The sequence below is a fragment of the Vibrio rarus genome (genome assembly GCF_024347075.1).
GTDB lineage: Bacteria > Pseudomonadota > Gammaproteobacteria > Enterobacterales > Vibrionaceae > Vibrio > Vibrio rarus.
The window spans coordinates 691,816-749,486 of record NZ_AP024900.1; the positions used below are offsets into that span (position 1 = coordinate 691,816).

The following is a 57,671-nucleotide window of genomic DNA, read 5'->3' on the forward strand; positions in this document are numbered from 1 at the left end:
GCCCTCTACCGATAATCGGTAAGGGGATGGTCGAAAGTGCGTTAAAGTCTCGCCGAAATAAACCGATACTGTTTATTGATATTGCGGTGCCACGAGATATTGAGTCAGAAGTTTCAGAGTTAAACGATGCCTATTTGTATACGGTGGATGATTTGCAATCCATCATTGACCAAAATATTGAGCAACGTCGGGCTGAAGCGGTTCAGGCCGAAAAAATTATTGCTATTGAGAGTAAAGAGTTTCAAAACTGGTTGCGCTCTCGAAAAGCTGTAGAAAGTATCCGAGATTACCGCCACGCATCTGATACTGTGCGCAAAGAATTGCTAAGTAAAAGCTTGCAAGCATTGAGCTCAGGTGGTGATCCAGAAAAAGTATTACTAGAGTTAAGCAACAAATTAACCAATAAGCTTATTCATGCTCCTACTAAGGCGCTTCAAGAAGCCGCCGAAAAAGGTGAGTTAGAAGATTTAGCTGTATTGAGAAAAAGTCTTGGTCTTGAAGACCTATAACGAATTTAAGAAGAATATGAAAGCATCGATATTAGTGAAATTGGAGACGCTGGTTGAGCGTTACGAAGAAGTGCAGCACCTACTTGGTGATCCCGATATTATTGGCGATCAAAACAAGTTTCGTGCCTTATCAAAAGAGTATTCTCAACTAGAGGAAGTCACCAAATGCTTCCAAGCCTATCAGCAAGCTCAAGAAGATCTTGAAGCGGCGCAAGAGATGGCTAACGAAGATGATCCTGAGATGAAAGAGATGGCTCAGGAAGAAATAAAAGATGCTAAAGCTAACATTGAATCATTAACCGATGAGCTGCAAATCCTGTTGCTACCGAAAGATCCTAATGATGAGCGTAACTGTTTCCTTGAAATTCGTGCCGGTGCAGGTGGTGATGAAGCGGGTATTTTTGCTGGTAACTTATTCCGTATGTATTCAAAATTTGCGGAGAAGAATGGCTGGCGTGTTGAAATGATGAGTGCCAATGATTCAGAGCAGGGCGGTTATAAAGAAGTGATCGCGAAAGTCTCAGGCGATGGCGTTTACGGCACTATGAAGTTTGAATCTGGCGGTCACCGTGTACAGCGTGTACCTGAAACAGAGTCTCAAGGTCGTGTACATACCTCGGCATGTACTGTCGCGATTATGCCCGAAATTCCAGAAGCGGATCTTCCTGAAATTAAATCTGTAGATCTTAAAATTGATACCTTCCGTTCATCGGGTGCCGGTGGTCAGCACGTAAACACCACAGATTCTGCTATTCGTATTACTCACTTGCCAACGGGCACAGTAGTGGAATGTCAGGATGAGCGCTCTCAACATAAAAACAAAGCGAAAGCGATGTCAGTATTGGCCGCGCGTATTACTCAAGCTGAAGTGGCAAAACGTGCTGCCGAAGTTTCTGATACGCGTCGTAACCTATTAGGTTCAGGGGATCGTAGTGATCGCATTCGTACTTATAACTACCCGCAGGGGCGTGTATCGGATCACCGTATTAACCTGACTTTATACCGTCTAAACGAAATATTAGAAGGGGATATGAGCGCTCTTATTGAACCTGTAATGGCTGAGCACCAAGCGGATCAGCTTGCCGCTCTTGCAGAAAACAACTAAGCGTGTCGTTACCTTGCATCCAAGAGTCGCTTATTGCAGCGACTCAACGTTTGAGTGAATCAGGCTCCGATAGTGCAAAAATTGATGCCTCAGTATTGCTGTGCCATGCACTGCAAAAGCCTGCCAGTTATTTATTTACTTGGCCAGAGAGAGTATTAACGGAAGCTGAGTATCAAAACTTTAATGTTCTTCTACAGCGCCGTATTGTTGGTGAACCGGTGGCTTATATTGTTGGTGAGCGAGAGTTTTGGTCTTTACCGCTAAAGGTATCACCCAGCACATTGATTCCTCGCCCAGATACAGAGCGCTTAGTTGAGTTAGCTTTGCAAAAAATAGCACCCGCTCCAGGTAAGGGACTCGATCTTGGAACGGGAACGGGGGCTATTGCGCTCGCGTTGGCATCAGAATGCCCTCATTTTGAATTTATCGGTGTCGATATTCAGACAGAGGCGCAAGTGTTGGCAACAGAGAACGCACAACAACTGGGGATAAAAAACGCCCGCTTCTTGCAGGGCAGTTGGTTTGAACCGGTAGTCAACGAAGGGCCTTTTCAAATCATAGTCTCCAACCCACCTTATATTGATAACCAAGATCCTCACTTAGCCATAGGCGATGTTAGATTTGAACCTGATTCTGCCTTAGTGGCCGCTGACAATGGTTATGCTGACCTTAAGTATATCGCCCGACATGCAAGGGAGTATCTTGCAATAGATGGTTGGCTATTGATGGAACATGGATTTGAGCAAGGTAAAGAAACACGCCAAATTTTACAGGATATGGGCTATCAGTGTGTATCCACACAACAAGACTATGCCGGTCAAGATAGAGTGACTTTAGGGCAATTTAAGGGAAGAAATTCATGTATGTAGCGTTAAAGCACATTCACCTAATGGTGATCGCTCTCAGTGCGGGTCTGTTTGTGACTCAGTACATTTTAATGGTGACTAAGTCGCCATGGCAGAGCAATAAATTTATAAAAGTCGCTCCCCATGCGGTAAATGGCTTACTTATTTTATCCGGTCTTATGTTGTTGTTTGTGACCGGTTGGGTGCCATTTGCTCCGGGATCTGAGTGGCTAACCGAGAAATTCACCTGCCTGCTGGCTTATATCGCATTAGGCGTTTTTGCTCTGCATATGGGCAAAAACCAACTACTGCGCGGTTTTGCCTTTGTCGGTGCGTTGGGGTGGTTGTTAATGGCTTTCAAGATCGGCATGACTAAAATGCCTATCTTTGCGGGGTAAATATGTCAGATCTGTGGTTTAAAGGTCTTGATGATTTAGAATTAGTGGAAGGGGCGCTACGCCTTAGTACGAAAGTGGATCCTACGGTTAACGCAACTTGGGTTGAGTTACAGTTAGAAAAAATGCTAGATGAAGCTGAGTTGGTCTTATCAAAAGAAGTGGACGAAAAAGCGCGTTTTGATGCTTTGCTACGCCTTTTTTATCAGGAATGGGGCTTTCAGGGTGACGATGAAACGTACTTTTCCTCAGAAAATGCATTCATAGAGAAAGTACTGCAACGCAAAAAAGGGATTCCAGTCAGTCTGGGGGCTTTGTTGTTGTTCTTTGCCCGTAAACTGGGTTTTCCTATGCATGGGATTAGCTTTCCAACGCAATTTTTATTGGTCGTGAAGTGGCCAGAAGCGTTGCCTGAGTATATTAACCCATTTAATGGCGAGTATGTGGCCAAGCATACGCTATCATCTTGGTTAAAGGGACTAGAAGGCAATGCGGCTGTATTGAAAACTGAGCACCTGAGCGTGGCTGACACCTCAACGGTGATTGGACGTTGGTTAGCGGTATTAAAAGGCGCGTTAATGCGTGAGGAACACTACACCAAAGCGTTGGCGTGTAGCAATATCGCACTGAGTCTGGTTCCTGAAGATCCGTATGAAATTCGTGACCGAGGTTTTATCTATCAGCAACTGGATTGTTTTCAGATTGCGAGACAAGATTATCAGTATTTTATAGATAACTGCCCTGAAGATCCGGCAGCCGAAATGCTGAAGCTTCAATTAAAAGCAATTAATGAAGAGCCGGTGGTTTTACATTAGCGCTCAATAACAAGAGAGATACACATGGAACAAAAAGTCGTTCAAGTTGGTGATATTTCAGTCTCTAACGATAAGCCATTTACGCTGTTTGGTGGGATTAACGTCCTTGAATCTCGTGATTTGGCGATGCGTGCTGCCGAAAAATATGTGGAAGTAACGGATCGCCTCGGCATTCCTTACGTTTTTAAAGCTTCATTTGATAAAGCAAACCGCAGCTCTGTGCATTCTTATCGTGGTCCAGGCCTTGAAGAAGGCATGAGGATCTTTGAAGAAATTAAAGCTACTTTTGGCGTTAAGATCATTACCGACGTACATACTGAAGCTCAAGCACAGCCTGTATCTGAGGTGGTGGATGTGATTCAACTGCCGGCTTTTTTAGCTCGTCAAACCGATCTTGTTGAGGCGATGGCTAAAACAGGGGCGGTGATAAATGTGAAGAAACCGCAATTTATGAGCCCTAACCAAGTGGGTAATATTGTCGATAAATTCGCTGAGTGTGGAAACGACAAAATTATTTTATGTGAACGTGGCGCATGCATGGGTTACGACAACCTAGTTGTGGATATGCTGGGCTTTGGCGTAATGAAGAAAGTATCGAGCGGTAGCCCGATTATTTTTGATGTGACCCACTCATTGCAAATGCGTGATCCAAGTGGTGCCGCATCGGGTGGTCGTCGTGAGCAAACGGTGGAGTTGGCTAAAGCTGGGTTAGCGACAGGTATTGCAGGTCTATTTATCGAAGCTCACCCTGATCCCGATAAAGCGCTTTGTGACGGACCGTCGGCGTTACCTTTAAATAAACTTGAGCCTTTCTTAGCGCAAATGAAATCATTGGATGATTTGATTAAAAGTTTCGCACAAATAGATATAAAATAAGTTTTATATAAATAACTCTGTGATATCATTAATAAAAACGGGCATTGCATTCGCAAGCCCGTTTTTTTATTGCTATTTTTCGCCTGTATACATCATCGAGAAAATAAAATTTATGGACCAAATAAAAATAAAATCACTGGTATTAGCGGCCGCAGTGGGGACGCTGACAGTGGGTTGTTCTGCTGAAAGTGTTGTTGAAACTGACGATACAAAAAAACTAACCATCTTACATACAAATGATCACCATGGTCATTTCTGGCCTAACAAATATGGCGAGTTGGGTATGGCGGCCCGTAAGACCCTTATTGACCAAATTCGTGACGAAGTTGAGTCTGATGGCGGGGTGGTTTTATTGCTTTCTGGTGGTGATATTAATACCGGTGTCCCAGAGTCCGATCTACTCGATGCTGAACCTGATTTTAAAGGCATGACCCTTTTAGGTTATGACGCAATGGCAATTGGTAATCATGAGTTTGATAACCCTTTGTCAGTATTAGAAAAACAGCAACAATGGGCTAAGTTCCCTATGTTGTCTGCCAATATTTACGATAAGCAGAGCCAAGATCGTAAATTTCAGCCTTATCAAATGTTTGAAAAAGAGGGTTTGAAGATTGCTGTTATTGGTTTAACCACTCAAGATACCGCTAAGATCGGTAACCCTGAGTATATTAAGGGACTGGAGTTTCGCGATCCGAAACCAGAAGCCAAACAATTATTACAAGATATCGCAAAGTCAGAAAACCCAGATATCACCATAGCGGTAACGCATATGGGGCATTATCAAGATGCTCAGTCAGGTGGCAATGCGCCAGGTGATGTCGCGTTAGCTCGTTATCTACCGGAAGGCGCGTTGGATATGGTGATCGGTGGTCACTCGCAAGAGCCGGTATGTATGGAAGGCCCTAATTTAGTTAAGCAACAATTTCAGCCCGGAGATGAGTGTCAGCCAGACCAACAAAATGGTACTTGGATCATGCAAGCCTTTGAGTGGGGTAAATATGTAGGCCGTGCAGATTACGAATATAGTAATGGTGAGCTTAACCTTGTGCATTATGAGTTGGTGCCAATTAACTTGACCAAAAGAGTTGAGATTGATGGTAAGAGAGAGCGTGTTCTCGTCGGTGAGAAGATCGAGCCTGATTCTGATATTGAAGACTTCTTAGCGCCTTATCAAGAACAAGGCCAAGCACAGCTTAATGTAAAAATTGCTGAATCTAATGGCAAGTTGGAAGGGGATCGCAATAAAGTAAGATTTGCCCAAACCAACCTAGGTCGCTTGATTGCTACCTCGCACATGCAAAGAACTAAGGCTGATTTTGCAGTAATGAACTCAGGTGGCGTTCGTGATTCACTTGCTGAAGGCGATATTACTTACAAAGACGTTCTTACGGTGCAGCCGTTTGCAAACATCGTGACTTACGTTGATATGAATGGCGCTGAAGTATTGGATTACCTTAATGTTGTGGCACTCAAACCAACAGATTCGGGTTCTTATGCTCAGTTCGCTGGTATCACAATGACAGTGACGAGTGAAGGGGTGAAGGACGTGCTACTTAGAGGTAAGCCATTGGATGCTAAAGAGATGTATCGCTTTAGTGTGCCAAGCTTTAATGCCGCAGGCGGTGATGGCTACCCTGTAGTTACAGGACATCCAGGTTATGTTGATACCGGATTTGTTGATGCAGAGGTGCTGAAGGAGTATCTTGAGAGTCATAGTCCGTTAGACGTGACTCAGTTTGCTCCACAAGGAGAAGTGAGTTACCAATAAAGTAAGAGAAAATTATGACACCTGCTGTACGTTTATTGAAAAAGAACAAAGTGCCTTTTGAACTTCATCAATATAAGCATGACCCTAACCATGACAGTTTTGGATTGGAAGCGGTTGAGGCGACGGGAAAACCGGCGGAGCAGGTGTTTAAAACCTTACTTTTTTCAGTGGACGGCAGTGCCCAAGGTTTAGGGGTTGCTGTTGTCCCGGTAAATAAAAAACTGAATTTGAAGCTTGCCGCTAAAGCGAACAAGTTAAAGAAAGCGGCCATGGCCGATCCTAGTTTAGCGCAAAAAGTGACGGGATATTTGCTTGGAGGGATCAGCCCTTTAGCGCAAAAAAAACGTCTTCCTACCTTTATTGATCAAAGCGCAGAGCAGCAAACAACCATTTGTATTAGTGGTGGTAAGCGTGGATTGGAAATAGAAATCAACCCACAGCTTTTAATTAAGCAAGTTCAAGGCCATTTTGCCCCATTAAGCGAATAAGCTCCTTTCTCGTACTCTAGCTCTAAAAGACAGAAATAGCCGACATCAATAACAGTGATGCCATACTCACATTAAATGTTTTAATACGTATTGGCGTTGTTAACCAATGTTGAAGTTGGGAGCCGGCTAATGTCCACAGAGTCACCGAGGGTATATTGGCTATGGTGAACACGGCGGCCACAATAATCAGCTCCCACCATGCCCCTGTGGCGCTAAATAATGTAATGGCGGATAGAGCCATGGACCATCCTTTTGGGTTCACCCATTGAAAACTGGCCGCCCCCAGAAAACTCATAGGCGTAAAAGCGCCATGCTGGCGAAACGGCCCACTCATGGCGATCTTTACTGCTAAATAGAGTAAGTAACCAAGACTGATGTATTTCAATATGGTGTGGCTGTGCGGGTAGGCATTAAAGAGCCCCATTAGTCCCACGCCGACTAAAACCAGCATTAAAGCAAAGCCTAAAGTAATGCCTAGCATATGCGGTATCGTTCTTTTAAAGCCTATATTGGCTCCTGAACTCAGTAACATAATATTGTTCGGGCCCGGTGTTGCCGTTGATACCAATGCAAATAGCAATAAAGCGCTAAGCTGTTGCAGTTCCATGTTATGCCTCATTCTTTCTATATGAATACACAATTTTAAGTGGAACTAAGCGCAATTAATTGCTTATATTACTTAAATAAAATCATTAGGCACAACAAAAGAGCATTATGGATAACTTAGACGAAAGGATCTTGTTGGAGTTAAAGCGGGTGGGGAAGGTGGCCAATGTTGAATTGGCAGCGCAAGTGGGGTTATCTCCATCAGCGACCCTAAGACGAGTGCAAGATTTAGAGCGTAGAGGGGTGATTAAGGGCTATAAAGTGGTGCTGGATAATGGGTTGCTTGGTGTCGGTTTTATTGCGTATGTATCTATTGGTCTCTCCTCTCATAGTAAAACGGCTCAGCAAGACTTTGAAGATCATGTGGCCTTTGTCAATGAAGTTGTCGAGTGCCATAACATTACAGGGGCTAATGAGTATTTATTAAGAATAGAAACGACGGATTTAGCCGCGTATAAGCGCATCCATGCGGATGTGTTGGGGGAGTGTGAGTTTGTTAAGTCTATAACGACTATGGTGGTGATGGACTCTCCGAAAGACCAACGTCAGTGAGCGATGACAAGATGAAGAACCGTTCAGCTTCTGGATAACCCACCTTGGTTATCCAGAAACGCTCTAGGTATAGCTTATTTCTTTAATGTTAGCGTGCCTTTAATTTTAGGCTTATGTGTGTCACTGGCATTTGTCGATTTAGGCTTAGTGTATTTTTTGTTGCTGGTGGGTTTGCCACTGGCCGACTTGTTATTTGGTCTGTGTCGAGTTGGGGTAAACTTGCCATCAAAGACTTGTTTTTGCTCATCTCTGTTACGGCGTGCACGAGAAGCTTGATTTTCTTCGCGGCTGTCATACAATTTGGCGTCGGTGGCTTTGCGAATGCGTCTCCCTTGAGCATCCTTAATAGAGGCTTCCTCTGTGCCGACGGAGTCACCGCTTAACTTTAGTAACGTACTGACTTCATCATCCGTTAAGTAGCGCCACTTACCGTTAGGGATGCCGTCTATTGTAATGTTCATGATACGAACGCGGCGCAGTTTGAATACACGATAATCTAACGCTTCACACATACGGCGAATTTGACGATTTAAGCCCTGCGTTAACACGATGCGAAAACTGTACTCTGACTCTTTAGTGATTTTACAAGGTAGAGTGACGGTATCTAAAATAGATACCCCGTTGGCCATTTTACTTAAAAATGCGTCAGTAATGGGTTTATCTACTCGAACAACATATTCTTTTTCATGCTGATTCCCAGCACGTAGAATTTTGTTCACAATGTCTCCATCGTTGGTTAAAAAGATCAGACCATCGGAGGGCTTATCTAATCGGCCAATAGGGAAGATACGTTCTTTGTGACCGATAAAGTCAACAATGTTACCTGCAATATCACGCTCTGTGGTACAGGTGATACCGGTCGGTTTGTTCAATGCTATGTAGATGGACTTTTGTTTAGCTCGAAGCGACTTACCATCCACAAGGACCTCATCTCCAGAGAGCACTTTGGTGCCCATTTCTGGGATGATGCCATTGATAGTTACTCGGCCTTGATCAATTAATTTGTCCGCTTCTCTGCGAGAGCAGAAGCCGGTTTCACTGATGAATTTATTTAATCGCTTTGCGTTGTCGGACATAGTTCTCTCTATATGAGTTAACCAAGACGTTTTTGGTGTCGTTCTCGGTTCTCTAGTTTTTTTTCAGCGTTTTTCTTTAGCATTACGTATACAGCACCGCTGCCACCATGGAAGGTTTGGGCGGAATGAACGCAAAGCACCTCATTAATTTGTTGTAGCCAAAAAGCGATATAGCTTTTCATTAACGCCGGTGGATTAGAGTTGTGCCCTTTGCCATGTACGATAATGATGGTTCTCGCTTCCAGTCGTAAGCATTGCTTAAGAAAGTGTACAACCTCTTCCCTTGCTTGAGTCAAAGTTCGACGATGCAGATCGAGCTTGGCTTGAATGGGGTACTTGCCCAGTCTGAGCTTCCGATACACTCCATCTTGTACACCGCTGCGTTTAAACTCAATAATGTCGTCTGGTTTTAACATAGGCGCATTATCTAAGGTTAAATATTCAGGTAACTCTTCTTCAATACTTACTGCGGCCTGTTGTCTCAATAAGTGATTCTCATCGACGGTATGAGACTTCTTATGAACGGCTGTGTCTTGAGGGAGAGGTTTCACGTCTCCCATCATTTCCTGAAAGGAAAAATTGTTATCAAATTCTTCAGACATAGAAATCAAGAAATAGTTTGCGATAGAGAGATTATAAATGGAATACAGCGTACGTCACTTAAAAAAGAAAAACCGAGACAATTGAGGTTGTCTCGGTGCAGCAATATACTGCGAACTGATCTAGTGAGGAGATGTACCACTCATTATCGAGTGACGTTTACAATGATAAATTGTGAATAAATAGTGAGTATGATCTGGATCAATTGTTACTCTCCTGTGGTGCTGTGTTTATTAATTGTGTTTCACAAGTCTCATTTTTGGCAATTAGAATAAAAAACATCCACCCAGACAAGAATGTGGTTTTTTTCTTAAATTAGCTATTGCACAGCGCGAAAATATCCGTAATATACGCGGTCTCGGAAGGGAATAACCTTCTTAGAGATTTCGGTGAATAGCGCAGCTTGGTAGCGCATCTGGTTTGGGACCAGAGGGTCGGGGGTTCGAATCCCTCTTCACCGACCACCTTTAGAAGCCTCGCACTTGTTGCGAGGCTTCGTCGTTTCTGCCCATTAAAAATCCCCTTTTCCTCTATTAACTCTTCTGCAAGTTCATACCAGTCACAATAAACCAAGTATCCGCCAAGTGAGTTATCAAGTGTTTTTGGTGCACAATTTATGACCATTGACAGCGGTGTCTGACATGGTGATTTATTTATACTAACCGTACTAAATAACGGGTCATTCTAGTTGGTTAAAATACTCGATAATTGCGTTAGAACTTTTGATTGTAGAATAACGACTTATCTAAAAATTCAGCCTTGTTTTCGAGCATTTTTCCTGCGCTATTTCTGAACACTTACTTAGTGTGATTAGTATTATTTTTGACCAGATAGTTGCCTTTAAGCAAAAACTTGTCTAAAAATTAAGCACTGCGAGTAACGGAGAGCTTGTGATGTTAGGTAAATTGAGCACCTGGTGTGGCACGGCTTTGTTGTGTGTAGGTCAACATGCGTTTGCAGAGGAGATCAGCGATGTCACTCTTACTGTCAGTGATGTTATAGACAAGCCTGGTGTACTCTCTCCTAAAGGAACATGGTCATTAGAAGGATCTCTTAGCTTTACTCAAAATTCATCTAACCGGGTATCTGTTGTCGGTTACACGGTTTTACCCACCTTAATCATTGGACGAATCGAAGTCAGCGATGCCGATTATGTCACTACAACTCTCGGGCTTACTGCGCGACTTGGTTTAACCAATGCAACTGAATTTGAATTACGTCTACCTTATGTGTATCGAAATGACCAAGTGGTCGTCAGACCGATACAAGACGGCTCTCCAGACGTGATTAATCGTTCAACCAGTGGAGGCGCTATAGGGGATCTTGAAGTTGGCTTACGTCATCAATTTAACTTTGATAGCACACCCTATTGGATTGGGGGATTGAGAGTTAAAACTCGAACCGGACGCTCTCCTTATGATATCGAAATAGATGAAACAACGAATACCTTAAAAGAAGTGTCCACAGGTTCTGGATTTTGGAGTGTCGAACCCAGCTTAACCATGTTGTACCCTTCAGATCCTGCTGTGCTCTATGCTAACTTTGGTTATATTTTTAATATTCAAGACACGGTTGAAGTGGCTGGTGATAAACAAAAAATTGAGTTAGGAGACACTATCTCAATTGGTGGAGGAATGGGATTTGCGGTGAATCCTGATCTATCGTTTTCACTAGGGGTCACTCATAGAACGATATTAAAAAGTAAAGTAAATGGTCAAGAATCCGATGATGCCAAATTATTGCATTTAGATTCTTTGACTATGGGGGTGAACTTTAGAATGAACCCGCGTTCATCTTTGAACATCAGTGCTCAGGCCGGTTTAACCGAAGACACACCTGATTTTCAGCTCTCCTTACGAGTGCCTTACTATTTTTAACCGTTGGTAGTGTTATACCATATATGGACCCTCTCTTATTGCAAGAGACAACTATGATAATTTCTGATACTCAATTGCTCCCATATATTCGGCTTTGGGTATCAGGTTCACCCGCCATGATGGATATCCGAACCTAGTTATCATATCAATCGGTACGGCTTCAAAGAGCCTTTGGTATAAACTGATTTGAACTAGGTGGTTATGAGCCTTCAATCATCATATTGTTTCTTTAGCAATTTGCTGAAAAGGTTCCTCTGTTTTTTGTGATCTGCTCCAGAAGTTTTGGACACTGAGTTAAGTGAGTATAATCACTAACGAGGTGAACAATGACAACTAAAAAAACACGAATCAAACATGCTCCTGAATTCAAAGCCGAAGCGCTTAAATTAGCAGATAAAGTCGGTGTCGCTGCTGCCGCACGACAACTATCGTTACATGAATCTCAAATCTATGGATGGCGTAAAGCCGTCAAAAAAGACGCGAAAATCAGCGATAGAGAAAGAGAACTCGCCACTGAAAATGCCAAACTCAAACGATTACTGGCTGAGCAAGCTGAAGAGCTAGATATTGTAAAAAAGGCCGCCACCTACTTCGCGAAAAATCTAAAGTAGATTGTTATGAGTTTATGCTCGAACACCTTATGCAGTATAGAGTTGTCCGTATGGCTAAGGTGTTTGGGGTTTCTCGAAGTGGGTTTTATTATTGGATTGATAATCGCCATAAAGTCACTCAACGCAACGAGCACCGAAAGCAGCTTGATAGCAAAGTTAGAGAAGTCTTTGATGATAAAAAAGAACGCGATGGTGCAAGGCGTATTCAAAAAGAACTTGAGGCAAATGGTAATAAGCACGATGTAAAAACCATTGCCGCGAGCATGAAACGTCAGAGCTTAATCGCGAAGGCCGCCCGTAAGTTCAAATGTACAACAGACAGTAAGCATAGGCTTCCTATTGCCTCGAACTTGCTTGAGCAAGACTTTAATGCGACAGCACCAAACCAAAAATGGGCTGGAGATATTACCTATCTAGCGACAAGCGAAGGTTGGATGTATTTAGCGGTTGTTATCGACTTGTACTCACGGCAAGTAGTTGGTTGGTCAATGGGCACCAGAATGACCGCGAATCTGGTCTGTGATGCGCTATCAATGGCATTGTTCCGTAGAGGCATGCCCGAAGGGGTGATTATCCATAGTGATAGAGGTAGTCAATATTATTCAAAAGACTACAGAGACTTAATCTCAGCCCATAATTTAAAACAAAGTATGAGGGTAATCCTCCCATTAATAATTGCATTCAATCGTAGAATCTATGCTGCAACTTGTAGTGGTGGGTACCCTCCATTAGCTAAATGTGGACGCTGGTGATTGTAGAACCATAGCCACTGAGTTGCTTGATCTTGAACCTCTTCTAAGCTGTCGAACAGGTACTTACTCACCAAGCTGAACCTTACGGTTCGATTAAATCTTTCGATATACGCATTTTGTTGTGGGTTCCCTGGCTGAATATAGTCTATTCGGATGCCATGCTTGTCTGCCCACTTTGTAAATAAGTGGCTAATAAATTCGGGACCATTATCACAACGTATCGCTATCGGTTTCTGACGTTGTTCAATTAGGTTATCTAAGATCCTTGTGACGCGCTCTGCTGGCATCGAAAAATCAGGCTCTGCGGCTAAACCCTCACGTTTGTAGTCATCTATCACATTGAATAAGCGATATTTCCGCCCATCCGATAGTTGGTCATGCATAAAATCGACCGACCACACTTGGTTCGCTTTGATGGGTTCCTTGAGTGGCTCAGGTGCATGACGATTTAGGCGACGCTTAGGCTTGATACGTAAATTCAATGACAACTCACAGTAGATCCGATAAACCCGCTTGTGGTTCCATTTATACCCTTCCAAATGGCGAAGATGATGGAAGCACATGCCAAATCCCCAGTCGGATCTTTCCTCGCTGTTGCACAGCTCTAGGAGCAAGTTAGCAATGTGCTCATTCTCTGATTGCAACTTAGGCTCATAGCGATAGCACGTCTCACTAATTTTAAACCAGCGACAGGCATTTCTAATACTGACATGTTGATTCGCCACTGAATTCTGAGCCATCAAACGACGCTCACAGGGCTTCACCACTTTTTTGCCATAGCTTCTGAGATAACTTCAGCTTTGAGGCGTTCCTCTGCATACATTTTTTTGAGCCGTCGATTCTCTTCTTCAAGCTCTTTCATTCGAGTCATAAGAGATGCATCCATACCACCGTATTTAGATCGCCACTTGTAGAATGTGGCGGTGCTCATGCCATGTTCTCGACAAAGCTCTTGAATAGGGGCTCCAGCCTCTGCTTGCTTTAAGATCGCTAAGATCTGACTGTCCGTGTAACGTGATTTTTTCATAGTGAATCTCCTGTATAAATCATACGAGAAAATTCTACTTTTTCATGCTGTTATTTTTCGGGGGGATTACCGGTATGTAAGCCCAGTTAACTTTGAAAAACAATATGTCGCTTAATGCGGTGTCCAGTCTGACTGGAGCAGATCATTCATTGTGCCTCCTTAGAAAAAGACACTATCGCAAAGCTTGGGGGCTATTGGTATGTGTGGTTCGTTAAGCGTTTACAGAAAAAAAAGGTAGCGTTCAAAGTTCTGTGTCATTTCAGTAGAATATCCAAAACAGGAGTGACACATGACCCAACCATTTGATTTTGACCAAGCGCTTAAAGCACTTCAAGCAGGAAAAAGCCTTACGGGTAAAGACAGTGTACTTGGCCCACTTATCAAGCAACTTACTGAAGCTGCTCTGACTGCTGAGTTAGAGCTGCATCTTGAGAACGATCCCATCTCTAACCGCAAGAATGGTAAAACATCAAAAACAATCAAACATCCTTCAGGTAGCTTTGAACTCGATGCTCCAAGAGATAGAAACGGCACTTTTGAACCACAGCTCATTAAAAAGGGGCAAACAACATTAACTGATGAGATAGACCGTAAAATTCTCTCCATGTTTAGCATGGGCATGAGCTACCGAGATATCAATAAACACGTTGAGGATATGTACGGCATTAACGTCTCAAGTGGCACAATAAATAGTGTTACAGATAAGCTTATTCCTGAGCTTAAAGCTTGGCAGCAACGCCCCTTAGACAGCCATTATCCAATAGTTTGGCTTGATGCTATTCACTATAAAGTCAAAGAGGATGGCCGTTATATCAGCAAGGCCCCGATTTCAGATAATAACTGCGACATTCATGGAAAGGCATAGAAGAGGAAGCCAACTGCCGAAAGTGGTACGCTCTTCTCGCCAAAGAAACAAGCAGAACTACTATGAATTATCAGCAGTTGACCGAGGGAAGAAGATATCAAATTTCTGCCCTTTTGGAACGGGGAATTTCAATATCTGAAATTGCTAAGACAGTTAAATGCCATCGCTCAACCGTTTATCGAGAGCTGAAGCGATGTAGCAAGAAAGAACAATATCGGCCAGACAAAGCACATCATCAATCAATAGAAAAACGACGGCAAGCCCGTAAGTATCAAGTACCTCAATCGCGTATAGATTTTATAGAGGTTCTGTTGTCTATCGATTGGAGTCCAGAGCAAATATCTAATGTCTTAACCCGCGCAGGGGCTAAAGTGAGCCATGAGTGGATTTACCGATTCGTCGCTCGTAATAAGCGACAAGGTGGAAAGCTATTTAAGCACTTGCGCCAAGGCCATAAGCGGTATCGACGGGGCAAGACAGAGAAAGCACCTGCAATCAAAAACGCAGTTTCAATAGATGAAAGGCCTGACATTGTTGATAGTCGTGAACGCTTTGGTGACTGGGAAATTGATACGGTCTTAGGCAAGCATGGAACGGGGGCAATTGTCACTCTCTTAGAGCGTCAAACGCGTTTTTATCTGACACAGAAAGTGCCCTCTAAGTCAGCAAAAGACGTGACTAACGCAACCATAGCAATGCTGAAGCCTTATAAAGAGTTCGTTCATACTATTACCGCAGATAATGGTCGTGAGTTTGCAGGTCATGAAGAAATAGCACGGGCATTAGAAACCGACGTGTACTTCGCACACCCTTACAGCTCTTGTGAACGAGGAGCGAATGAAAATGCTAACGGCCTGTTGAGACAGTACGTAAAGAAAGGAACAGATCTAAGAACGGTTAGTGATGATGATATTGAAAGGGCGCAACAACGAATTAATTATCGTCCAAAAAAGTGTTTAGGGTTCAAGCAACCTGCTGTCATTTTTAGAGAAATGATGGAGGCTACTTGAATATTAAGAATGTCGCACTTCGGAGTTGAATTCGGGGCTGTTTACACGATTTTAGCGTTGAACATGCAAGGTAAGAAAGAAATATTAGGGCTTCATTTATCAGAAAATGAAGGGGCTAACTATTGGTTATCTGTGCTGACCGACCTGCATAATCGTGGTGTTAAGGATATCTTAATTGCTTGTGTCGATGGGTTAACAGGTTTCCCTGAGGCGATAGCGACTATCTTCCCAGAAACAGAAACCCAGCTGTGCGTAATCCACCAAATCCGTAATTCCATGAAGTATGTCGCCTCAAAAAAATCAGAAAGCCTTTATGGCGGATTTGAAGCCTGTTTATCGAGCGGTAAGTAAAGAAGCAGCTGAGCTTGCACTTGATGAACTAGAAGCCAAGTGGGGGGACATATACCCACTGGTCATCAACTCATGGCGCAGAAAGTGGAATAATCTCTCGCATTACTTTAAATATCCAGAGCATATACGCAAGGTGATTTACACGACTAATGCGGTTGAGGCCGTCCACCGTCAATTTAGAAAGCTGACTAAAACAAAGGGCGCGTTCCCTAACGAAAATAGCTTGTTGAAGCTACTTTATGCTGGCATATTGAATGCGTCTGAGAAATGGACAATGCCAATCCATAATTGGAGCCTTTGTTTATCCCAGTTAGCCATTTATTTTGAAGGGCGTTTAGACAGCGTGCTAGAAATTTAAAAATTAGCCTGACACAGAATATTGAACGCCCTCATAAAAAACGCTTACCATTTCCCGCCTAGTGAATTATTCACCATTAGTTAAAACCAATCAGTTTTTAGTGATTCTTCGTACTTGTGAACAACCTGTTTACCTTCTTCTTCAGTAACTACTAGTTCTTTACGTAGAATCTTCACGTTAGAGTTAATAGATGACAATTTAATGCAAATATAGATAGCGCTGATAATTATAAATAAATTAAAGATAAATCCGAATATAAACATAATATTTTTCCTCTCTATAAATGGGGCATATGCCCCGTTAAATTAACCGTTTAGTTTAGCTAGAATCTTTGCTTTCAAATCGCTCAAGCTCTTAGCGTCTTTTTCACGTTGTGCTCTATACCCAATTAACTTGAAGATGCAGGTTTAAGAACTTGGAAGTTATCATTTATCCTAGACGTCAAAGAGCCTGTGATCTCTGGAAGAGTCACCATAAATCTTGCCCTTTCCGTATCCAACCATACGATATTTTGGTCGCTTGAGTAGGATGAACCGCATCGATAAATAAAATCGACTCGTCCTTGCTATAGCTTGCTTTGAGCACTTCATAAACCTCAAGAAACGCTTCCTGTTTTGCTTCATCAAACTTATGTGGAACGCCTTTCGGTTGCTTGTAGCTGAAACCATTGTGATGAAGCCACGTGTTCATACCCGAAACTGTGTAATCAAGACCAAACGCCTCTTTAACGTAGGCGATAATTTGATGAGTGTGAGAATAGGTTTTCTCAGTTAAATGCTCGATAAGGTGTTTCGTCTGGGTAGCAGAAAGTTTGCTTTGGCTGCCCCCATTTTCAGGCTTTAGCTTTTCTGAAATCACATAATCGCTGAGATGGCAATCTACAGTGGATTCATGGATACGAAGAGCTTGAGAAATCATAGTTTTACTCCAACCTTCAGAAGTAAATAATACCGCTTTTATACGGTCACGCACTCGACCATTACGAGTAGAATCGTGCATTTATTCGAGTTGTATTTTCTGTTGAGGAGTCAGCGTAATTTTCATAGTACGTAGTGTTATCCTGATTCTAATGAAAATCAAGCATTTTCAATGATCACGGGTATAGCTCGAATATTAAGATCCAGTCTCCAATCAAGAAGAGATTTGAAATGGCGAAATGACGTACAAATAAAGAATGGCAAGTACTTAACGACTAATCTGAATCAAGTTCATTGTGGAGATTAGCATTATGTAAACTTAATGACGTCAACCTCTCTACTTTTCAGTCTAAGCGCCAGAAACTTGACAGAACTGGCGTGTCTCAAGGCTTTGTAGGGCAATCTTATAAAACCGTAGCTTGTTTTACTTGACCACTACAATCAATGCAAGAAGGGTTGTCCACCGATTGAATGCGTATGTAGTGCTTGGAATAGTTTTTGTGAAGATAAACGTAGAGTCAAATCTCTCTGTTTTAGAGATTGGACTCAACTGATAAATTACTTAATGGAGTTGATATTAAATAATAATTCTATCTTTCGAGACTGTAACAGATTCTGTGTCAATGACATTTCTTGTCAGAGCATGTATCGGCAATCAGGATAGGCTGAACTTGGGTTTGAACTTCTGGCTCATTGAGTTTCTTAGACCAGTAATAAAAGGTTTGATAGTTAATATTGTTGTCAAAACAAAACTGTTTGACGCTCACGCCTCTATATTTTCTGTTGCTCTAAAACATTGGTCCAGTGTTCACGCTTAACTTGCGGTTTCATAGTACCTCCTTAGAAAAAGACACTATCACAAAGCTAAGGGGTTATTGGTATGTGTGGTTCGTTAAGCGTTTACGGTATTCTAGCCCATGGCCTGAGTCATTTATGTTTATACCATTAATCGTAGTAAACCTCTGATCAGCCTATCAGATTAAAACACTTGATAACCGCGTTGAAATTTTTGATTGTATAATGGCTATTTATTAAAAATACTCGCCTTGTTATCAAGTGCTTTACCTGTGTTACTTCTGACAATGATCTTGCGGTGATGGGGATGTTCACTACGACTCACAGATTGACATCAGTAATGGTGATTAAGTAGAGCGCCTTTTAAGCGAAGATCGTCTCGGATCTGCTTATTTACGCTCTCTACTCGCGCATCAATATCGACCACAGTATTAATACCAATAACACTGTCATCTAAGGTGTTTTGAATGACACTAATGATATTTGACGGTGCTGTGACGGGCGGTGTTGGTGTTTGCTCTGTAGATAGGCTTTCAGGGGAAGTAATGACCCCTTCTTCAATGATATTACCGTCACCGACTTGAACCACAGTGACAAGGTTAGACTCGTGATTATTAGAAGGGGTTTTGACGGCAAGGTTGCCATTTTGGAAAACCAAATTGGCAATGGTGGTTTGATAAATGTTTTTACCATTAATGGCTGCGCTGATGCTGATCCCAATATCAACAATGTAATCATTTGCCAGTTGAAAGCCACCCCTCAATGTAGACAAGGTGTTGTTATCTGCCACTTTAAATTCAGATAATTCAACCTCATCGGCATACACATTGCTCGTTGGTATGCTCAATAAGGCGACGACTAACAGAGTGGTGAGTTTATGGGTCATTGCTAGTACTCCTAGTAGTCGGCTGGGGTTGGTAATGTAATACTAAAGATGCCAAGGGAGTCTCTCGATACTCCCGTCTCTAGAGGTGAAGCTTGGTAAAGAGAATACTGTTCATCTCGAATAAACCCAGCTTTGCCAATTTCAGCTTCATTGCGCACAAGAAGTGTCAGTCCTTGATAGTACTGCTTAAACTCTGCAATGGGCATAATCATGGTGCCTCGCGATGGATCGCCTAATATAACGTTGTCATTATTAAGCCCTTTGATGACGACAAAGTGCATGTACCCGTCAAAATTAACCAGAGTAATTCCTGGCACTCCAACAGTACGCATTTTTTCCAGGCTAATATGGAAGCCATCCGCTTTTAAGCCAATAGTTTCAAGGTACAACTTCATATCTAGTAGGGAAAAACCACGCTGGCTGATGATCTCTTTGTCGCCATTTTCATACATAACATCAAATATTTGTCGCTCTTTAGATGGACGCTGATAATGGTAATGCAACAAAGAGGCCAGTGCTGCAGAGCCGCAACTGAAGTCATACTGTTGACGGTACACATCCCCAAAAACCACTTCCTTGTAACTTTTTACAGGTACAGAGTAATTGGCTCTATGGGGTAAAAATTCGATAGCAAAAGTTGATGCTGACCATGTCAGCATCAACCATGCTATGAGACTCCTAATTAAAGTCATATTGCTATTCGATACTCAGGTTGACCACGGTTGAGTTCTGGATCAGAACGTTATTCCCTGTATTTTGAATAACGCTCGAAATCCCAGAGCTATCCGACAACGCGCCTGATGATAAAATATTATTACCATTGACTGTGTTGATTGCTGTGTTCCCTGCGCTTATGCCATCGATATCCGAAGCTAAACTGGTGAAATCTAACTCGATTGATTGCTTACCTCGAGATTGTTCCATCACAGTGTCAGCTGCGGTCATATCAGAGAGCAAAAGTTCTTCAGCGTGCACAGAAAAGGTCAACATCAAACTGATAGTACACAGTGTCAAACGCATCATTATCTCCTAGCTACTTTGCTTACTCGGTCAACACACTGGCGTTAGTTGTCACGTTTTGTTGAACCAGAGAGTTAGCTCCTGCATTTTGTGTCACAGTAGTAATACCGGCTGCACCACCAAAACCACCAAGGTTATTGGTGTTATTCATGCCGGCACCACCACCTTGCATGCGACCATGACCACTACCAGGGTTGACACTATTACTTGCTACCGCACCTACTTGAGCTGAGCTGGCAATAACGACATCGGCATCAATAGTGATGTTATTTTGTGTACTATTGTCGTTGTAGCTGTCTGTGTAGCTTGAGCTTGAGTCAGTTCGGGTATTAAAGCTGTCTTTTGCATCATTTTTGACAATACTGCTGTTATCTGAATTATCGTCAACACTGTTGTCCGAGTTATCGTCCACACTATTGTCTGAGTTATCATCTACTCGGTTGTCAGAGTCATCTCGTACAATACTGCTGTTGTCCGAGTTATCGTCCACGCTATTGTCTGAGTTATCATCTACTCGGTTGTCAGAGTCATCTCGTACAATACTGCTGTTGTCCGAGTTATCGTCCACACTATTATCTGAGCTATCTCTCGCGCTATTATCAGAGCTATCATTGAAGCTGTCTTTGGCGTGATTACTGGCATCATTTTTCACAAGACTGCTATTGTCCGAGTTATCATCAACGCTATTATCAGAGTCATCATGTGTACTGTTATTTGAGCTATCATTGAAGCTGTCTTTAGCGTGATTACTCGCGTCATTTTTTACCATGCTGCTGTTATCGGAATTATCATCAACGCTATTGTCAGAGTCATCATGCGTACTGTTGTTCGAGCTATCGTTGTAGCTGCCTTTTGTATTCGCACTGTCTTCCCATTGTTTATTGCCATTACCGGTATCAACATAATTGTCATCGACTTCAACACTATCTGATGCATTAGGTGAACCGTGGCCATGTTTACCACCGTTAGCGTAGGCATTACCGCCAAGCAAAATTGCAGCTAATGCGATTGCGATTCCTGTTTTGTTAAGTGTCATAATATGTACCCCATTTCCTTGCTTCTTCAGTTGAGGATTGTTGCAAAATACACCGTTACTCCCACTGCATTTTGAGAGCCTCAGAATTATAGGTAAGAAGGTTGATACTGTTAGCGGGCAAAACCCAACAAGAGAGGGGGAGTTGGTGATTTGCAAATTAAATGCATTGCTAATCAATGAGTTAATGAATGGATCGCAAAGGTTGTTTTGAGTATGAGTTGGATTGTTAAATAAGTATGAGCAAGTATTAGGCGTTAGATTAGACAAGGTAGTGTCATAAATATCGTAACTAAGCCATAAGCGGATCTAGGAAGAAAATTAATTTTACAAAACAAGGTATTAGCCTCTAGAAAGGAGTACCAGTGAAGAAAATCAAGGCTCTACACCGCGATTTATTCATTCTTTTTAGCGGTGTAATTCATCATATTGTCAGCTTTTGAGCCTTTCTCTATCTGCACTGTTAGACTATATTTGCTGTACAATTAATAACCAGTTAGAGGTGGTGGCGTAAAGCACTCAATTTGTGCATCGCTACATAAATGTCACAAATGAGCACTAGGAATCTATTGATCCTTGCAGAAAAAAATCTCCAAACCAGTTTGTTAGAGAGGCAACTCGCAACAGGCCTGCACTTTGATGTGCAAGTACTCCTTCCAGAAGAAGCCATATCGCAAAGTCATTGCCTGATTGTTGATCTTGTTTTAATTGATTATAACTACTTGTGTGACATGGAAAAGCAGCACTTACTTCCCGATTTTGACATGCTCAATTGGCCTATTATGGTTCACAATGTGCCAATTGATGCTGTAAAAGAAAACTTGCTACGTTGGACGTTACTCAAAGGAGTGCTGTTAAAAAGTGCACTGGTAAAGCATATCAACGAAAGCATTGAGTGTATTTTTAATGGTGGGTTATGGTTGCCACGTCCTTATATGGAGAAGTTAGTGTGCAATGTTAGATGCACAGACTCCTCCTCTGAACGTCAAAATTTAGGGTTAACCTCTAGAGAGAAGCAAATTCTAGAGTTACTGTCATATGGAATATCTAATCAACAAATTGCAAGTCGTCTGTTTTTGTCGGAAAGCACAGTAAAAAGCCATATTTATAAGCTATATAAAAAGCTTAACGTGCACTCTCGCCATGATGCGGTGAGATATGCTCGGATGAATGACTACTCTTTAACCAAGTGAAAGTCCATATCGGCAGTAGCAAGCAGATAAAAAAATGAGCATCATCGCTTAGATCACAATTTTCATTGAAAACCCGATTCATAACGAAAACACCTCTGCTGTTTTGCTGTCTGTTTGGCATCTCGGTCTAGTATTAGAGATAAGAACTATTGATTGAGCTTGAAAGGATACAAGGTTAATGAACAAACATATTTTCACTACTTCTTTGATACTCGCGCTGTCATCGGTGGCCAATGCTGCTGAGTCTGACAACATTACCTTTTCCCACTTTTATGGTGGGGTGAAGTTGGGTTCAGCTAACTATGGCGATCTGGGTTCCGCAGTAACCAGTGTGACAGGTGTGGATGATTCCCCTTTTTCTTGGGGGGCATTTTTTGGTATTCAAGCGCTACCATGGTTGGCGTTTGAGTTAGGTTATCATGACTTAGGTAAAGCAGATTTAACTGATGTATCAGGTAGTTATGATGCTAAAACTCTTGATTTAACCGCGAAGGGCTCTTATGAATTTGTAGATCGCCTCTCTGTATTTGGCAAAATAGGCTTTCAAGCTTATGAATGGAATGCAAATGGCGAAGGAGTGGCTGAAGATGATAAGGGCTGGACGCCTCACTTAGGGGTTGGTGTTGAGTATCAATTGCATAAAAACTGGTCAGGGGCTTTAGAATACACTTGGTACAATGATATTGGTGGTCCAGACATTAATTATTACGGTATTTCAGCGACTTATCATTGGTTCTAACCTGCAGATAATTGAGAGTGGGGGAAGGTAACGAATAACGTATACTAAAGAGGCAGTGTCGTTCCTTTTCCTGCGCAATAAACACTGCCTCGTTTTATCCTAAGCTATATTCCGTTAATCGTACTAAATAACGGGTCATTCTAGCTTGTTAAAATACTCGATAACTACGTTAGAATTTTTGATTGTAGAATAACCACTTATCGAAAAATCCTCCCTTGTTTTCGAGCATTTTTCCTGCGCTATTTCTGAACACTTACTTAGTGTGATTGGCCTTATTGCTCTAATAGCCATTTCAAAATATGTATCTTCTCTTCTTTAGAGGATTTTTCGTACCAGTAAGACATCATCTCTGTTGGCTTTGCATCGCCCACTAGTTGTGTGGTTATCTCTGTACGATTTTGAAATGCCCATGCGCTAAATGCTTGCTGCTGCTGTGGCGTTGCCTCTGCATACCAGTATTGCACCATTTCTTCTGCTTTAGATGTGGTGACTGGAGTTGCTGGTGGAGTCGTTGTTGTCACTGTTGGCGCTTTATTTGCGTTCGCTATTGCCGTTTTATGTATGGTATCTATATAGCCTGCAGGGACGGTAAAATCGGTGGTCATTGTTGCGTTGCTGGATGTTAAGGTAAACGCTAACCCTTCCTTAGATGCTAAATCGATATTTTCTGGAGTCATCGGGAAGGTAAAATATTGAGTTGCTGTGCAGTGTTCATTACAACTGGAAGTGGAAGGCTGTGTTTTCTTTAATGGTAGCTGTTGTCCGTTATAGTTGACGGTTTTGTATTCATCATAGCTTTGAAAATAGCTGACATTCATTGCTATATAAGAGGACAACTTAGAACTGTCATTTAGTGGGTAGTTATCTACAAAAGTGAGTGAGGATTTTAGAATACTTGGTCCTTTAATCGCTTTAAACTCAGGCTTGTATTCGTTACCTGTCACTTGAATGTGATTCAATTGGGTATCTACGCTGGCAATGGAATGACTAAAGTCACTAGATGAATCTAGTGCTGTACACGCACTTAGAACCAAAGGGGTTAATGCGCCAATCCAAGCCTTATTTTTATACAGCATCATAAACTCTCTTGTTTAAATTTAAGTTATTCCACAAAGGATATTGTCTATCAAACTTTGACTCACCAGTCGGGGGTATCTATCGACAGTTAGGGCCTTAGTTGTGAGCATGTTCATTTAAAATAGTGATTAGAACAAAAAACGCTGACTTTAGTCAGCGTTTTGATTCTATGTCAGTTGCTGATCCTTAATACAGGGTTAGCGCTGATAAATGAGACTTAGAAACCGTATTCAAGACCAAAGCGCGTTACGATATCCGTGTCTTTTTCATCTGTGAAGTTAGAGCGGGCAGCAACACGTACATAGGGTACGAATCCGTTAATTACGCCCATCACCTGTACAGAGGCAATACTGTTAGAGTCGTCTTGTGTTACGCCACCCTTCTCGGAGTCAAAGTTTTCAGCGTAACCTGCTTTGATACCTAGTGGACCATTCCACCACTGACCGATGACAGATATAGAGTCCTGAGTATGTTTATCTATACTATTGTCTATTTGGTCATATTTGTAAGCAGCGGCAATGCCAAAACCTGCAGGAAGACCCGCTTCAAAGCCCACAATGTAAGCTAGGGTGTCATCATCAGGAGCCGTTGCCTGTGCACGAGTCCCGCCTTCAACTGCGGCCATTAATGTGACTGTGCTGAAGTTGTATTTTGTATTCGCACTGTAGAAGTAGGTATCACGAGTTGCGTTACCGCCGCCATTAGCATCGTCATCACGACCAACTGACGCGGCAAATGTGAAACCGCCATAGTTAGCAGAGTCAAAACGTACTTGGTTTGATTGACGATCATAATTAGCGTTAATGCCGCCCCAGTCAAACGTTGCACCAAGACCTGGGTTAGAGAACGGCCAGTCAACAATTTCGTATAAAGGAGTTAAAACACGACCAACACGCAAGTTACCCCAGTCACCTGAAGCGCCAAGGTAAGTATCACGGAAACCAAGCACACCACCTGAAACGCCGCCATGAGACCAATCTGTACTATCAACATAGCCAGATTCGATCTGCATAGAGATCAAGAAATTATCAAACATGTCTTTAGAAGCACGGAAACCTATGCGTGATTCATTTTCAACCACAAAACCTGTGCTGGCATCACGGTTGTCAGAGACGTTGTAGTTAACTACAGATATTGCTGCCACACCGTACACTTGAACACTAAAGTCGGAAATAATACCGACTTGTCCTGTCTCTGTTGCTGCCGATACGGAAGCGGTAGCGAAAACACTTGTTAGTGCAATAGCGATGGCGGTTTTATTGCATACCTTCTTCATTTTTAACTCCTTGTATGGATACTTTAGGTCGCTTCTCAGTCACTCTATTTATGTAGGGGGGGAGACTGTAGACGCGTTGAACGATGTTTATTTGTAAACTTTCAGACCTTTCTTGTTACGTTTTGTTTATCACTTTGTGTTGATGGAGTTATCTTTGTCTCTGTTGCAGAAAACTGCAATTTAAACTTAATTTTTATCTCGAATTATGAGAGCGGGAGCACTCTTTTAATCTAAATGTGCTGTAGATCACTATTTAATATTGAACTTTTCTATTTTTGAAATTTTTAGATTAAATACGCTTTAACTTATTGATTTGTATTATTTTTATATTGGTGTATAAAAATATATAAATGAAGATTGAAAGGGGGTAAGTGTGCTTTGATAGGGTGTCAATGAGTTTAGTACTAAATAAATCATAATAGGGATGAGGTTATTAGGTGCTTATTTTCTTGTGTGAAATAAACCGGTTGAGCCTTTTATTTATCACTATTATGGTGTTTGTTTTTATTTAAGGTGCTGATATTAAATATTTTTTTCTTATTTTAATGGAGGTGTTCACTGTTGTTCTATGTTGTTTAGTGTGGTTTAAACTAACAATGTGACAAAAACATACGCCTATTGTTTATCTATTGAGTCAAACTGAATAACTAATAGGATTATTTGCCAATAAACGCCACTGAAAACAAGCTTTGATGGGCTTAAATTATGCGTCACTATAACAAAATCACTACATGTTACTGAGTGATGAGTAAATGAAATGTGATTAATCAAGATGTGGTTATGTATCTAAGGACTCTAATCTTTACGCTACGATGTTGGCAAGTGACAGCATCGTTATTGCCCCTCCATGTTTGCTTTGCAAAGCCAATAAAGTTCTTAACGTGTTTTATGCGAGCGATAAGTCAATACGATTGAATCGTCAGCACTTGCTTAGTGCTGCTTATATTAACTCAGCACCACACAAAAGCCCTGCTGTAGTGTGTTGTGGTCTTTATTTTTAAAGCGAAATATTGGTTTTTCTTATCTAATTTTGAGGGGGTATAGGTCTTAACTCTTGCCTTTATTATGCTTGGTTTAGTGAGTTATCGTGAGGGGTGTCACGTTTTAGTGGGTGATTTGCTGAGGTAATCTTAATGGTTGTAAATCGCCTATGATGTTGATCACGCAGTACGTGAGATAGGCTGTTGGTTTTGTGATCCTCATTGTTTGGCGGGTTTGTGTTTAAAATAATGAAACTTAATGGAATTATATTAAGTTATTGTTTATTAATGAATAAAATGGATTTAGTTTTTTTTATAAATTCACTCGCGTGACCGATATCTCAGTGTGAGTTGTATTATTTTTCTTTGCAAATTAACCATTGCAGAATTATTGCCAAGTTCAGGAAATACGGCAGTGGCGCTTAACTTATCAGGGTGAAAGTGGCCATTTAGAGTAAGAGTTTTTCTGGTTGGTATTTTCCAGATTGCGAGTTTCGGATGCAGAGTATTTTGGTCTGATGCTTGAGATTCTTATTAAATTCTAGTTTGCAAAATGTAGGATATATTCATGAAAAAAATTATCGGGTTAAGCGCACTGGCTTTGGTGGCATCATCGCAAGCATTTGCCTCTTCTTATGTCACAGGTAACATTCAGTTTCACGATGATGGCCGCATCCATGGCTCAAAATCGACATCCACACTAGAAGCGGGACACACGTTTGATAATCGCTTTGGCGGTCTAACTATTTATACAGAGTTTGATGGTATTCAATTAGGCGACATTGTGGACGATAACGGTGGTGCAGGAAATACAACGCCAGCAATTACTGTTGGTGGTGAGCAAGCCTTTAATCTAACCGATCACTTGTGGGTTGCAGCAGGTTACCAGCATCTTATTTCAGCGGGTGAGTCAATCCAGTTTCGTCCTTTAATCAAAATTGGTTATAACTTCGATAACGGCCTCTCAATTAGTAACCGTACTCGTGCGCACATTGATGACACTGACGCGGATGCAGACACCGATTATCGTATGGATAACCGTATCGCGTATACTTTTTCTGATATGGATTTAGCGTTAAGTTATAACAACATTTATATGATAGATGCTGAGACAATGGACCACGAAATCCGTGCCACATGGACTCGCCAAGGTGTACAACCTTACTTTGAGTTCCGTAGCCAAGCTAATGGCCTAGACAACAGCGCAGGCAATAGTTTATCTAATAATGCCTTTGTGTTTGGTGCTTCTTACGGATTCTAGGTGACCGTTATTTTTTTATACGCCGAGCAGGGAAGTCTGCTCGGCTTTTTGTTTTAGAATTCTGCGGTAATTTGGTAAGAGGTAAACTTACGCATATTAATGACGCCAGTATCAAAGTATAAATACTGCCCCTTAATACCTAATAAAATGCCGCCTAACTGAGGGGTTTTATCAAAATTCAGTGAGCTGATTTTGCTGGGATACTCCGTCACAGGATAATCAATTTCAACCACATCCTGCTCTAGTTTCTCAATGGCATCTTGACCATACTTCAGTTGAAGTTCGGCAAGCTTATGCTCTATTTGTGGAATGAGATTTTTCGCGTGCTCTTTAAGATCAATGGGTTCCGCTTTGCCTTTTAACATATTTCGCCAATTGGTCTTATCGGAAATAAATTCTTTTAATGCGGTTTCTACAAGCCCAGACTGTAGGCGTGAGCTCACTTTAAAAATAGGCAATGCCTGATTTGCACCTTGGTCAATCCAACGGGTTGGAATTTGTGTGTGACGAGTAATACCTACCTTAATGGCAGTAGTATTAGCAAGATACACATAATGAGGGACGAAGCAGTTCTCCTCTCCCCACTTAGGCTCACGGCAGGTACCTTGTGCAAAATGGCAGGTTTCGGGCTTCATGATACACATGTCACATTTAGCCAACTTGCTCATGCAAGGATAACAAAAGCCTTGAGAGTAGCTTTTTTTGGTTTTTTTACCACATTCTTGGCAGTGAATATGCCCTGAATGAGTCAAGGTGAGTGGCTTACCGATCAGTGGCATCAGGTCTAACATTTGATCATCGAGTGGCAATTGGTAGGAGACCTGCCCTGCTTGTAACGTGGCGGTCATTTTACGAATATGGCCCGTTATTTGTGTCATATTTTGCTTATTCCTTGTTCTTGTAGCACTCTGCATTAGTTGCCTATTATATCCAATACTTACCCTAGTCATACCATCACTGTAAGTAAGTTATTCGTATTATTGTTAGAGACTTTATCGAGAACCGCTCCCTTATCGTTGTACATTTGCACTTCGGTGCTAAAATAGCGTCAAATTTCACGCTTATCTAAGCGACTGGACTGTTTAAAGGTAAATTTAATGACGGTAAAAACGCGTTTTGCCCCAAGCCCAACGGGCTATCTACACGTAGGCGGTGCTCGCACGGCACTATACTCATGGCTTTTTGCTAAAAATCAAGGCGGTGAATTTGTACTGCGTATCGAAGATACTGACCTAGAGCGCAACTCTCAAGAGGCGGTAGACGCTATCCTTGAAGGAATGAAGTGGATGGGGCTAGATTGGGACGAAGGTCCATATTACCAATCGAAGCGTTTTGACCGATACAATGAGTGCATTGATCTGCTACTGGCTGAAGATAAAGCTTATAAGTGTTACGCATCTAAAGATCTTCTTGAAGAAATTCGTACAGAACAAGAAGCCAACAAAGAAATGCCTCGTTACGATGCGAATCACCCTAAAATAGTTGCGGCAAACGCTGCAGCTAAAGAAGGGGATGACTTTGTGGTACGTTTCCGCAACCCTAAACAGGGCAGTGTCGTTTTTGATGACCAAATCCGTGGTCACATTGAAATTAGCAACACACAACTAGATGACCTTATCATTCGTCGTACCGATGGCGCGCCAACTTATAACTTCGTAGTGGTTGTAGATGATTGGGATATGGGTATAACTCATGTTGTTCGTGGGGAAGATCATATCAACAACACGCCTCGCCAAATCAATATCTATGAAGCATTAGGTGCTCCAGTACCTACATTTGCTCACTGTGCCATGATTTTAGGTGATGATGGTGCAAAACTATCAAAACGCCACGGTGCGGTGTCAGTGATGCAATATCGTGACGAAGGTTATTTACCTAACGCACTAAACAACTATCTAGTTCGTTTAGGTTGGTCTCACGGTGACCAAGAGATTTTCTCAAATGAAGAGATGATTGAGTTCTTTAGCTTAAATGACATCTCTAAATCGGCTTCTGCATTTAATACAGACAAACTGTTGTGGCTTAACAACCATTACATCAAAACGTCTGAGCCAGAATACGTTGCTAAGTACCTGCAATGGCACATTGAGCAACAGAATCTAGATATTAGCAATGGCCCTGCGCTTACTGACGTTATCCAACTTGTTGGTGAACGTTGCCATACTTTGGTTGAGTTGGCACAGCAAATTCGTTACTTCTATGAAGACTTTAGTGAGTTTGAAGCGGGCGCGGCTAAAAAACATCTTCGTGGTGTTGCAAGAGGCCCTCTAGAGTTGGCTTTAGCAAAAGTAGAAGCTTTAACCGAGTGGTCAACAGACTCCATCAAAGATGGCATTATTAAAGCTGTGTGTGACGAGTTAGAAATTGGCATGGGTAAAATTGGTATGCCACTTCGCGTTGCCGTAACCGGTGGTGGTCAATCGCCATCCGTTGATGCTGTGATGGCGTTAGTGGGTAAAGAGCGTGTTATAGCGCGTATTCAACTGGCTTTAGCCTTTATCACTGAGCGTGAAGCTAACGCTTAATTAAGTCGCTATTTGAATATTTGAAACCGCTCACTTGAAAAGGTGAGCGGTTTTTTATTGACCATTTTTTATGCTTTTTAAGTTTAATGATACCAATCGTAGTCATTAAAGGATCATTCTAGCTTGTTAAAATACTGGATAACGGCGTTGCAATTTTTCATTGTATAACAACTACTTATCAAAAATAACTCCTTGTTCTTAAGTGTTTTTCCTGCGCTATTTCTGCTCACTTACTTAGTGTGATTAGTATGATTTTTATCTATGATGTCGTCGGATAAGGCCGAATCGTTAAATTTCTGACTGTGCCGTTTGAGACTCTTATTGTGATACATACTAATATCGGCTTCGGAGAGGAGCTGATCAATATTGGTGTCTGGATCTTGAAACAAGCTATAGCCAATACTGACTTTGATATGAAGAAACGTTCCTTGGATGTCATATTGATGCTGCTCAAGATGAGATTGTATCTGCTGCACTAAATGCACCAACTGCTGACGGTTTTTTACTCGAGAGACAATAATTAAAAACTCATCTCCGCCCACCCTAGCGATAGTATCGTGAGAGCGAACACTGTTACGTAGTTGTTGAGCGACCTGCTGTAATATGCTATCTCCACTGGCGTGGCCATAACGGTCATTGATGAGTTTAAAGTCATCCAAATCTATATTTAATAGTGCAAAGCTGGACTGATAATGGGCGGCATTATTGATTAAATTTTTAAGGGTATAGATAAAATAGCGGCGATTGGGTAACCCAGTTAATTCATCTTGCATAGAGCGCTTTTTAGCGTGCAGGTAAAAGATCGAAATGACGCTAAACAGCATTAACAGCATACCGAGTGAGCTGTAGCCATACCAACGAACAGAATTGTTCAAATACCAATTGTCATAAATAGAATGGGTTTTATTAGCAACAATTTTATCCGCAACATAAAGTCCCCAATCTTGGTTGTTGACTTTTATATCGCTGATAAATAATGGTTTTTTTAATGCGTCTGGGTTACCGAATACAGGTGTAGTATGCTGTTTATGTTGCAGAGCTATGATATAGGGGCTGTTCTTATGTTGCGCTTCATCGAGGACTTTTTGTAGATTGACCAATAATAAAATATGTCCTTGATAAATACGGTTATTAATATCCCCAGAAAAAATAGGGCTACGTAAAATATACATGTCCTGAGCGTTATTTAATGCTTGAATGGAACCCTGCGCAAGAGAATAAGGGTTCTCTTTAAAGTGGTCTAATTGAGCCTGTATTTCACTAGAGGTTTCTTCTCCTAAAGCGAAAGAGTAGGGCAAAGTGGGGTATACAAAATTAATAATGTCATTTAACGCAATTCCCACTCCCATCAGTTGGGGATCGTAGTTGAGTAAATTTTGACTCACCGCTTGACGTTGTTGGTCGGTGAGTTCTTGTTGGGAACTGATAATGTTGGCTAAACTGTAGGCCGCATAAATTTTCTTCTGCAGTGATAAAGAAAGGGCATTGGTAATTTGTGAAGCCTTATGCTCCGCATTGGATATTTGCAGTTCAAGTAATTGGTTTTGCCTAAACTTATAGAGATTTTCCACAAAGTAACAACCGACGATACCAACAATAATAATGACTGAAGAGATGAGTGTTTTTTCGAGTCTTGAGGTTAACTGCACGCTTTCCACCTAGATTGATAATGTATTAGCAACAGCAATGTATCCCATGTTATGAGATCATAATCATAGTCAATTCTTACAGTGTTACTTATAAATAACAATGATTATTTCTTATGCAGTTCAGAGGAATAAATTTGAACAAGCTCCCGTTTTTGCCACTTCTGGCGCAAATTTTATAATTACTGTTGATTTTGACAAACCTGCCCCCATTTTAATTATAAGTTCGGCCTCATACTAATGAGATCCGGCGATGATTATTGAAGAGTGTTTAGTGCATGTCTCGACAGCGCAAGTCGATGTCGGTAGAATGTCGCGTCAATTTATTACTCTGAGGTTAATTGGAGATATCTTAAATTAAGGTGTCGCTAATTGATTCGTGGCTGTCTTTTTTGGCCGCCACGACACTCTCTTTCGTATTTAGATGTCTCTTTGAGACGCACACTAGGATGTTGTCACTCTCGTTTATGTAGTGACACTATGCTCAGATAACTGAGCTTTTGTTGAGGTTTAAAAAATAATGCAAGCTACTGTTGAAACTCTAGAAGGTCTTGAGCGCCGTCTAACTATCACTGTTCCTGCTGCTAACATTGAAGATGCAGTAACAGCTGAACTACGTAACATCGCTAAAAACCGTCGTTTTGACGGCTTCCGTAAAGGCAAAGTGCCTTTGAAAATGGTAGCGAAAATGTACGGTCAAGCGGTACGTAACGACGTGATGGGTGAAGTGATGCAGCGTCATTACATCGAGTCTATCGTTAAAGAAAAGATCAACCCAGCGGGTGCACCAACATTCGCACCTGTAGAAGCGACTCAAGGTCAAGATCTTGTATTTACAGCAACTCTAGAAGTTTTCCCTGAGATCGAACTAAAAGGTCTTGAGAACATCTCTGTTGAGAAGCCTGTAGTAGAAGTGAAAGCAGAAGACGTTGATAACATGCTTGAAACTCTACGTAAGCAACAAGCGACTTGGACTGAAGTAGATGCGGCTGTTGAAGACGGCATGCGTGCAACTATCGATTTCACAGGTTCTATCGACGGTGAAGAATTTGAAGGCGGTAAAGCTGAAAACTTCCCTCTAGAAATGGGCCAAGGTCGTATGATCCCTGGTTTTGAAGAAGGCATCACTGGCAAAGTTGTTGGTGCTGAGTTCGAAATCGACGTAGCTTTCCCAGAAGATTACCACGCTGAAAACCTAAAAGGTAAAGATGCTAAGTTCACTATCAAAGTGAACAAAGTTGAAGCACGTGAACTTCCTGAGCTAACTGACGAGTTCGTTGCTAAATTTGGTGTTGTTGAAGGCGGCGTTGACGCACTTAAGACTGAAGTACGCAAGAACATGGAGCGTGAGCTTAAGCAAGCGGTTAAGACTCGTATCAAAGATCAAGCTATTGACGGTCTTGCTAAAGAAAATGACATCACTGTTCCTGCTGCACTTATCGAGCAAGAAATTGGTGTTCTTCGCCAGCAAGCGGCTCAACGTTTTGGTGGCAACACTGAAGCTGCTGACCAACTTCCTCGTGAGTTGTTCGAAGAGCAAGCTCGTAAACGCGTTGTTGTAGGTCTTCTTCTTGGTGAAGTTATCAAAACTGAAGAACTAAAAGCTGATGATGAGAAAGTAAAAGCACTTATCACAGAAATGGCGACTGCGTACGAAGATCCTTCTGAAGTTATCGCATACTACGAAAGCAATGAAGAAATGATGAACAACATGCGTAACGTTGCTTTAGAAGAGCAAGCTGTTGACGCTATCATTGCTAAAGCTCAAGTGACTGACAAAGAAGAGTCATTTGATGCAATTATGAACCAACAACCTGCATAAGGACGTTGAGTTTACGTAGAGGGTTGACTTTATAGTGAGTCTTCTACTAATAATGGTCCGTATGAGATAATCATTCGGGCCATTTGTTTTTAGGGATAGGGGTATAACAGTATGAGCTACCAAGAAAAAAATGTAATGTCGCCAATTGTCGATGCACTGGTACCTATGGTGGTAGAGCAGTCGTCACGCGGTGAGCGTTCTTACGACATCTACTCTCGCTTATTGAAAGAGAGAATCATCTTCCTGACTGGACAGGTGGAAGATCACATGGCTAATCTGGTAGTGGCTCAGTTGCTGTTCCTAGAATCAGAAAATCCAGACAAAGATATTTTCCTATACATTAACTCTCCGGGTGGTAGTGTTACTGCGGGCATGTCTATTTATGACACCATGCAGTACATCAAACCTAATGTGAGCACAGTATGTATGGGACAGGCATGCTCCATGGGTGCATTCCTATTGGCTGGTGGTGCACCAGGTAAGCGTTTTGCGCTACCAAGTTCACGTGTGATGATTCACCAACCGTTGGGCGGCTTCCAAGGTCAAGCATCTGATATTCAAATTCATGCTCAAGAAATTTTGACTATCAAAAACAAACTAAACACACTTCTTGCTGAGCATACAGGTCAGCCAATGGAAGTGATTGAGCGCGATACCGATCGTGACAACTTTATGTCTGCAGAAGACTCTGTGAAATACGGACTTGTAGACTCAGTATTGTCTCGAGGCAAATAAGCCATCGGTTCAAGATTTTTTGATGTAAACTTTAAGAGATTAAAGTTTAAAGCTAAGAGGTTAGCGAATGACAGATAAAAGCAAAGAGAGTGGCAAGCTTTTGTACTGCTCTTTCTGCGGTAAAAGTCAGCATGAAGTTCGCAAGTTGATCGCGGGACCATCCGTTTACATCTGTGACGAGTGTGTTGATCTTTGTAACGATATTATTCGTGAAGAGATCAAAGAGGCTCTTCCTAAGAAAGAGTCTGAAGCTTTACCGACACCACGAGATATTCGTGAGCACCTTGACGATTACGTCATTGGCCAAGAATTTGCGAAGAAAGTGCTTTCAGTAGCGGTATACAATCACTACAAGCGCCTTCGTAACGGCGACAAAACCGCAGACGGTGTTGAGCTTGGTAAGAGTAATATCTTGCTAATTGGCCCAACAGGTAGTGGTAAAACATTACTAGCAGAAACACTAGCTCGTTTCCTAGATGTACCTTTCACTATGGCTGACGCAACCACATTAACTGAAGCCGGTTATGTGGGTGAGGATGTAGAAAACATCATCCAAAAACTGCTTCAGAAATGTGACTACGACGTTTCTAAAGCAGAGCGTGGTATTGTGTACATTGATGAGATTGATAAAATCTCACGTAAGGCTGAAAACCCATCGATCACCCGTGATGTTTCAGGTGAAGGTGTGCAACAAGCACTACTTAAACTGGTTGAAGGTACTATCGCTTCTGTGCCACCTCAAGGTGGTCGTAAGCACCCTCAGCAAGAGTTTTTGCAGGTGGATACTTCGAAGATCCTATTTATCTGTGGTGGTGCTTTTGCTGGCCTAGATAAAGTGATTGAGCAACGAGTTGAAACAGGCTCTGGTATTGGCTTTGGCGCGGAAATTCACGCTAAAGACGAGAACAAGAGCATCAGCGACATGTTCAAACAGGTAGAGCCAGAAGATTTGGTTAAATACGGCCTAATCCCTGAGTTTATCGGACGTCTACCAGTAACAACTACGCTTACTGAACTTGATGAAGCTGCACTTATTCAGATCCTTAGCCAGCCTAAGAACGCTCTGACTAAGCAGTATGCTGCTCTGTTCGACATTGAAGATGTAGAACTGGAATTCCGTGAAGATGCACTAAACGCAATTGCGAAACGTGCAATGGAACGTAAAACCGGCGCTCGTGGCCTTCGTTCGATTCTTGAGAACGTACTTTTGGACACAATGTACGAACTGCCTTCATTAACCGATGTTAGCAAAGTGGTTATCGACGAGTCGGTCATCAATGGTGAATCTGAACCACTGATGATTTACAACGGCGGTGATAATCAGGCTGCAATAGCAGAATCGTGATTTGAAGTCATACCGAGTAAAAAGCGAGCAGTAGCTCGCTTTTTTTATATCTGAATGTTTATGAGCGTTGCATAAAAATGATTTGCCATAGACACATAACCTGTGATTTGCTGTCTATTTCAGCTAAAACATCGTTAAATCGGCACTATTTGATTAAGTTAAGTGATTCTTATTGTTACAGGTATTGATTCTATTTAAAGTGACCTTATATAAAGACCATAAGCCGAAAACGGAAGAGAGATAATTATGAACTTGGAGCGTTCCGAGCGTATTGAAATACCCGTGCTGCCATTACGAGATGTGGTCGTTTACCCACATATGGTCATTCCTCTGTTTGTTGGTCGCGAAAAGTCGATCAACTGCCTTCAAGCTGCTATGGACAACAACAAGCAAGTATTGCTTGTTGCACAAAAAGAAGCAGACACCGAAGAGCCGACCAAAGACGATTTATTCCAAGTAGGTACAGTTGCCACTATTTTGCAACTGCTGAAACTCCCAGATGGAACCGTCAAGGTACTCGTGGAAGGCCAGCAACGAGCCAAACTTCATTCGGTTACCGATGAAGATTTCTTCGTAGCTGATGCGGAATTCCTAACGACACCCGCAATGGATGATAAAGAAGAGGAAGTGGTTGTGCGCAGTGCACTTAACCAGTTCGAAGGCTTTATCAAATTAAATAAAAAGATTCCGCCAGAGGTTCTAACCTCGTTAAACGGTATCGATGATGCCCCACGCCTTGCGGATTCTATTGCCGCTCACATGCCTTTAAAGCTGGTTGAAAAGCAGCGAGTATTAGAAATTATTGACGTGAATGAGCGTTTAGAATTTCTAATGGGCAGCATGGAATCAGAAATTGATATCCTACAAGTAGAAAAACGCATTCGTGGTCGCGTTAAAAAACAGATGGAAAAATCGCAACGCGAATACTATCTGAATGAGCAAATGAAGGCGATTCAAAAAGAATTAGGTGATATGGATGATGCACCGGATGAATTTGAAGCGTTAAAGGCAAAAATTGAACAATCAAAAATGCCACAAGATGCTCGTGAAAAAACCGAACAAGAATTGCAAAAACTAAAAATGATGTCACCGATGTCAGCTGAGGCCACCGTGGTGCGAAGCTACATTGATTGGATGGTAGGCGTGCCTTGGGCGAAACGTTCTAAAGTGAAAAAGAACCTCGCCAAAGCGGAAGAGATACTTAATGCGGATCACTTTGGTTTGGAACGCGTTAAAGAACGTATTCTTGAATACTTGGCGGTACAAAACCGTATTAATAAGCTGAAAGGGCCTATCTTGTGCCTTGTTGGTCCTCCAGGTGTTGGTAAAACTTCTCTAGGACAATCTATTGCGGCAGCAACCGGTCGTAAATACACACGTATGGCGCTTGGTGGTGTGCGTGATGAAGCTGAAATTCGTGGTCACCGCCGCACTTACATTGGCTCTATGCCAGGTAAGCTGATCCAGAAAATGTCTAAGGTCGGAGTGAAGAACCCACTGTTCTTGCTCGACGAAATCGATAAGATGTCTTCAGATATGCGCGGCGATCCCTCTTCGGCGCTATTAGAAGTGTTGGACCCTGAACAAAACAATGCATTTAACGATCACTATCTAGAAGTGGATTATGATTTATCTGATGTTATGTTTGTAGCGACCTCTAACTCAATGAACATCCCTGGCCCACTTCTTGACCGTATGGAAGTGATTCGTCTATCGGGTTATACCGAAGATGAGAAGCTGAACATTGCTAAGAACCACTTATTGGAAAAACAAATTTCTCGTAATGGTTTGAAAGCGCACGAAATTGAAGTGGATGACTCTGCCATTCTTGGCATTATTCGTTACTACACCCGTGAAGCGGGAGTGCGTAGCTTAGAGCGCGAAATCTCTAAGATTTGTCGCAAAGCGGTGAAAAATATTCTACTTGATAGCTCATTGAAGAAAGTCACCGTTAACCAAGATAATCTGAAAGATTACTTAGGCGTACAACGTTGTGACTTTGGCAAAGCTGACGACAGCAACCGTATTGGCCAAGTCACTGGCTTGGCTTGGACCGAAGTGGGCGGCGATCTACTGACCATTGAAACAGAATCAATGATAGGTAAAGGAAAGCTGACTCAAACGGGCTCTCTTGGTGATGTGATGCAAGAGTCTATTCAAGCAGCAATGACGGTAGTGCGCAGCCGTGCTGAAAAATTAGGCATCAACCCTAACTTCTATGAGAAGCGTGATATTCACGTGCACGTACCAGAAGGGGCGACGCCTAAAGATGGCCCAAGTGCTGGTATTGCTATGTGCACTGCGCTAGTTTCGAGTTTAACGGGTAACCCTGTTAAAGCGGATGTGGCTATGACGGGCGAAATTACATTACGTGGTGAAGTATTGCCTATTGGTGGATTGAAAGAAAAACTATTAGCCGCTCACCGTGGTGGCATTAAAACTGTGCTTATCCCTAAAGACAATGAGCGTGATTTGGAAGAAATCCCAGACAACGTGAAGAAGGATTTAGTGGTTAAACCGGTGCAATGGATTGATGAAGTATTAAGCATTGCATTGCAAAACGATCCTTCAGGCGTGTCCATTGAAGGGACAAACAGTGATAAATAGCAAAAATTAGTATATTTAATAAGCTGATGAGTGCAAATCACTTGTCAGCTTTTTTATTGAACGCTACTTTAACTATTGAAGCGATAGCCCTTTATCAAAAGGGGAGTAGCTAAAATCCTAAACATAATGGAATTGACTTACTCAATATTTTACTGAGTAGTACTAGGGGAATTATACCGTGAATAAAACTCAACTTATCGAAAAAATTGCAGACAGCGCCGATCTCTCTAAAGCCTCTGCTGGTCGCGCTCTTGATGCAGTGGTTGAATCAATCAGTGAATCATTGCAAGAAGGCGATCAAGTGGCTCTTGTGGGTTTTGGTACATTTAGTGTTCGTACTCGTGCAGCGCGTACTGGCCGTAATCCAAAAACGGGTGATGAGATTCAAATTGCAGAAGCAAAAGTACCTGCATTTAAACCAGGTAAAGCTTTAAAAGAGGCTGTGAACGAATAAAACACGGTTAAATCTTGTCTGACAACAAATTATCGTTATCAAACTTCGTATTTATGCGCATCCTACTGGTGCGCATTTCTATTTCTGATATTATCGAGACCAGGATTTTTAGAGCCTGAATTTAATACAGGCCTCGTTTCGGAGTTTCACACTATTATGATGGAAAGATTACGCGAAGGCGTAAATAGCATTGCAGTTAAGATCATTCTAGGTCTGATCATTCTCTCTTTCGTTTTTACCGGCGTAAGTGGCTATTTAGGCGGTGGCAGTAGTTCTGCTGCAAAGGTTGGGAATAAAGAAATTTCTCGTCCAGAGTTTGAGATGGCGTATCAAAATGAACGCAATCGTGCCCAACAACAAATGGGCGACTACTTTACTAGCCAACTAGGTGACCCAGCGTTTGTTCAATCGTTCCGTCAGCGTGTGCTAGACCAAATGGTCAACCAAATACTGTTAGAGCAATATGCAGAGTCTATGGGACTGCGTGTCAGCGACAAAAATGTTCGTGACGTTCTATTAAACATGCCTCAATTCCAAAAAGACGGTAAATTTGACCAAGAAATTTATCAAGCGGCTCTACGTCGTGGTGGATACAACGCGGAAAGCTTCGCGGAATACCTGCGCAGTGACTTAGTACGTCAAAAGATTTTGGGTGCGGTAGAGCAAAGCGAATTTGTATTGCCTAAAGAAGTGGCTCAAGTATCGTTATTACTGACTCAAACTCGTGATATTCGCACTGTGACTATCAAGCCGAGCGAAGTAGCAAAAACAGTGAAACCTACCACTGAACAGCTACAAGAGTTTTATAAAAATAACCCTGACCGCTTTACTCGTCCACAGCAGTTTAAAATTTCATACGTAGAACTATCTGCTCAGAAAATGAAAAAAAGCGATGTGGTAACGGATAAAGAAGCAAAAGATTTTTATGAGAAAAATCTGGATCGCTACTCGACTCAAGAACAACGCAACCTGAGCCATATCCTAGTTAAAGATGAAAGCAAAGCGAAAGAGTTGCTAGCACAACTTAAAGCAGGTGCAGACTTTGCTACTTTAGCTAAAGAAAAATCAGAAGACGTAGGTTCTGCTGAAAATGGTGGTTCTTTAGGTTGGGTTGAACATGGCGTTATGGATCCTAAATTTGAAGCTGCTGCATTTGCTCTGAAAAATAAGGGTGATTATAGCGAAGTGGTTAAATCGAACTTCGGTTATCACATTATCAAGTTAAATGAACTTAAAGCGTCACAAGCTAAGCCGTTCGCTGACGTTGCTGCAGACATCAAAACTGAAGTCGCTGAACAACAAGCGGTAGATCGCTTCTATGATTTACAAAATAAATTAGAAACGGTTGCTTTTGAATACCCAGATTCTTTAGATGATGCGGCTAAGGCAGTTGGACAAAAAGTTGTGACAACAGATTTTGTTTCTAATGCTGATGCACCAGAGATTCTTAAATCTCGCGCAGTTATGCAAGAGCTACAAACACCAGAAGTGAGTGAAGATGGTTTAAATTCATCTGTTGTTGAAGTAGAGCCTGAACATATCATTGTGGTTCGCATCGATGACTCTCGTCCACAAACGGTATTGCCTTATGACGAAGTGGCCTCTCAGGTAGCTGAGCAGTTCAAACAAGTTGAAGGCTTGAAACTGGCAAACGAGTTAGCGAATAACTTAGTTAAAGGTTTAGAAGCGGGTGATGATGCATTATTGGCGAAAAATAAACTAGCCTTCAGTGATGTTGAAAGCGTACATCGTGGCGCGGCACTGTCAAAAACGGTATTTGCTATCCCTCGTCCAAGCAAAGATGCATTACATTATGCTAAATCTGCTGACGCGAATGGCAACATCGTGGTGATTGAATTGACTAAAGTGAACAGCAAGGTCGATGCTCAATACAATGATCAAATTGGACAACAGCTTAAGTCTGAGCTTGTACAACAAGATCTTATGGGTCTACTGCAATCATTGCGTAAGAAGACTGATATTGAGTACCACATCTCTGGAGATGCGCAGTAATATCTGATTCGTCTTTTCATAAGTAAACGGGCCGCTTTAAGCGGCCCGTTCTATTTTGAGCTATTGGTGATTCCGCAGCGTCTATTTATCCCCTAGTTTGAGCATTGAGTCCAAGGTGAACTTGGCTTGAGCACTATGAATGTAACTAAAGGAGATAGGGATGCGAGCGTTAACTATTAAGGGCTATTTGAGTTTTGTCTGTTTGCTGTTGTTTACTCTAACCGCCCAGGCGGCGGATGAAATGCAAGGGGATAAATATGAAGGTATTGATATACAAGTGAACATCAATACCGCCACTAGTGAGGAACTAGCCACACTGTTAGTGGGCGTTGGAGAAAAGAAAGCCCAACAAATCGTCGCCTATAGAGAAGTGCATGGTGAATTTCAGCATGCCGATGATCTGCAACAGGTAAAAGGAATAGGGCAGGCGACCGTAGATAAAAACCGCTCGCGAATAAGGCTGTAAGAGCGTATACAGCAAATCATTGGCAAAAATGACCAAGGCAAAACACTTGATACCTATCGCAGTAATTTATGGGTCTTATCAAGTGTTTTTATCTGCAGGCATGGCTTAGTTATACCCTCTATGGTATTACAATGAGACTTGCTTGAGCACCTTGCTGGCGAGCAGTGCAATGATTAATCCGCTGATAGCACCAATAAGATGCGACTCTGTAGATACGCGAGCGTTAATCAGTTCGGCAGATGAAATGGTGACAAAACCGCTGTTTTCCGCCAGTAATTTGAGCCCTAGACCGGCCAGTAAAAACCAACTGCTGTGTTTTCCACTTTCCACCTCTTGATATGCATACCAAGCAAAAAGCCCGTGTAACACTCCAGAAAAGCCGTAATAGGTATGGGTGCTGGTGAACAATAAACCGACTCCAATTGCGCTAGACAGAAGCCCAATAACAATAAGGAGCGGTTTTACTCTGGCGTTGAATAAATAGCAAATCACCCATAAACCCGCTAAATTCATCAATAAATGATACAGGTTAGTATGAGTGAAATTACCGGTTATCAGTCGCCACCATTGATGAGTTGCGATAAGATCGTGCTCCCAGCGTAATGCATCAGACAGCGTTGGAATTAATAAGAACGCTAACAATACACTGAAAGCAATGAGGAATTTATACACGTTTTATGTCCCGATACTGTGAGCGATGTGGTCGCGCGAAAAAAGCTTGTTTATGTCAATGGATACAGCCCGTTACCAGCACCACTGAGGTGGTTATTTTGCAGCACCCTAGTGAGGTGAATCAAGCAAAAGGTACCGCTAAAATTGTTGAGCTGACCATTACCCCTTGTCAGGTGTTCGTTGGTGAAAACTTTTCTGAGCACGCACGGATAAACCAATGGCTCAATGAACCCGATACCGTTAACTTACTATTGTTTCCCTCGCAAAATTCATCGCAACTGCATGCACAGTACCTGACGGGAAAAGGTCATAATAAAGTCCGTTTGTTTCTTATTGATGGCACTTGGAAAAAAGCCTTTAAAATATACCAGTTATCGCAGAACTTGCAGCAGCTGACGCAGGTTCATCTTGCTCCCGATCTTCAAGGGCGCTATACCATACGTAAAGCCCCTAAGGACAATGCGCTATCTACAGTAGAAGCGGCATACTTCGCGCTGACTCAATTAGGCGCTTGTGATGCCACACCCTTGATCTCTGCGTTTGACCATATGGTTGAATTTCAAATTTCCCAATTGCCAGAAGGCACCTTTGATAAATATTTTGCTGGACGCAAACGTTAACTGGTAAACATTTGTGAATGTATTTTCTGTGCGTAACCGTCGGTCATTGCAGCAATATAATCACTAATTACGCGATAGCCTTGGTCTTGTTGATCTCTGGCTTGTCGCCATTTCTTTTTAGTGGCGTCGGGGAGCAAGCGTTCAGGATCGCCACTTAAGGCTTCGAACAAGTTAATGATAATTTGTTGCCCTTTGTATTCAATTAACTGAACCTTGGTGGCGTGAATAACATAGTGGCTGACGAAATCTTTAAAGACTTTCAATACCTCAAGCATAGGAGGTTGCAAAGTGGCGTTATATTGCAATAAAGGATGTGAAAAAGTCGGCGAATTAACGTCTGTAATAGTGGCACTGGTCAACAGTGCATTCACTATGCCACCGATGGCATCTTTGCGTAAATAATGCTCCCCAGAGAACAACTGCTCGGTAAGACGATCAATTTCTTTTTCCATCCAAGGGTGTCCACAGTCAGCAAGTTTGCTTGCTGCAGATTCAAACCACTGCTGCTTTGACACTAACCCGAGTACGATGGCGTCTTCGAGATCATGCACCCCGTAAGCAATATCATCCGCTAACTCCATAATGGAGCAATCAAGGGATTTAAAGCGGGTCTTTTTGGGGGCATAACGCTCACCGGTGTGGGGCTGTAACTGGGTAAAAAGGCGCGCATCTTGGCTAGGAAGTCCTTGCATAACCCAAGTGAAATAGTGGCTGTCTATATCAAAGATCCCTTTTGCAGGCATCCAGCGACTGGCTTTTAGTTGTCTTGGATTATCAACACCATCAGGGATGGAGTCTCGTTCAACTTGACTGAGTAGGGCGGGATATTTCAGTAGTCCTAACAACGAACGGCGACATAAATTCATACCGTGAAATTGTGTATAAGGTTCCAGTTGACTGACAATGCGAAAGGTTTGAGCATTTCCTTCAAATCCGCCATGCTCACGCATCATATAATTGAGCGCAATCTCTCCTCCATGACCAAAGGGTGGGTGACCAATATCATGGGCTAGACATAAGGTTTCAATTAGGCTGTCACTGGGTAATATCGGCTGTAAATGGCCATGCTTAGAATGCAATTGCGCCAAAATACCCGAACCAATTTGCGCCGCTTCTAACGAATGAGTAAGACGAGTGCGGTGAAAATCATTACTTCCCGTGCCATGCACTTGAGTTTTGCCTTGTAAGCGTCGAAATGCCGCCGAGTGCAACACTCTGGCTCTGTCCCTTTGGTAGGGATCGCGATGATCGTTAAGGCGCGCTTTTTGTTCTGCATTAATTCGTTGTTGCCACAAAGGTTCTACTTGCATGTATTTGCTTCGCATTAACTGATTTCATCCAGTGTCAGTTCAAAACTGGATGAAAAGGTTTTTAAAAAATAACACATTTCTGGGGAGTGTCTTTCTTGTAGCGTTTGTTCGAGGCGTCTTTTTGCCGCCGCAAACTCATGATTTCCTGCTGACAGCTCTTCTAAGCACTTTAAATAAGCGCAGATACAGTCGGCCTGCTTTACCAAAGCGTGCTCTTCGTCCGTGGCCTCACCACTGATGAGAAAGGGCTGAAAATCCTCGCGAAATTCCTCTGGTACCATAGACAGCAGTTTTTGCTCTGCGGCCGCTTCAATCTTCTTATACTCTTTAGCAATAAATGGGTTGTAGTATTTGACTGGGGTTGGAAGATCACCCGTAAGCACTTCACTGCTATCATGATACATGCCTAATACTGCGACCTTTTCAGGGTTAATGTTCCCAGAAAATTTTTTATTTTTGATAATGGCCAAAGCATGTGCCACAAAGCCCACTTGTAGACTGTGCTCTGAAATATTTTCTTTAGATACCGAGCGCATTAGTGGCCAGCGCTGAATAAGCTTCATTCTCGCTAAGTGAGCAAAAAAGTGACTTTCGTTGTTCATGCTAATTACCCTTTTAATGGATCTAAAAAAAGAGGCACTAGGCCTCTTTTAACAAACTACTGACGGTATTGAGTGATAAAACGCTCAAAACGACCGATGGCAATCTCCAAATACTCTATATGTGGCAGTGTCACTATCCTAAAGTGGTCAGGCTTAGGCCAATTAAATCCAGACCCTTGCACGAGTAAGACTTTTTCTTGCTTTAAAAAGTCCAATACCATTTTTTGGTCATCGTGAATTTTGTAAATCTTAGGGTCGAGCTTAGGAAACAGGTATAAAGCGCCTTTAGGTTTAACACAGGAAACACCAGGGATAGAGGTGATCATTTCATGGGCTCTATCTCGTTGCTCTAATAAACGTCCACCAGGAAGAATCAGCTCATTGATACTTTGATAACCACCTAGTGCCGTTTGCACGGCATGCTGCATTGGAACATTGGCACACAAACGCATGGATGCCAGCATGTCTAAGCCATCAATGTAGCCTTTAGCTAAGTGTTTAGGGCCACTTATAAACATCCAGCCACTACGGAAACCACAGATACGGTAAGCTTTAGATAGCCCATTGAATGTCACCATGATCACATCGTCAGCCAGAGTGGCAATGGAAGTGTGGGTGGCACCGTCGTATAAAATTTTGTCATAGATCTCATCGGCAAAAATGATGAGCTTATGCTGGCGTGCAATCTCGACGATTTGTAACAAAAAGTCTCTACTATACACAGCACCGGTTGGGTTGTTCGGGTTAATCAGTACGATAGCGCGAGTCTTAGGGGTGATTTTGGCGCGAATATCATCAAGATCTGGAAACCAGTCCGACTGTTCATCACATAAGTAGTGAACGGGCGTGCCACCGGATAGGGATACCGCAGCACTCCACAAAGGGTAATCAGGAGCCGGCACTAGGAGTTCATCCCCATTATTAAGCAGTGCTTGCATAGCCATGACGATCAACTCTGATACGCCGTTGCCCATGTAGACATCTTCCACATCTAAAGAGAGCAGTCCTTTCTTTTGATAATACTGAACGACGGCCTTACGGGCAGGGTAGATACCCTTAGAGTCACTATAACCTTGTGAAGTAGGAAGGTTTCTTAAAACATCGACTAAAATTTCATCCGGAGTATCAAAGCCAAACGGGGCAGGGTTACCAATGTTTAGTTTAAGAATTTTCTGCCCTTCTTCTTCCATGCGCTTAGCATGTTTAAGAACAGGACCACGAATGTCATAGCATACATTATCGAGTTTTGATGACATCTCGATATTTTTCATTGTTAACCCTTAGAATTTACCGATTTGAATAGTGTCAAATTACACCAAATTGAGGTTTTTGAGTAGAAAAATCTACATCTAAGCCACACTGTTATAGTTAATTTTGCCCTTAAATTTATGTTTACTCTACAATTGTAGTTGTCCTGCTTGATTTGGCTAATCAGTCGCCCTAGAGTATGCGAACTGTAGGGGTAAACCTTAAGAGAAATAGAGAGTTAGAGGTCACATTGTCTCATCTTGAAAACGCGATAAAACAACTCGAACAACAAGTTGACTCTGCACCTAGTGATGTCTGCCGCATTGAGGTAGAAGTCGCAGAGGTGTGCGTTGATTTCGCTCTACCTTGGATGAGCAATCAACCGATATTCCCTAAATTTTATTGGCAGTCTAGGGATGCAACCGAAGAAGTGGTTGCGTTAGGACAAGCAAGAACGTTCAGTGAGCTCAACCCTGCCTACTCGGTGCTAAATCAAGGGCAGCGAATATGGGGGGGATATGCGTTTCCCTATAAAGAAAACAAAACCCGTTGCCTTGGGGCTTTTTTCTTTTTACCCCACATCGAATTAATCCGACGCGACAAACGGTGGGTTTTGGTGGCGAATTTAACCGAAGACAGGACGGCATTGCGTCGAACCATCAATGAGTTGCGTGCTGAAATTGCGCCATTGAATAGTTCAGTCCCGACGGTCACCGAGGTAACGCACACTCCGGATAAAGCCTTGTGGCGTGATAGCGTAGAGCAAGCCTTAGACAGTATCGTGCACACCGACTTGAAAAAAGTGGTGTTGGCTCGTCAAACCACCATTACCTTAGATGCCGATCTCAAAGGCATCGAACTGCTGGCACTAAGCCGTAATAAGAACCGTCATAGCTTCCATTTCCTATTTCAATTAGAGGAAGGGCATTCGTTTATTGGTTCGACACCAGAAAGGTTATATCACCGCCAAGGTCAATTAATTGAAACAGAAGCATTAGCGGGAACCATAGGTCGACATAGCCAGCCAGATCAAGATTTACAACTGGCGGATTGGTTAATTAATGATAAGAAAAATCTACAAGAAAATCAGTACGTTGTAGATGATATCGTGCAAAGTTTGTCTCCGTTTTGTTGCAAAATACAAGTTGAAAGTGAGGCTCGCTTAGTTCGATTGCGTCGCGTGCAGCATTTAAAACGCCACATTCAGGCGGAGCTGATTAAACACGCGGATAAAGGTCGACTATTACAGGCGTTGCAACCAACGGCTGCGGTAGCGGGGTTACCTCGACAATTGGCATTAGACTTTATCGAGAAACATGAACCTTTCTCCCGTTCTTGGTATAGCGGTTCGGTGGGATACATCAGTGAGCAACACGCCGAGTTTTGCGTAGCCATACGCAGTGCATTAGTACAAAAAAATACACTTCATCTATTTGCTGGGGCGGGTATCGTGCCCGGCTCCCATGCGGATCATGAGTGGCAAGAGTTGGATAAAAAAATGTCCACATTGTTGAGTTTAATTACAGAGAAAAATGTATTGGAACAAGCGTCATGAGCGAAGTGGCATTGGCTGAATTATCCCAAGCACAGATAAACCGAGTATGGTCGTCAGTCATACTAGAAGAAGCGTGCCGATTTGGCGCGGTGCATGTGTGTATAGCTCCCGGATCTCGCTCTACACCATTAACTCTTGAGGCCAGTAGAAATAGCCAGCTTAGGCTGCATACTCATTATGATGAAAGAGGGTTGGGCTTTTTTGCCTTAGGCTTAGCCAAAGCCACCCAGCAACCCGTTATTGTGATTGTGACTTCAGGCACCGCAGTAGCGAATTTATTACCCGCGGTGGTAGAGGCTCACTTAACGGGTGAAAAACTGATATTGCTGACCGCAGACAGGCCCCAAGAGTTAGTAGGCGTGGGAGCCAATCAGGCCATTATCCAGCCGGGTATTTTTTCTGAGCACGTCACTCAAGCGCTCTCTTTACCCAGCGCCAATGTAATGGGCAATATTCACTGGTTATTAAGCCAAGTGGATGAGGTGCTACATACCCAACAAGAAAAACAGGGACCTGTGCATATCAATTGCCCTTTTCCTGAGCCTTTGTATACCAGTGAAGAGTGTCGTTTGGCCAATATTAAAGAGCTCGCCACTTGGTTACCACAGCAGACGCCTTTTATCGAAAAGCCATTATCTAGCCCAGGCCAAGGCGCACTATTGGCAAATTTCCTAACGGAACATTCTTACGCTAAAGGGCTCATCATACTGGGACAATTACCTTATGAGCGCAGCCAACAAGTTCAACAGTTAGCGCAACAGTTGGGCTGGCCAATTTTATGCGACCCTCAATCAGGGGTTAGCTCTCAATGGCAGCATTACGATATATGGTTGCAAAATAACAAGGCCAAACAGCATCTGGCTGAGTGTGAAGTGGTGGTGCAATTTGGTGCAAGAGTAGTCTCTAAAAGACTGTTGCAATGGCTAAAAGAGCGAGTTTCAAGGAGGGGTTTTGCCCGATATGCTTTAGTTAGCAATCAAGGGGGCGTGTTAAACCCCGATCACCTTCCTATGTTACGTTTGGCAGAACAGTGGCCCTTGCCAGTAGATATAAACAACGACTCGCCTAGCTTTGGTTGGGGCGATGCCGTATGTGATTTTGCCCTGCAAGTGGATAAGCATACCCAAACGCTATTAGCCAATGAACTGAGCGAGCTTGAAGTAGCGTATCGATTACCAGAACTCTTGGATAAAGGTTATCAACTGTTTCTGGGGAACAGCTTAGGGGTACGCTTAGTCGATATGGTGAGCCAGTCGTTGAATGTTAGCGCTTACTCTAATCGTGGTGCATCAGGCATTGATGGCATTATAGCGACTAGTGCTGGGGTTTCTGCGGCAAGCGAACAGGCCACCTTGACCTTGATTGGAGACACGTCGTTATTACACGATATTAACTCGCTGCCTTTGCTCGCCCAGCAAGGGGATATTGTCTTGTTATTTAACAATGATGGTGGCGCGATTTTTGACATGTTACCGGTGGATGAAAACAGCAAACAGAGCCTTTATCAAATGCCTCATGGCTACTCATTTAAACATGCAGCGCAACAGTTTGGTCTGCACTACGCTCAACCCAAGACATGGCAGCAGCTAGAGCAAGTGGTGGCTAACTTTTCAAGGCAGCATGGGTGCTCGTTGTTGATAGAAGTAATGACGCCAGCAGGACAAGCCTCGACACACATTAAAACGCTTGTTGAGCAACTGAAAAAGGGCTAACTATGGTCACTGGGAACGGCTTAGTCTTGCTACGCGGGGCGTTACAGGGAGTGGCAAGTAAGAGGCTATTATTTATACATGGTTTTTTAGGCAGCAGCGCTGACTGGCAATCGGTTGTGCCATATTTGCCACCGTCATGGGAAGTGTATGCCATAAATTTGCCGGGGCATGGGCGCACCGCATCCCCTATACCCGATTCCTTTAGTGGTTTTACCGATTATATCCACCGGCAATTGCAACGGTTACCTAATGATGGTGTCCCTCTCGTTTTATTAGGATATTCATTAGGGGCACGCTTATTGATGCATTATGCGACACGGCCTTATGAGAAGGTAGTGCAAATTCAAGCATTAGTACTTGAGGGAGGAAACTTTGGGCTACAACAATTGTCTGAAATAGAGTCTCGTCGAAAAAGTGATAGTGATTGGGTTGAGCGTTTTACCCAGCAAAATCTTAGGCAAGTATTAGAACTTTGGTATCAGCAAGGTGTGTTTGCTTCGCTAAATCAAAGGCATAAAGAGCAATTAGTTGCAGAGCGTATACAAAATGATGGTAAGGCTCTGGCACAGGTGATGTCTGCAACCTCTTTAGCGCGTCAGGCCTATTTACTACCCGCACTTAAACGCTCACCGCAGACGATGTATTATCTTGTCGGTGAGTTGGATGCTAAGTTCCTTCAACTGTATCGTGTGAGCAAGATCACATTTGAAGTGGTTTCTGGGGCTGGGCATAATGCCCATAAAGAACAACCGCAAAAATATGCACAAAAATTGACGCAACTCTTATCGTTTTCTGAGACAGAATCGTTATGATGCACTCCGTTGGTGTTGTCGCCTATGTTAATTAGGAATTAACCATTATGAGGAAAGCAAATTTATACCGTTATCAGTTAGAAATGGATAGTGGTGTTATCTTACGCGAACAAAAACTCACTCAGCGAGAAGGTTGGGTGGTTGAACTCTTTGAGAATGATAGCGTAGGTCGTGGCGAAGTGGCGCCACTGATTGGATTTAGCCATGAAACCATGGATCAGGCGTTTGTTGAAGTCGTGGCGAAACTGAAAAAGTGGATAGCAGGAGAGTCACTTGACTGTCACTCTCAATATCCGTCTGTGGCTTTTGGTTTGTCTATGGCGGAGTTTGAGTTGAAAGGCTTATTAAGCAAAGAAGGTAATTATCAAGCCGCTCCATTGTGTAATGGCGATCCAGATGATTTGATCCCAGCGTTGCATGCCATGCAAGGTGAAAAGGTCGCTAAAATTAAAGTCGGTTTGTATGAACCGGTTCGAGATGGAATGCTGGTCAGTTTGTTTCTTGAGTCCGTGCCTGATTTAAAACTGAGATTAGATGCCAATCGAGCTTGGAATTTAGAGAAAGCTAAGCAGTTTGCAAAAAGAATTAAACCGTCACAACGTTCACGTATTCAATATATAGAAGAGCCGTGCCGTGCTCCGGGGGACAGCCTGACCTTTGCCATTGAAACGGGTATTGCAATTGGCTGGGATGAAACCCTACAAAATGGAGTGATGAACCCAGATTTTGACCTTGAGTTTTTAACGGGTGCTAAGGCGATTGTGATTAAACCTATGCTAGTGGGAAATATAAATCGCTGCATTCAACTCATTGAAAAAGCGCAAGCAGCAGGGTTGATGGCAGTGATCAGCTCAAGTATTGAGTCCAGCTTAGGCTTGTCACAGTTGGCGCGTTTTGCACAGCAATTTACCCCTATGACCACGCCCGGTCTTGATACATTGCAACTGTTTAAAGAGCAACTCCACACCCCTTGGCCAGGAAGCACCTTGCCCGTTAAAAGCTTGAGTTCGCAAACGTTAGTTTGGCAAATGCATGCGGAATAAGCCTTGTTAGAGCTAGCGTCACGTTTTAACCATCAATCGCCACTTTGCTATTGGCATAATGCCACTAACAGCATGGTGGCGGATAAACCGAATGCCATTGCCCTAAAATGTGCTGAGGGAAGTTACTGTTGGAGTGAGTTATTCAATCAAGTAGCTAGCGTACAAAAACAACTGCTTAGCCAAGGTATTAACGCTGGCGATGTGCTGATGCTTATAACTGCACACAGTTCATTGCACAGTTTACTTGTCTATCTAGCCGCATTAGAAGAAGGGATAGTGGTTGCCTTTATCCCTCCTTTATCTCATTCAGAGTTATTGAAAAGGCAGGGGATTTTACAAAGCGCTGCTTGTTATACTTGCCCTTCTCTTGACCCCTCTTATACCACACAGCTACACAGCATTGAGATTGACTTTACGCTGCCGGTGTCGACATTGCTACCAGCGACTTCCTATACAAGGTTTTTTACCCATATAGCTAGCCTCATATTCACTTCAGGTTCTACGGGCGAGCCTAAGGCGGTAGCACACAGCGCCTCTAACCATTTAGCGTCCGCTATAGGGTTGCAAAAAGGGTTCAAATTTGGCCATGATAGCCATTGGCTTTTGTCATTACCTTTGTTTCATGTCTCGGGTTTGGCTATCGTATGGCGTTGGTTACTCAGTGGCTGTTGTTTGAGTTTAAAGCAAGGTAAGAGCTTAAACTTGCAAGGGATCAGCCATACTTCTATGGTGCCCACCCAGTTATTGAGAGTATTGCAAACCGAGCAAGCCCCCCGTTTAACGTTAGAACGAGTATTACTTGGTGGCGCAATAATACCACAGCAACTGGCCCATTTAGCTCAAGCTCGTGGTATAGATACATGGGCCGGTTATGGGCTCACAGAAATGGCCTCCACAGTCAGTGCTAAACGAGTGAACGAACTAGACAGTGCGGGTAGCGCGTTAGAGTATCGACAGATCAAACTGCAACAACAGCACATCTTTGTTCGGGGGGATACCCTTGCTCTTGGATATTGGAAGCAGGGCAAAGTACAGCCTTTAACTTTAAGTGATGGTTGGTTTGATACCAAAGATCTTGGCCGCTGGCAAAATGATGAGTTAGTCATTATTGGCCGAGCTGACAACCAGTTTATCTCTGGTGGTGAAAATATTCATTGCGAAGAAATAGAGCGGGTTTTACTCGAACACTCACAAGTAGAGCAAGCCTTTATTGTGCCTATCCCAGATGAGACTTTTGGCCACCGCCCAGTGGCATTACTCACCCTTAGTGACAACACACTTTCCCTGAAATTACAGGTGCAACTACAGCATCTGAGTTTATCCAAGCTGCAAAAATTCAAATGTCCTATCGCTTATTACCAAATTCCTGAGCATTTATTAAATAAAGGGATAAAAATTTCTCGAGCTCAGTTGCACTCTTGGCTGTCTCAGAAAATGCTTCAGCAGCAGGATTAATCGGTCGTATCACCACATATCATTGGCGCTATCATTTAGCGAATGACCGTTGAGTGGTCGATAGTGTTTCGGCGAATGGTAAATCATTTTGTTATGACTTAGAGCAAAAGGTGATTTTTTAAACGAGCTAATTACAAGCATACTTCAATTCTAGTGATACCCATCCTAATAAGTAAACGGCCGTTAAGGCGAATTATTTATTACCATGGGTATGAAGCATAACTGAGTTGGTAAGCACTAACTCAATGAGTGGATGGAATGGATTATGTATACTCTTTGGGCGTTTGTCGCAATAAGCCTACCGGTGGCGATATTAAATAATGGATTATTGGGCTCAATAGCAGCAGCATTAGGTTTTACTTTATTGCTGACGATCACCTTTAAAAACAGCCAAACAGCCACGAAGAAAAGCAGCCAAAGAATGCTCTTGCGTATCAAGCCAAGCTATTATGACAAAGTGCTATAAGTGATTGCGTTGCCGTTCGTGCTATTGCCACTACACGCTTAATGTAACAGCCAAAGCAAAGTGCCGACAGAGATGGATAGCCACAGACCAATGCCAAATAGCAGCGGTTTTACCCCAGCTTCTTTTACCTGCTCGAGAGAAATAGCCGAACCAATTAAGAACAAGCAAGCTACTAAGGTTTGTTTAGCTACTGAAAATGTCATTTGATATATATCACTAAACTGTGGAAGCAAATCGCTTATCACCACAGCGCCAATGTATAAGAAGATAAAGGTTGGCACTTTGAGCTTATGGTTGGCTTTACCAAAATACCAAGCACTGCCCAGAGTGACAGGAATAATCCAAAGTGCACGGGCCAATTTAAGTGTCGTTGCCGTACGCAATGCTTCCTCGCCATAGGCACTAGCGGCCCCAACCACCGATGAGGTGTCATGAATGGCGATGGCGGCCCAGACGCCAAAAGTGTGTTGATCAAGGTGGAGTGCATGACCAATTACAGGGAACACAAACAGAGCCACTGAGTTGAGAATAAATACAGTAGCCAGCGCTAACCCTGTTTGGTTGGCGTTAGCATTGATAGCAGGAGAGACGGCCGCAATGGCGCTACCACCACAAATCGCAGTACCACTAGAAATGAGATAACCGGTTTTTTTATCGATCCCTAATTTGATGGCAATCCAAGTACCGATGAATAAAGTCACGAAAATAGTGGTCATAATAAGACCAATACCACTGGAAGTCGCTTTGAGCGCTTCGGAGAGTGAGATACCAAAGCCGAGACCAATGATAGAATAACTGAGTAACTTTTTAGTCCACTTTGCAATAGGTAACCCGCTAGGCACAAGGCCGAGCTGAGATAAAATCAAACCTAACATGAGCGCCGAGGGGGACTTTAATAGCGGTGTAAAACAAAGGACTAACACGATTAAAAATGGTATATGTTTCTTGGTGAGATGTTGCATACATTGACTGCCCTTTGAGTTAAGGCGCAATAATAACTATGTTATTTTTAGAAGGCTAAATATTTGCGATCTTAAGGCATTATTGTTCTATTAAAATAGGCAATATTCCATAAGGTAATAAAAAATAGTGTGATATAGCCCTAGATTGCAATAAAGTGTAACAACTCAATGGGAAAACTCAGTTCAACTTTGATTCCCTAGTAGGTACTATTGAATGGAATCTTAGAAATTAAAGAGAGATTATGAAACGTATTTTTTCGATCATGGCAGTATTGCTAGTATCAGTATCAATGACATTTTCGCCAGTGACTGAAGCTAAGCGATTTGGCGGTGGCAAATCATTTGGTAAAAGTTTTAAAACTGCGCCAGCACCTAAAGCGCATCATACCAACACTAATTCAATTAACAAAGGCACGCAGAATAACTCTAGAAGAGGTGGCATGCTAGGTGGATTGATGGGGGGACTACTTGCAGGGGGCCTTTTGGCTGCGTTCTTTGGTGGCGCGTTTGAGGGTATCCAGTTTATGGATATTCTTATCATAGGTTTGATTGCCTTTTTTGCCTTTAAGTTTTTACGTGGCATGCTGGCATCAAAAGCGGGCAGCATGAATCAGCAACGCCCTGCCTATAGTGCATCTCAAGGGAATGTTTCTCAAGGTGGGGCAAATGATGTTCCGCCATATAATACTCAGTTTAGACAGCAAGCTGACTCGCAGCCATTTTCTCAGTCCAATGGTGCAGGTTTTGGTAGCGCTGCTCAATCTGATGTTCCGCATAACTACCCACCGGGTTTTGATCATGCTGGATTTATTAATGGTTCGAGAGAGCACTACCGTATTTTGCAAGGCGCTTGGAACCATAATGAGCTTGAAACGATTCGTGAATACGTTTCTGCAAGTTTGTTTGAAGACCTCAAAAAAGAACGCGCTTCGCTACAAGGTGAACAACATACCGACGTTATGTTTGTTGACGCTGAAATTGTACGTGCCGACGTTGATGCAAGCAAAGCACAACTAAGCCTACAATTTACCGGTCGCTACCGCGATACAGTGGAAAATGTAGAAGAAGAGATCAATGACATTTGGCATCTTGAGCGTGATTTAACTCAACCGAATGCGCCATGGTTGATTATTGGTATTCAAGTGTAAGGTTTATATTACCTAATACATTAAGGCCAGGACTTTTGTTCTGGCCTTTTTTATTTTTGGTGCACATACGCCATTACTCTTTGTTTTTACACTTTCGGCACTTATGCATTTTTGCTGCGCTACTTCTGATCACTTACTTAGTGTGATTAATGGTATTATTTAGACAGAGGCCCCACATGGAGTGCAGTTAATGGAGGGGCAATCATTGTTGCTCCTACGTGGTTGCTAGCGGTCAGTTGCTTACTGATGGTCATGTCTGTTTCATCGGGCCCTAATAATAATATAAAGTTAGTACTTGGCATTGGTTGGTTTATGCTATAAACCCCTTGTGTTTCTGTAGGTTGTTCTTTTGGATTTAGCTCACGCCATTGCAGTGGAGCAAAGGTACGGTTAGCGCCAAAATCTACAGGCATATTATCGTTGTGGATGATATTTCCAATCCAATTGAAACTTTTTTCGTGAATGGGTTCAGGCTTAGTACAAGGCATATCCCCGCGTTTTAAATATTTTTCTGTGACTAATTGTTTGGCGTTTATAACTAGGTTATTGGCTACTATCCAATGCTCCGGTGGATAGACAACATATTCTTTATTTTTATCAACGTACTGGCGTTTAATATCAGATATTTTCTGGTATTTATTTAAGCATTTTTTAGACCAGAAAAATAATGATTTACTATCAATAATCGTATTAGAGGCAATCATGTTTTTAGTGGATAACCTATATGCCGTTTCTTGAATAGTATAAGCGTTACTATCATTATGATTTTCCCACCACTTCAGTCGTTGTTCACGATTAATATAAGGAACATCTCGATCTCCCCAATATGTTTCAACAAAGCTCTTGGTTAAACCGTAAGCATAATTGTTAAATACCTTGTTGTAATAACCGTGTACGCGCACAGCCCCCGTTGATTTTGATGTATAATTTAGAAAATAATTACCATAAACCTTATTGTAATCGCCACCGCGAATAGATACGGTTCCTTGGTTATTGATAAAGGTATTATATCGAATCGTATTTTGATGGCTTTTAATACCAATGAGTTCCCATTCAGAGTCTAAGTTTTTAAATAGGTTATATTCTACAATAGCATCCATATCCCAGCGGTGACCATGTTTTCCGTGCAAGTAGATAGATTCGCCACCATTGCCACCAATATTTGCGCGGTCATGAAAGTAATTATGATCGATATTAATTAATCGACTTGGGTTACCAACAAAAATATAATTACCAGGTCCTATTGTTCCTTTAAATTCAGAGTGATCTATACGGATATGAGTAGAGGCTTTTATATTGATCCATTTAGATTTTTCATTACTTTTAATATCGAGATTTAGACGACTTATACGGATATACTCAGAGTCTTTAATGAATATAGGGTGGTTGTTTTTATTGGTAATAGTGTTAATACTAAAACCTTCAAAGGTGATCCAAGAGGTTTTATTAAAGAGGATATCACCTTTTTCAATGATAGCTTTGCCACTGTTTTTCGCTTTTATCACTATAGGTTTGCATTGATTACCTTTTACACGGATGTCTAACTTTTTATTAAACGTGTAATGACCATCATCGACGATAATTTGTGTGCCCGGTTTGGCTTGCTCTATGGCTGTTACGATCTCATCACTGCGATTGGCATGTACAGTTTTAATTGGGGTTTTGCTGCAGTCCCACCATCCTGATGAGTGTGTATTATTTAATGGTTGTGGTGTATTAACAGATACTTCTTTAGATAATGCGGGTAAAATATACGCCACTTGTGTCACTGCAATTAATATAACAATTAATAATTTCATCTATCATACCTAATACATTTTTATGATTTAAAATTACACACAATATTGTTTTTGTCGAATTTATTTAATATATCACAGCGGAAATAAAACTTATTTAGGCCCGAATTCAACTCCGAAGTGCGACATTCTTAATATTCAAGTAGCCTCCATCATTTCTCTAAAAATGACAGCAGGTTGCTTGAACCCTAAACACTTTTTTGGACGATAATTAATTCGTTGTTGCGCCCTTTCAATATCATCATCACTAACCGTTCTTAGATCTGTTCCTTTCTTTACGTACTGTCTCAACAGGCCGTTAGCATTTTCATTCGCTCCTCGTTCACAAGAGCTGTAAGGGTGTGCGAAGTACACGTCGGTTTCTAATGCCCGTGCTATTTCTTCATGACCTGCAAACTCACGACCATTATCTGCGGTAATAGTATGAACGAACGCTTTATAAGGCATCAGCATTGCTATGGTTGCGTTAGTCACGTCTTTTGCTGACTTAGAGGGCACTTTCTGTGTCAGATAAAAACGCGTTTGACGCTCTAAGAGAGTGACAATTGCCCCCGTTCCATGCTTGCCTAAGACCGTATCAATTTCCCAGTCACCAAAGCGTTCACGACTATCAACAATGTCAGGCCTTTCATCTATTGAAACTGCGTTTTTGATTGCAGGTGCTTTCTCTGTCTTGCCCCGTCGATACCGCTTATGGCCTTGGCGCAAGTGCTTAAATAGCTTTCCACCTTGTCGCTTATTACGAGCGACGAATCGGTAAATCCACTCATGGCTCACTTTAGCCCCTGCGCGGGTTAAGACATTAGATATTTGCTCTGGACTCCAATCGATAGACAACAGAACCTCAATAAAATCTATACGCGATTGAGGTACTTGATACTTACGGGCTTGCCGTCGTTTTTCTATTGATTGATGATGTGCTTTGTCTGGCCGATATTGTTCTTTCTTGCTACATCGTTTCAGCTCTCGATAAACGGTTGAGCGATGGCATTTA

50 protein-coding genes, 1 tRNA gene and 4 pseudogenes (2 of these 55 only partly in view) are annotated in these 57,671 nt (G+C 42.3%); 34 read left to right on the forward strand and 21 right to left on the reverse strand.

The annotated features are described in order from the left end of the window. From hemA to ybaK, 8 genes are all read left to right on the forward strand, one after another. Positions 1-509, forward strand: the end of a protein-coding gene (gene hemA / locus OCU56_RS03300) for a glutamyl-tRNA reductase (protein ID WP_261874138.1). The gene continues 748 nt to the left of window position 1, outside the view; only the last 509 of its 1,257 coding nucleotides appear in the window; its start codon lies off the left edge, out of view; its stop codon occupies positions 507-509. 16 nt (positions 510-525) lie between these two features. After that, positions 526-1,614 (forward strand): peptide chain release factor 1, encoded by a 1,089-nt coding sequence (gene prfA, locus OCU56_RS03305; protein ID WP_261874139.1) that lies wholly within the window; start codon positions 526-528, stop codon positions 1,612-1,614. A gap of 2 nt (positions 1,615-1,616) precedes the next feature. Beyond that, on the forward strand, positions 1,617-2,483 hold the full coding sequence (gene prmC / locus OCU56_RS03310; protein ID WP_261874140.1) for a peptide chain release factor N(5)-glutamine methyltransferase: 867 nt from the start codon (positions 1,617-1,619) through the stop codon (positions 2,481-2,483). After that, entirely contained in the window at positions 2,474-2,857 is a 384-nt protein-coding gene (locus OCU56_RS03315; protein WP_261874141.1) for a SirB2 family protein, read from the forward strand. The genes prmC and OCU56_RS03315 overlap by 10 nt, the downstream gene beginning before the upstream one ends. 2 nt (positions 2,858-2,859) lie before the next feature. Then, complete coding sequence (locus OCU56_RS03320; RefSeq protein ID WP_261874142.1) at positions 2,860-3,669, forward strand: SirB1 family protein; 810 nt, start codon at positions 2,860-2,862, stop codon at positions 3,667-3,669. A 24-nt stretch (positions 3,670-3,693) separates the two neighbouring features. Beyond that, complete coding sequence (gene kdsA, locus OCU56_RS03325) at positions 3,694-4,545, forward strand: 3-deoxy-8-phosphooctulonate synthase (protein ID WP_261874143.1); 852 nt, start codon at positions 3,694-3,696, stop codon at positions 4,543-4,545. Between the two features lie 112 nt (positions 4,546-4,657). Then, positions 4,658-6,313 carry a bifunctional UDP-sugar hydrolase/5'-nucleotidase UshA gene (ushA, locus tag OCU56_RS03330; RefSeq protein ID WP_261874144.1) on the forward strand — a complete coding sequence of 552 codons (1,656 nt, stop codon included), beginning with the start codon at positions 4,658-4,660 and terminating at the stop codon, positions 6,311-6,313. 14 nt (positions 6,314-6,327) lie between these two features. Then, positions 6,328-6,801, forward strand: a complete 474-nt coding sequence (gene ybaK / locus OCU56_RS03335) for a Cys-tRNA(Pro) deacylase (RefSeq protein WP_261874145.1) — start codon at positions 6,328-6,330, stop codon at positions 6,799-6,801. A gap of 22 nt (positions 6,802-6,823) precedes the next feature. On the opposite strand, the gene OCU56_RS03340 is transcribed toward ybaK, so the two are convergent. Then, a complete protein-coding gene (locus tag OCU56_RS03340; protein ID WP_261874146.1) occupies positions 6,824-7,408 on the reverse strand; it encodes a LysE family translocator in 585 nt (194 codons plus the stop codon). Positions 7,409-7,515: 107 nt separating this feature from the next. Between OCU56_RS03340 and OCU56_RS03345 the strand changes: the two genes are divergently transcribed. Beyond that, positions 7,516-7,959: an Lrp/AsnC family transcriptional regulator gene (locus tag OCU56_RS03345; protein WP_261874147.1), complete on the forward strand. Its 444-nt coding sequence runs from the start codon at positions 7,516-7,518 to the stop codon at positions 7,957-7,959. A gap of 74 nt (positions 7,960-8,033) precedes the next feature. Here OCU56_RS03345 and rluF read toward each other — a convergent pair whose 3' ends face one another. Next, complete coding sequence (rluF, locus tag OCU56_RS03350; RefSeq protein ID WP_261874148.1) at positions 8,034-9,035, reverse strand: 23S rRNA pseudouridine(2604) synthase RluF; 1,002 nt, start codon at positions 9,033-9,035, stop codon at positions 8,034-8,036. Between the two features lie 17 nt (positions 9,036-9,052). Further along, a complete protein-coding gene (gene smrA / locus OCU56_RS03355) occupies positions 9,053-9,637 on the reverse strand; it encodes a DNA endonuclease SmrA (protein ID WP_261874149.1) in 585 nt (194 codons plus the stop codon). 385 nt (positions 9,638-10,022) lie between these two features. On the opposite strand from smrA, the gene OCU56_RS03360 reads away from it, so the two are divergent. The 3 genes and pseudogenes from OCU56_RS03360 to OCU56_RS03370 form a co-directional block, all read left to right on the forward strand. After that, positions 10,023-10,099: transfer RNA gene (locus OCU56_RS03360), tRNA-Pro, on the forward strand. Between the two features lie 429 nt (positions 10,100-10,528). Then, a complete protein-coding gene (locus OCU56_RS03365) occupies positions 10,529-11,512 on the forward strand; it encodes a DUF3187 family protein (protein ID WP_261874763.1) in 984 nt (327 codons plus the stop codon). A gap of 326 nt (positions 11,513-11,838) precedes the next feature. After that, positions 11,839-12,776, forward strand: a pseudogene (locus OCU56_RS03370) (IS3 family transposase); the annotation flags it as partial. Between the two features lie 41 nt (positions 12,777-12,817). Here the strand turns inward: OCU56_RS03370 and OCU56_RS03375 are convergent. Continuing rightward, positions 12,818-13,902, reverse strand: a protein-coding gene (locus tag OCU56_RS03375) for an IS3 family transposase (RefSeq protein WP_261872484.1) whose coding sequence is annotated in 2 segments (ribosomal slippage) — positions 12,818-13,650 and positions 13,650-13,902 — 1,086 coding nt in all. Because the reading frame shifts where the segments join, the coding sequence is not laid out codon by codon here. Positions 13,903-14,191: 289 nt separating this feature from the next. On the opposite strand from OCU56_RS03375, the pseudogene OCU56_RS03380 reads away from it, so the two are divergent. The 3 genes and pseudogenes from OCU56_RS03380 to OCU56_RS03390 form a co-directional block, all read left to right on the forward strand. Next, positions 14,192-14,761, forward strand: a pseudogene (locus OCU56_RS03380) (transposase); the annotation flags it as partial. Positions 14,762-14,829: 68 nt separating this feature from the next. Continuing rightward, entirely contained in the window at positions 14,830-15,777 is a 948-nt protein-coding gene (locus OCU56_RS03385) for an IS30 family transposase (RefSeq protein ID WP_261874150.1), read from the forward strand. Positions 15,778-15,813: 36 nt separating this feature from the next. Beyond that, a pseudogene (locus tag OCU56_RS03390) lies at positions 15,814-16,486 on the forward strand (IS256 family transposase); the annotation flags it as partial. Between the two features lie 477 nt (positions 16,487-16,963). Here OCU56_RS03390 and OCU56_RS03395 read toward each other — a convergent pair. From OCU56_RS03395 to OCU56_RS03415, 6 genes and pseudogenes are all read right to left on the reverse strand, one after another. After that, positions 16,964-17,485 (reverse strand): annotated as a pseudogene (locus OCU56_RS03395) (IS630 family transposase); the annotation flags it as partial. 538 nt (positions 17,486-18,023) lie between these two features. Further along, positions 18,024-18,170, reverse strand: a complete 147-nt coding sequence (tnpA, locus tag OCU56_RS17500; RefSeq protein ID WP_390904851.1) for an IS66 family insertion sequence element accessory protein TnpA — start codon at positions 18,168-18,170, stop codon at positions 18,024-18,026. 362 nt (positions 18,171-18,532) lie between these two features. Beyond that, positions 18,533-19,084, reverse strand: coding sequence for a hypothetical protein (locus OCU56_RS03400; RefSeq protein WP_261874151.1), 552 nt, complete (start codon positions 19,082-19,084; stop codon positions 18,533-18,535). An 11-nt stretch (positions 19,085-19,095) separates the two neighbouring features. Further along, entirely contained in the window at positions 19,096-19,743 is a 648-nt protein-coding gene (locus OCU56_RS03405; protein WP_390904852.1) for a C39 family peptidase, read from the reverse strand. A gap of 37 nt (positions 19,744-19,780) precedes the next feature. Beyond that, positions 19,781-20,104, reverse strand: a complete 324-nt coding sequence (locus OCU56_RS03410; RefSeq protein WP_261874764.1) for a carbon storage regulator — start codon at positions 20,102-20,104, stop codon at positions 19,781-19,783. Positions 20,105-20,126: 22 nt separating this feature from the next. Continuing rightward, a complete protein-coding gene (locus OCU56_RS03415) occupies positions 20,127-21,140 on the reverse strand; it encodes a hypothetical protein (protein ID WP_261874153.1) in 1,014 nt (337 codons plus the stop codon). 548 nt (positions 21,141-21,688) lie between these two features. Here OCU56_RS03415 and OCU56_RS03420 point away from each other — a divergent pair. Continuing rightward, entirely contained in the window at positions 21,689-22,330 is a 642-nt protein-coding gene (locus OCU56_RS03420; protein ID WP_261874154.1) for a helix-turn-helix transcriptional regulator, read from the forward strand. Positions 22,331-22,508: 178 nt separating this feature from the next. Beyond that, positions 22,509-23,069, forward strand: coding sequence for an outer membrane beta-barrel protein (locus tag OCU56_RS03425; protein ID WP_261874155.1), 561 nt, complete (start codon positions 22,509-22,511; stop codon positions 23,067-23,069). A 272-nt stretch (positions 23,070-23,341) separates the two neighbouring features. On the opposite strand, the gene OCU56_RS03430 is transcribed toward OCU56_RS03425, so the two are convergent. Both OCU56_RS03430 and OCU56_RS03435 read right to left on the reverse strand, forming a co-directional pair. Then, positions 23,342-24,148 (reverse strand): DUF2057 family protein, encoded by an 807-nt coding sequence (locus OCU56_RS03430; protein ID WP_261874156.1) that lies wholly within the window; start codon positions 24,146-24,148, stop codon positions 23,342-23,344. Positions 24,149-24,363: 215 nt separating this feature from the next. Beyond that, a complete protein-coding gene (locus tag OCU56_RS03435) occupies positions 24,364-25,422 on the reverse strand; it encodes a porin (protein ID WP_261874157.1) in 1,059 nt (352 codons plus the stop codon). A 1,548-nt stretch (positions 25,423-26,970) separates the two neighbouring features. On the opposite strand from OCU56_RS03435, the gene OCU56_RS03440 reads away from it, so the two are divergent. Then, on the forward strand, positions 26,971-27,663 hold the full coding sequence (locus OCU56_RS03440) for a porin (protein ID WP_261874158.1): 693 nt from the start codon (positions 26,971-26,973) through the stop codon (positions 27,661-27,663). Positions 27,664-27,716: 53 nt separating this feature from the next. Here the strand turns inward: OCU56_RS03440 and OCU56_RS03445 are convergent, their stop codons facing one another. Next, positions 27,717-28,541: a DUF2797 domain-containing protein gene (locus OCU56_RS03445; RefSeq protein WP_261874159.1), complete on the reverse strand. Its 825-nt coding sequence runs from the start codon at positions 28,539-28,541 to the stop codon at positions 27,717-27,719. A gap of 219 nt (positions 28,542-28,760) precedes the next feature. On the opposite strand from OCU56_RS03445, the gene gltX reads away from it, so the two are divergent. Next, complete coding sequence (gltX, locus tag OCU56_RS03450) at positions 28,761-30,188, forward strand: glutamate--tRNA ligase (protein WP_261874160.1); 1,428 nt, start codon at positions 28,761-28,763, stop codon at positions 30,186-30,188. Between the two features lie 230 nt (positions 30,189-30,418). Here the strand turns inward: gltX and OCU56_RS03455 are convergent, their stop codons facing one another. Beyond that, a complete protein-coding gene (locus tag OCU56_RS03455) occupies positions 30,419-31,837 on the reverse strand; it encodes a sensor domain-containing diguanylate cyclase (protein ID WP_261874161.1) in 1,419 nt (472 codons plus the stop codon). A gap of 517 nt (positions 31,838-32,354) precedes the next feature. On the opposite strand from OCU56_RS03455, the gene tig reads away from it, so the two are divergent. The 7 genes from tig to OCU56_RS03490 all read left to right on the forward strand — a co-directional run bounded on the left by tig (position 32,355) and on the right by OCU56_RS03490 (position 41,276). Beyond that, positions 32,355-33,656: a trigger factor gene (gene tig / locus OCU56_RS03460; RefSeq protein ID WP_261874162.1), complete on the forward strand. Its 1,302-nt coding sequence runs from the start codon at positions 32,355-32,357 to the stop codon at positions 33,654-33,656. A 111-nt stretch (positions 33,657-33,767) separates the two neighbouring features. Continuing rightward, complete coding sequence (gene clpP, locus OCU56_RS03465; protein ID WP_261874163.1) at positions 33,768-34,391, forward strand: ATP-dependent Clp endopeptidase proteolytic subunit ClpP; 624 nt, start codon at positions 33,768-33,770, stop codon at positions 34,389-34,391. Positions 34,392-34,458: 67 nt separating this feature from the next. After that, entirely contained in the window at positions 34,459-35,736 is a 1,278-nt protein-coding gene (gene clpX / locus OCU56_RS03470) for an ATP-dependent protease ATP-binding subunit ClpX (RefSeq protein ID WP_261874164.1), read from the forward strand. Positions 35,737-35,982: 246 nt separating this feature from the next. After that, a complete protein-coding gene (lon, locus tag OCU56_RS03475) occupies positions 35,983-38,343 on the forward strand; it encodes an endopeptidase La (RefSeq protein ID WP_261874165.1) in 2,361 nt (786 codons plus the stop codon). Positions 38,344-38,521: 178 nt separating this feature from the next. Then, positions 38,522-38,797, forward strand: a complete 276-nt coding sequence (locus OCU56_RS03480) for an HU family DNA-binding protein (RefSeq protein WP_261874166.1) — start codon at positions 38,522-38,524, stop codon at positions 38,795-38,797. Positions 38,798-38,953: 156 nt separating this feature from the next. Then, a complete protein-coding gene (ppiD, locus tag OCU56_RS03485; protein ID WP_261874167.1) occupies positions 38,954-40,810 on the forward strand; it encodes a peptidylprolyl isomerase in 1,857 nt (618 codons plus the stop codon). Positions 40,811-40,970: 160 nt separating this feature from the next. Beyond that, positions 40,971-41,276 (forward strand): ComEA family DNA-binding protein, encoded by a 306-nt coding sequence (locus OCU56_RS03490; RefSeq protein WP_261874168.1) that lies wholly within the window; start codon positions 40,971-40,973, stop codon positions 41,274-41,276. A 126-nt stretch (positions 41,277-41,402) separates the two neighbouring features. Here OCU56_RS03490 and rrtA read toward each other — a convergent pair whose 3' ends face one another. Then, positions 41,403-41,948, reverse strand: a complete 546-nt coding sequence (rrtA, locus tag OCU56_RS03495; protein ID WP_261874169.1) for a rhombosortase — start codon at positions 41,946-41,948, stop codon at positions 41,403-41,405. A gap of 5 nt (positions 41,949-41,953) precedes the next feature. Between rrtA and OCU56_RS03500 the strand changes: the two genes are divergently transcribed. Beyond that, a complete protein-coding gene (locus OCU56_RS03500; RefSeq protein ID WP_261874170.1) occupies positions 41,954-42,568 on the forward strand; it encodes a tRNA-uridine aminocarboxypropyltransferase in 615 nt (204 codons plus the stop codon). Here OCU56_RS03500 and OCU56_RS03505 read toward each other — a convergent pair. From OCU56_RS03505 to OCU56_RS03515, 3 genes are read right to left on the reverse strand one after another with little or no spacing between them, the layout of a single operon-like run. Then, complete coding sequence (locus OCU56_RS03505) at positions 42,565-43,878, reverse strand: anti-phage deoxyguanosine triphosphatase (protein ID WP_261874171.1); 1,314 nt, start codon at positions 43,876-43,878, stop codon at positions 42,565-42,567. The two genes, OCU56_RS03500 and OCU56_RS03505, sit on opposite strands and share 4 nt — an antisense overlap. A gap of 14 nt (positions 43,879-43,892) precedes the next feature. Beyond that, the gene (yfbR, locus tag OCU56_RS03510; RefSeq protein ID WP_261874172.1) at positions 43,893-44,480 is read right to left on the reverse strand and encodes a 5'-deoxynucleotidase; all 588 of its coding nucleotides are present in this window, start codon (positions 44,478-44,480) and stop codon (positions 43,893-43,895) included. 56 nt (positions 44,481-44,536) lie between these two features. Next, complete coding sequence (locus tag OCU56_RS03515) at positions 44,537-45,751, reverse strand: pyridoxal phosphate-dependent aminotransferase (protein ID WP_261874173.1); 1,215 nt, start codon at positions 45,749-45,751, stop codon at positions 44,537-44,539. A 227-nt stretch (positions 45,752-45,978) separates the two neighbouring features. On the opposite strand from OCU56_RS03515, the gene OCU56_RS03520 reads away from it, so the two are divergent. The 6 genes from OCU56_RS03520 (at position 45,979) to OCU56_RS03545 (ending at position 52,771) form a co-directional block, all read left to right on the forward strand. Beyond that, on the forward strand, positions 45,979-47,283 hold the full coding sequence (locus tag OCU56_RS03520) for an isochorismate synthase (RefSeq protein ID WP_261874174.1): 1,305 nt from the start codon (positions 45,979-45,981) through the stop codon (positions 47,281-47,283). Then, positions 47,280-48,995, forward strand: coding sequence for a 2-succinyl-5-enolpyruvyl-6-hydroxy-3-cyclohexene-1-carboxylic-acid synthase (gene menD, locus OCU56_RS03525; protein ID WP_261874175.1), 1,716 nt, complete (start codon positions 47,280-47,282; stop codon positions 48,993-48,995). The genes OCU56_RS03520 and menD overlap by 4 nt, the downstream gene beginning before the upstream one ends. Before the next feature lie 2 nt (positions 48,996-48,997). Next, the gene (gene menH / locus OCU56_RS03530; protein WP_261874176.1) at positions 48,998-49,807 is read left to right on the forward strand and encodes a 2-succinyl-6-hydroxy-2,4-cyclohexadiene-1-carboxylate synthase; all 810 of its coding nucleotides are present in this window, start codon (positions 48,998-49,000) and stop codon (positions 49,805-49,807) included. A 47-nt stretch (positions 49,808-49,854) separates the two neighbouring features. Further along, a complete protein-coding gene (gene menC / locus OCU56_RS03535; protein WP_261874177.1) occupies positions 49,855-50,850 on the forward strand; it encodes an o-succinylbenzoate synthase in 996 nt (331 codons plus the stop codon). Positions 50,851-50,853: 3 nt separating this feature from the next. After that, the gene (gene menE, locus OCU56_RS03540; protein ID WP_261874178.1) at positions 50,854-52,305 is read left to right on the forward strand and encodes an o-succinylbenzoate--CoA ligase; all 1,452 of its coding nucleotides are present in this window, start codon (positions 50,854-50,856) and stop codon (positions 52,303-52,305) included. Between the two features lie 265 nt (positions 52,306-52,570). Continuing rightward, positions 52,571-52,771: a hypothetical protein gene (locus OCU56_RS03545; RefSeq protein ID WP_261874179.1), complete on the forward strand. Its 201-nt coding sequence runs from the start codon at positions 52,571-52,573 to the stop codon at positions 52,769-52,771. Positions 52,772-52,809: 38 nt separating this feature from the next. Here OCU56_RS03545 and OCU56_RS03550 read toward each other — a convergent pair whose 3' ends face one another. Next, the gene (locus OCU56_RS03550) at positions 52,810-53,733 is read right to left on the reverse strand and encodes a YeiH family protein (RefSeq protein ID WP_261874180.1); all 924 of its coding nucleotides are present in this window, start codon (positions 53,731-53,733) and stop codon (positions 52,810-52,812) included. Between the two features lie 242 nt (positions 53,734-53,975). Here OCU56_RS03550 and OCU56_RS03555 point away from each other — a divergent pair, with 242 nt between their 5' ends. Next, the gene (locus OCU56_RS03555) at positions 53,976-54,881 is read left to right on the forward strand and encodes a Tim44 domain-containing protein (RefSeq protein ID WP_261874181.1); all 906 of its coding nucleotides are present in this window, start codon (positions 53,976-53,978) and stop codon (positions 54,879-54,881) included. A 155-nt stretch (positions 54,882-55,036) separates the two neighbouring features. Here the strand turns inward: OCU56_RS03555 and OCU56_RS03560 are convergent, their stop codons facing one another. Together OCU56_RS03560 and OCU56_RS03565 are read right to left on the reverse strand one after the other, a co-directional pair. Next, positions 55,037-56,680 carry a chondroitinase-B domain-containing protein gene (locus OCU56_RS03560; RefSeq protein WP_261874182.1) on the reverse strand — a complete coding sequence of 548 codons (1,644 nt, stop codon included), beginning with the start codon at positions 56,678-56,680 and terminating at the stop codon, positions 55,037-55,039. Between the two features lie 135 nt (positions 56,681-56,815). Continuing rightward, positions 56,816-57,671, reverse strand: partial view of an IS30 family transposase gene (locus OCU56_RS03565; protein ID WP_261872596.1) — the 3' portion only. It continues 92 nt past the right edge of the window; the window shows 856 of its 948 coding nt (coding positions 93-948); its start codon lies beyond the right edge, outside the window — the gene reads right to left on this strand; the stop codon is at positions 56,816-56,818.

Bases quoted from the DNA above. Each gene is read 5' to 3' on its own strand.
- OCU56_RS03490 (WP_261874168.1), top strand. From the start codon at position 40,971: ATGCGAGCGTTAACTATTAAGGGCTATTTGAGTTTTGTCTGTTTGCTG.
- OCU56_RS03545 (WP_261874179.1), top strand. From the start codon at position 52,571: ATGTATACTCTTTGGGCGTTTGTCGCAATAAGCCTACCGGTGGCGATA.
- ppiD (WP_261874167.1), top strand. From the start codon at position 38,954: ATGATGGAAAGATTACGCGAAGGCGTAAATAGCATTGCAGTTAAGATC.
- kdsA (WP_261874143.1), top strand. From the start codon at position 3,694: ATGGAACAAAAAGTCGTTCAAGTTGGTGATATTTCAGTCTCTAACGAT.
- rluF (WP_261874148.1), bottom strand. From the start codon at position 9,035: ATGTCCGACAACGCAAAGCGATTAAATAAATTCATCAGTGAAACCGGC.
- OCU56_RS03505 (WP_261874171.1), bottom strand. From the start codon at position 43,878: ATGCAAGTAGAACCTTTGTGGCAACAACGAATTAATGCAGAACAAAAA.
- OCU56_RS03345 (WP_261874147.1), top strand. From the start codon at position 7,516: ATGGATAACTTAGACGAAAGGATCTTGTTGGAGTTAAAGCGGGTGGGG.
- OCU56_RS03425 (WP_261874155.1), top strand. From the start codon at position 22,509: ATGAACAAACATATTTTCACTACTTCTTTGATACTCGCGCTGTCATCG.
- OCU56_RS03500 (WP_261874170.1), top strand. From the start codon at position 41,954: ATGTCCCGATACTGTGAGCGATGTGGTCGCGCGAAAAAAGCTTGTTTA.
- gltX (WP_261874160.1), top strand. From the start codon at position 28,761: ATGACGGTAAAAACGCGTTTTGCCCCAAGCCCAACGGGCTATCTACAC.
- ushA (WP_261874144.1), top strand. From the start codon at position 4,658: ATGGACCAAATAAAAATAAAATCACTGGTATTAGCGGCCGCAGTGGGG.
- yfbR (WP_261874172.1), bottom strand. From the start codon at position 44,480: ATGAACAACGAAAGTCACTTTTTTGCTCACTTAGCGAGAATGAAGCTT.
- OCU56_RS03320 (WP_261874142.1), top strand. From the start codon at position 2,860: ATGTCAGATCTGTGGTTTAAAGGTCTTGATGATTTAGAATTAGTGGAA.
- OCU56_RS03515 (WP_261874173.1), bottom strand. From the start codon at position 45,751: ATGAAAAATATCGAGATGTCATCAAAACTCGATAATGTATGCTATGAC.
- tig (WP_261874162.1), top strand. From the start codon at position 32,355: ATGCAAGCTACTGTTGAAACTCTAGAAGGTCTTGAGCGCCGTCTAACT.
- OCU56_RS03420 (WP_261874154.1), top strand. From the start codon at position 21,689: ATGAGCACTAGGAATCTATTGATCCTTGCAGAAAAAAATCTCCAAACC.
- OCU56_RS03405 (WP_390904852.1), bottom strand. From the start codon at position 19,743: ATGCTGACATGGTCAGCATCAACTTTTGCTATCGAATTTTTACCCCAT.
- menD (WP_261874175.1), top strand. From the start codon at position 47,280: ATGAGCGAAGTGGCATTGGCTGAATTATCCCAAGCACAGATAAACCGA.
- clpX (WP_261874164.1), top strand. From the start codon at position 34,459: ATGACAGATAAAAGCAAAGAGAGTGGCAAGCTTTTGTACTGCTCTTTC.
- OCU56_RS03315 (WP_261874141.1), top strand. From the start codon at position 2,474: ATGTATGTAGCGTTAAAGCACATTCACCTAATGGTGATCGCTCTCAGT.
- OCU56_RS03340 (WP_261874146.1), bottom strand. From the start codon at position 7,408: ATGGAACTGCAACAGCTTAGCGCTTTATTGCTATTTGCATTGGTATCA.
- OCU56_RS03410 (WP_261874764.1), bottom strand. From the start codon at position 20,104: ATGCGTTTGACACTGTGTACTATCAGTTTGATGTTGACCTTTTCTGTG.
- ybaK (WP_261874145.1), top strand. From the start codon at position 6,328: ATGACACCTGCTGTACGTTTATTGAAAAAGAACAAAGTGCCTTTTGAA.
- OCU56_RS03365 (WP_261874763.1), top strand. From the start codon at position 10,529: ATGTTAGGTAAATTGAGCACCTGGTGTGGCACGGCTTTGTTGTGTGTA.
- smrA (WP_261874149.1), bottom strand. From the start codon at position 9,637: ATGTCTGAAGAATTTGATAACAATTTTTCCTTTCAGGAAATGATGGGA.
- menH (WP_261874176.1), top strand. From the start codon at position 48,998: ATGGTCACTGGGAACGGCTTAGTCTTGCTACGCGGGGCGTTACAGGGA.
- OCU56_RS03430 (WP_261874156.1), bottom strand. From the start codon at position 24,148: ATGATGCTGTATAAAAATAAGGCTTGGATTGGCGCATTAACCCCTTTG.
- OCU56_RS03550 (WP_261874180.1), bottom strand. From the start codon at position 53,733: ATGCAACATCTCACCAAGAAACATATACCATTTTTAATCGTGTTAGTC.
- OCU56_RS03415 (WP_261874153.1), bottom strand. From the start codon at position 21,140: ATGACACTTAACAAAACAGGAATCGCAATCGCATTAGCTGCAATTTTG.
- menC (WP_261874177.1), top strand. From the start codon at position 49,855: ATGAGGAAAGCAAATTTATACCGTTATCAGTTAGAAATGGATAGTGGT.
- OCU56_RS03400 (WP_261874151.1), bottom strand. From the start codon at position 19,084: ATGACCCATAAACTCACCACTCTGTTAGTCGTCGCCTTATTGAGCATA.
- OCU56_RS03385 (WP_261874150.1), top strand. From the start codon at position 14,830: ATGAATTATCAGCAGTTGACCGAGGGAAGAAGATATCAAATTTCTGCC.
- OCU56_RS03440 (WP_261874158.1), top strand. From the start codon at position 26,971: ATGAAAAAAATTATCGGGTTAAGCGCACTGGCTTTGGTGGCATCATCG.
- OCU56_RS03555 (WP_261874181.1), top strand. From the start codon at position 53,976: ATGAAACGTATTTTTTCGATCATGGCAGTATTGCTAGTATCAGTATCA.
- lon (WP_261874165.1), top strand. From the start codon at position 35,983: ATGAACTTGGAGCGTTCCGAGCGTATTGAAATACCCGTGCTGCCATTA.
- clpP (WP_261874163.1), top strand. From the start codon at position 33,768: ATGAGCTACCAAGAAAAAAATGTAATGTCGCCAATTGTCGATGCACTG.
- OCU56_RS03435 (WP_261874157.1), bottom strand. From the start codon at position 25,422: ATGAAGAAGGTATGCAATAAAACCGCCATCGCTATTGCACTAACAAGT.
- prfA (WP_261874139.1), top strand. From the start codon at position 526: ATGAAAGCATCGATATTAGTGAAATTGGAGACGCTGGTTGAGCGTTAC.
- OCU56_RS03560 (WP_261874182.1), bottom strand. From the start codon at position 56,680: ATGAAATTATTAATTGTTATATTAATTGCAGTGACACAAGTGGCGTAT.
- OCU56_RS03445 (WP_261874159.1), bottom strand. From the start codon at position 28,541: ATGACACAAATAACGGGCCATATTCGTAAAATGACCGCCACGTTACAA.